Annotated in this window: 53 protein-coding genes and 3 pseudogenes (2 of these 56 cut by a window edge); 33 read left to right on the top strand and 23 right to left on the bottom strand. The window is 69.8% G+C overall.

Annotation, left to right across the window (positions count from 1 at the left end; all coding sequences use genetic code 11):
- Nucleotides 1–449 carry the end of an ArsR/SmtB family transcription factor gene (locus tag JJ691_RS10960; RefSeq protein ID WP_211768674.1) on the top strand. The gene continues 523 nt to the left of window position 1, outside the view, so the window shows 449 of its 972 coding nt (coding positions 524–972); its start codon lies off the left edge, out of view; its stop codon occupies nt 447–449.
- Nucleotides 450–645: 196 nt separating this feature from the next.
- A complete protein-coding gene (locus JJ691_RS10955; protein ID WP_211768673.1) occupies nt 646–933 on the top strand; it encodes a hypothetical protein in 288 nt (95 codons plus the stop codon).
- A 189-nt stretch (nt 934–1,122) separates the two neighbouring features.
- Here the strand turns inward: JJ691_RS10955 and JJ691_RS10950 are convergent, their stop codons facing one another.
- The gene (locus JJ691_RS10950; protein ID WP_249227825.1) at nt 1,123–2,508 is read right to left on the bottom strand and encodes an MFS transporter; all 1,386 of its coding nucleotides are present in this window, start codon (nt 2,506–2,508) and stop codon (nt 1,123–1,125) included.
- 148 nt (nt 2,509–2,656) lie between these two features.
- Here JJ691_RS10950 and JJ691_RS10945 point away from each other — a divergent pair, with 148 nt between their 5' ends.
- Nucleotides 2,657–3,505, top strand: a complete 849-nt coding sequence (locus tag JJ691_RS10945) for a helix-turn-helix transcriptional regulator (protein ID WP_211768671.1) — start codon at nt 2,657–2,659, stop codon at nt 3,503–3,505.
- Between the two features lie 10 nt (nt 3,506–3,515).
- On the opposite strand, the pseudogene JJ691_RS10940 reads toward JJ691_RS10945, so the two are convergent.
- Nucleotides 3,516–4,109: pseudogene (locus JJ691_RS10940) on the bottom strand (class I SAM-dependent methyltransferase); the annotation flags it as partial.
- Nucleotides 4,110–4,455: 346 nt separating this feature from the next.
- On the opposite strand from JJ691_RS10940, the pseudogene JJ691_RS10935 reads away from it, so the two are divergent.
- Nucleotides 4,456–4,674 (top strand): annotated as a pseudogene (locus JJ691_RS10935) (IS5/IS1182 family transposase); the annotation flags it as partial.
- Nucleotides 4,675–4,724: 50 nt separating this feature from the next.
- On the opposite strand, the gene JJ691_RS10930 reads toward JJ691_RS10935, so the two are convergent.
- Both JJ691_RS10930 and JJ691_RS10925 read right to left on the bottom strand, forming a co-directional pair.
- The gene (locus JJ691_RS10930; RefSeq protein WP_211768669.1) at nt 4,725–5,960 is read right to left on the bottom strand and encodes an MFS transporter; all 1,236 of its coding nucleotides are present in this window, start codon (nt 5,958–5,960) and stop codon (nt 4,725–4,727) included.
- Nucleotides 5,961–6,126: 166 nt separating this feature from the next.
- Complete coding sequence (locus tag JJ691_RS10925) at nt 6,127–6,540, bottom strand: cytochrome P450 (RefSeq protein WP_211768668.1); 414 nt, start codon at nt 6,538–6,540, stop codon at nt 6,127–6,129.
- A gap of 277 nt (nt 6,541–6,817) precedes the next feature.
- On the opposite strand from JJ691_RS10925, the gene JJ691_RS10920 reads away from it, so the two are divergent.
- From JJ691_RS10920 to JJ691_RS10905, 4 genes are all read left to right on the top strand, one after another.
- Nucleotides 6,818–7,528, top strand: a complete 711-nt coding sequence (locus JJ691_RS10920; protein WP_211768667.1) for a hypothetical protein — start codon at nt 6,818–6,820, stop codon at nt 7,526–7,528.
- Between the two features lie 348 nt (nt 7,529–7,876).
- Complete coding sequence (locus JJ691_RS10915) at nt 7,877–9,130, top strand: PucR family transcriptional regulator (RefSeq protein ID WP_211768666.1); 1,254 nt, start codon at nt 7,877–7,879, stop codon at nt 9,128–9,130.
- A gap of 90 nt (nt 9,131–9,220) precedes the next feature.
- Nucleotides 9,221–9,988 carry an acetoacetate decarboxylase gene (locus JJ691_RS10910; RefSeq protein WP_211768665.1) on the top strand — a complete coding sequence of 256 codons (768 nt, stop codon included), beginning with the start codon at nt 9,221–9,223 and terminating at the stop codon, nt 9,986–9,988.
- The gene (locus JJ691_RS10905) at nt 9,985–10,440 is read left to right on the top strand and encodes an SRPBCC family protein (protein ID WP_211768664.1); all 456 of its coding nucleotides are present in this window, start codon (nt 9,985–9,987) and stop codon (nt 10,438–10,440) included. Before JJ691_RS10910 ends, JJ691_RS10905 begins: the two co-directional genes overlap by 4 nt.
- A gap of 374 nt (nt 10,441–10,814) precedes the next feature.
- Here the strand turns inward: JJ691_RS10905 and JJ691_RS10900 are convergent, their stop codons facing one another.
- The 5 genes from JJ691_RS10900 to JJ691_RS10880 are packed head-to-tail and all read right to left on the bottom strand — an operon-like array spanning nt 10,815 to nt 16,466.
- Nucleotides 10,815–12,002: a 3-hydroxybenzoate 6-monooxygenase gene (locus JJ691_RS10900; protein WP_211768663.1), complete on the bottom strand. Its 1,188-nt coding sequence runs from the start codon at nt 12,000–12,002 to the stop codon at nt 10,815–10,817.
- 11 nt (nt 12,003–12,013) lie between these two features.
- Nucleotides 12,014–13,894 carry an anthranilate synthase family protein gene (locus JJ691_RS10895; protein ID WP_211768662.1) on the bottom strand — a complete coding sequence of 627 codons (1,881 nt, stop codon included), beginning with the start codon at nt 13,892–13,894 and terminating at the stop codon, nt 12,014–12,016.
- A complete protein-coding gene (locus JJ691_RS10890) occupies nt 13,891–14,526 on the bottom strand; it encodes an isochorismatase family protein (protein ID WP_211768661.1) in 636 nt (211 codons plus the stop codon). Before JJ691_RS10890 ends, JJ691_RS10895 begins: the two co-directional genes overlap by 4 nt.
- A gap of 15 nt (nt 14,527–14,541) precedes the next feature.
- The gene (locus tag JJ691_RS10885) at nt 14,542–15,321 is read right to left on the bottom strand and encodes a 2,3-dihydro-2,3-dihydroxybenzoate dehydrogenase (protein WP_211768660.1); all 780 of its coding nucleotides are present in this window, start codon (nt 15,319–15,321) and stop codon (nt 14,542–14,544) included.
- Nucleotides 15,318–16,466, bottom strand: a complete 1,149-nt coding sequence (locus JJ691_RS10880) for a 3-deoxy-7-phosphoheptulonate synthase (protein ID WP_249227824.1) — start codon at nt 16,464–16,466, stop codon at nt 15,318–15,320. Before JJ691_RS10880 ends, JJ691_RS10885 begins: the two co-directional genes overlap by 4 nt.
- A 474-nt stretch (nt 16,467–16,940) precedes the next feature.
- Here JJ691_RS10880 and JJ691_RS10875 point away from each other — a divergent pair, with 474 nt between their 5' ends.
- The 5 genes from JJ691_RS10875 to JJ691_RS10855 all read left to right on the top strand — a co-directional run bounded on the left by JJ691_RS10875 (nt 16,941) and on the right by JJ691_RS10855 (nt 20,355).
- Nucleotides 16,941–17,978: a glycosyltransferase gene (locus tag JJ691_RS10875; protein ID WP_211768658.1), complete on the top strand. Its 1,038-nt coding sequence runs from the start codon at nt 16,941–16,943 to the stop codon at nt 17,976–17,978.
- 32 nt (nt 17,979–18,010) lie between these two features.
- Nucleotides 18,011–19,201 (top strand): MFS transporter, encoded by a 1,191-nt coding sequence (locus JJ691_RS10870; RefSeq protein ID WP_211768657.1) that lies wholly within the window; start codon nt 18,011–18,013, stop codon nt 19,199–19,201.
- A gap of 198 nt (nt 19,202–19,399) precedes the next feature.
- Nucleotides 19,400–19,705, top strand: coding sequence for a transposase (locus JJ691_RS10865; protein ID WP_211768656.1), 306 nt, complete (start codon nt 19,400–19,402; stop codon nt 19,703–19,705).
- The gene (locus tag JJ691_RS10860) at nt 19,702–19,944 is read left to right on the top strand and encodes a transposase (RefSeq protein ID WP_211768655.1); all 243 of its coding nucleotides are present in this window, start codon (nt 19,702–19,704) and stop codon (nt 19,942–19,944) included. The genes JJ691_RS10865 and JJ691_RS10860 overlap by 4 nt, the downstream gene beginning before the upstream one ends.
- A 222-nt stretch (nt 19,945–20,166) precedes the next feature.
- Nucleotides 20,167–20,355 (top strand): FAD-binding protein, encoded by a 189-nt coding sequence (locus JJ691_RS10855; protein WP_211768654.1) that lies wholly within the window; start codon nt 20,167–20,169, stop codon nt 20,353–20,355.
- A gap of 414 nt (nt 20,356–20,769) precedes the next feature.
- Here the strand turns inward: JJ691_RS10855 and JJ691_RS10850 are convergent, their stop codons facing one another.
- Nucleotides 20,770–24,987, bottom strand: coding sequence for a carboxypeptidase regulatory-like domain-containing protein (locus JJ691_RS10850; RefSeq protein ID WP_211768653.1), 4,218 nt, complete (start codon nt 24,985–24,987; stop codon nt 20,770–20,772).
- 144 nt (nt 24,988–25,131) lie between these two features.
- Between JJ691_RS10850 and JJ691_RS10845 the strand changes: the two genes are divergently transcribed.
- On the top strand, nt 25,132–26,112 hold the full coding sequence (locus JJ691_RS10845; protein WP_211768652.1) for a helix-turn-helix domain-containing protein: 981 nt from the start codon (nt 25,132–25,134) through the stop codon (nt 26,110–26,112).
- Between the two features lie 233 nt (nt 26,113–26,345).
- Here JJ691_RS10845 and JJ691_RS10840 read toward each other — a convergent pair whose 3' ends face one another.
- From JJ691_RS10840 to JJ691_RS10830, 3 genes are all read right to left on the bottom strand, one after another.
- Nucleotides 26,346–27,977: a CocE/NonD family hydrolase gene (locus tag JJ691_RS10840; RefSeq protein ID WP_211768651.1), complete on the bottom strand. Its 1,632-nt coding sequence runs from the start codon at nt 27,975–27,977 to the stop codon at nt 26,346–26,348.
- 67 nt (nt 27,978–28,044) lie between these two features.
- Entirely contained in the window at nt 28,045–28,653 is a 609-nt protein-coding gene (locus tag JJ691_RS10835) for a TetR/AcrR family transcriptional regulator (protein WP_211768650.1), read from the bottom strand.
- A gap of 24 nt (nt 28,654–28,677) precedes the next feature.
- A complete protein-coding gene (locus JJ691_RS10830) occupies nt 28,678–29,544 on the bottom strand; it encodes a helix-turn-helix domain-containing protein (RefSeq protein WP_211768649.1) in 867 nt (288 codons plus the stop codon).
- Between the two features lie 653 nt (nt 29,545–30,197).
- On the opposite strand from JJ691_RS10830, the gene JJ691_RS10825 reads away from it, so the two are divergent.
- Genes JJ691_RS10825 through JJ691_RS10815 form a run of 3 tightly spaced genes read left to right on the top strand, consistent with a single transcriptional unit; the run spans nt 30,198 to nt 33,639 of the window.
- Nucleotides 30,198–31,550, top strand: a complete 1,353-nt coding sequence (locus JJ691_RS10825; protein WP_211768648.1) for a metal-dependent hydrolase family protein — start codon at nt 30,198–30,200, stop codon at nt 31,548–31,550.
- Between the two features lie 19 nt (nt 31,551–31,569).
- Nucleotides 31,570–32,754 carry an alpha-hydroxy-acid oxidizing protein gene (locus JJ691_RS10820; protein ID WP_211768647.1) on the top strand — a complete coding sequence of 395 codons (1,185 nt, stop codon included), beginning with the start codon at nt 31,570–31,572 and terminating at the stop codon, nt 32,752–32,754.
- 27 nt (nt 32,755–32,781) lie between these two features.
- Entirely contained in the window at nt 32,782–33,639 is an 858-nt protein-coding gene (locus JJ691_RS10815; RefSeq protein WP_306291361.1) for a trimeric intracellular cation channel family protein, read from the top strand.
- A 68-nt stretch (nt 33,640–33,707) separates the two neighbouring features.
- On the opposite strand, the gene JJ691_RS10810 is transcribed toward JJ691_RS10815, so the two are convergent.
- The gene (locus tag JJ691_RS10810; protein WP_211768646.1) at nt 33,708–34,286 is read right to left on the bottom strand and encodes a TetR/AcrR family transcriptional regulator; all 579 of its coding nucleotides are present in this window, start codon (nt 34,284–34,286) and stop codon (nt 33,708–33,710) included.
- Between the two features lie 90 nt (nt 34,287–34,376).
- Between JJ691_RS10810 and JJ691_RS10805 the strand changes: the two genes are divergently transcribed.
- On the top strand, nt 34,377–34,823 hold the full coding sequence (locus JJ691_RS10805; protein ID WP_211768645.1) for a DUF1772 domain-containing protein: 447 nt from the start codon (nt 34,377–34,379) through the stop codon (nt 34,821–34,823).
- Between the two features lie 169 nt (nt 34,824–34,992).
- Nucleotides 34,993–35,211 carry an alcohol dehydrogenase catalytic domain-containing protein gene (locus JJ691_RS53165; protein ID WP_442912720.1) on the top strand — a complete coding sequence of 73 codons (219 nt, stop codon included), beginning with the start codon at nt 34,993–34,995 and terminating at the stop codon, nt 35,209–35,211.
- Nucleotides 35,212–35,230: 19 nt separating this feature from the next.
- Here JJ691_RS53165 and JJ691_RS10800 read toward each other — a convergent pair whose 3' ends face one another.
- Both JJ691_RS10800 and JJ691_RS53310 read right to left on the bottom strand, forming a co-directional pair.
- On the bottom strand, nt 35,231–35,593 hold the full coding sequence (locus JJ691_RS10800; protein WP_211768644.1) for a VOC family protein: 363 nt from the start codon (nt 35,591–35,593) through the stop codon (nt 35,231–35,233).
- Nucleotides 35,594–35,687: 94 nt separating this feature from the next.
- On the bottom strand, nt 35,688–35,825 hold the full coding sequence (locus JJ691_RS53310) for a hypothetical protein (protein ID WP_211768643.1): 138 nt from the start codon (nt 35,823–35,825) through the stop codon (nt 35,688–35,690).
- 709 nt (nt 35,826–36,534) lie between these two features.
- On the opposite strand from JJ691_RS53310, the gene JJ691_RS10790 reads away from it, so the two are divergent.
- The gene (locus tag JJ691_RS10790) at nt 36,535–36,933 is read left to right on the top strand and encodes a DUF6153 family protein (protein ID WP_211768642.1); all 399 of its coding nucleotides are present in this window, start codon (nt 36,535–36,537) and stop codon (nt 36,931–36,933) included.
- A gap of 89 nt (nt 36,934–37,022) precedes the next feature.
- The gene (locus tag JJ691_RS10785; RefSeq protein ID WP_249227823.1) at nt 37,023–37,670 is read left to right on the top strand and encodes a DUF305 domain-containing protein; all 648 of its coding nucleotides are present in this window, start codon (nt 37,023–37,025) and stop codon (nt 37,668–37,670) included.
- 72 nt (nt 37,671–37,742) lie between these two features.
- On the opposite strand, the pseudogene JJ691_RS53305 reads toward JJ691_RS10785, so the two are convergent.
- The 3 genes and pseudogenes from JJ691_RS53305 to JJ691_RS10775 form a co-directional block, all read right to left on the bottom strand.
- Nucleotides 37,743–38,039, bottom strand: a pseudogene (locus JJ691_RS53305) (DUF6817 domain-containing protein); the annotation flags it as partial.
- Between the two features lie 33 nt (nt 38,040–38,072).
- Nucleotides 38,073–38,501, bottom strand: a complete 429-nt coding sequence (locus tag JJ691_RS10780; RefSeq protein ID WP_211768641.1) for an acyl-CoA thioesterase — start codon at nt 38,499–38,501, stop codon at nt 38,073–38,075.
- Nucleotides 38,502–38,519: 18 nt separating this feature from the next.
- Nucleotides 38,520–39,332: a helix-turn-helix domain-containing protein gene (locus JJ691_RS10775; protein ID WP_211768640.1), complete on the bottom strand. Its 813-nt coding sequence runs from the start codon at nt 39,330–39,332 to the stop codon at nt 38,520–38,522.
- 399 nt (nt 39,333–39,731) lie between these two features.
- Between JJ691_RS10775 and JJ691_RS10770 the strand changes: the two genes are divergently transcribed.
- Complete coding sequence (locus JJ691_RS10770) at nt 39,732–40,907, top strand: non-reducing end alpha-L-arabinofuranosidase family hydrolase (protein ID WP_211768639.1); 1,176 nt, start codon at nt 39,732–39,734, stop codon at nt 40,905–40,907.
- A gap of 77 nt (nt 40,908–40,984) precedes the next feature.
- On the opposite strand, the gene JJ691_RS10765 is transcribed toward JJ691_RS10770, so the two are convergent.
- Nucleotides 40,985–42,595: a phosphoenolpyruvate--protein phosphotransferase gene (locus tag JJ691_RS10765; protein WP_211768638.1), complete on the bottom strand. Its 1,611-nt coding sequence runs from the start codon at nt 42,593–42,595 to the stop codon at nt 40,985–40,987.
- Nucleotides 42,596–42,695: 100 nt separating this feature from the next.
- Here JJ691_RS10765 and JJ691_RS10760 point away from each other — a divergent pair, with 100 nt between their 5' ends.
- From JJ691_RS10760 to JJ691_RS10735, 6 genes are all read left to right on the top strand, one after another.
- Entirely contained in the window at nt 42,696–43,457 is a 762-nt protein-coding gene (locus JJ691_RS10760; protein ID WP_211768637.1) for a DeoR/GlpR family DNA-binding transcription regulator, read from the top strand.
- On the top strand, nt 43,454–44,398 hold the full coding sequence (pfkB, locus tag JJ691_RS10755) for a 1-phosphofructokinase (RefSeq protein WP_211768636.1): 945 nt from the start codon (nt 43,454–43,456) through the stop codon (nt 44,396–44,398). The genes JJ691_RS10760 and pfkB overlap by 4 nt, the downstream gene beginning before the upstream one ends.
- Nucleotides 44,395–44,847, top strand: a complete 453-nt coding sequence (locus tag JJ691_RS10750) for a PTS sugar transporter subunit IIA (protein ID WP_211768635.1) — start codon at nt 44,395–44,397, stop codon at nt 44,845–44,847. Before pfkB ends, JJ691_RS10750 begins: the two co-directional genes overlap by 4 nt.
- Before the next feature lies 1 nt (nt 44,848).
- Nucleotides 44,849–46,300, top strand: a complete 1,452-nt coding sequence (locus tag JJ691_RS10745) for a PTS fructose transporter subunit IIC (RefSeq protein WP_211768634.1) — start codon at nt 44,849–44,851, stop codon at nt 46,298–46,300.
- A 9-nt stretch (nt 46,301–46,309) separates the two neighbouring features.
- Nucleotides 46,310–46,585 carry an HPr family phosphocarrier protein gene (locus JJ691_RS10740; protein ID WP_211768633.1) on the top strand — a complete coding sequence of 92 codons (276 nt, stop codon included), beginning with the start codon at nt 46,310–46,312 and terminating at the stop codon, nt 46,583–46,585.
- Between the two features lie 78 nt (nt 46,586–46,663).
- The gene (locus JJ691_RS10735; protein WP_211768632.1) at nt 46,664–48,427 is read left to right on the top strand and encodes an RNA polymerase sigma factor; all 1,764 of its coding nucleotides are present in this window, start codon (nt 46,664–46,666) and stop codon (nt 48,425–48,427) included.
- 77 nt (nt 48,428–48,504) lie between these two features.
- Here JJ691_RS10735 and JJ691_RS10730 read toward each other — a convergent pair whose 3' ends face one another.
- Together JJ691_RS10730 and JJ691_RS10725 are read right to left on the bottom strand one after the other, a co-directional pair.
- Nucleotides 48,505–50,427 carry a beta-N-acetylhexosaminidase family protein gene (locus JJ691_RS10730; protein WP_211768631.1) on the bottom strand — a complete coding sequence of 641 codons (1,923 nt, stop codon included), beginning with the start codon at nt 50,425–50,427 and terminating at the stop codon, nt 48,505–48,507.
- A gap of 376 nt (nt 50,428–50,803) precedes the next feature.
- Entirely contained in the window at nt 50,804–50,956 is a 153-nt protein-coding gene (locus tag JJ691_RS10725; protein ID WP_211768630.1) for a hypothetical protein, read from the bottom strand.
- 276 nt (nt 50,957–51,232) lie between these two features.
- Between JJ691_RS10725 and JJ691_RS10720 the strand changes: the two genes are divergently transcribed.
- From JJ691_RS10720 to JJ691_RS10710, 3 genes are all read left to right on the top strand, one after another.
- Nucleotides 51,233–51,466 (top strand): DUF397 domain-containing protein, encoded by a 234-nt coding sequence (locus JJ691_RS10720; protein WP_211768629.1) that lies wholly within the window; start codon nt 51,233–51,235, stop codon nt 51,464–51,466.
- 145 nt (nt 51,467–51,611) lie between these two features.
- Nucleotides 51,612–52,469, top strand: a complete 858-nt coding sequence (locus JJ691_RS10715; protein WP_211768628.1) for a helix-turn-helix domain-containing protein — start codon at nt 51,612–51,614, stop codon at nt 52,467–52,469.
- Between the two features lie 43 nt (nt 52,470–52,512).
- Nucleotides 52,513–53,376: an SAM-dependent methyltransferase gene (locus JJ691_RS10710; RefSeq protein ID WP_211768627.1), complete on the top strand. Its 864-nt coding sequence runs from the start codon at nt 52,513–52,515 to the stop codon at nt 53,374–53,376.
- A 222-nt stretch (nt 53,377–53,598) separates the two neighbouring features.
- Here the strand turns inward: JJ691_RS10710 and JJ691_RS10705 are convergent, their stop codons facing one another.
- Complete coding sequence (locus JJ691_RS10705; RefSeq protein ID WP_211768626.1) at nt 53,599–53,856, bottom strand: hypothetical protein; 258 nt, start codon at nt 53,854–53,856, stop codon at nt 53,599–53,601.
- A 289-nt stretch (nt 53,857–54,145) separates the two neighbouring features.
- Between JJ691_RS10705 and JJ691_RS10700 the strand changes: the two genes are divergently transcribed.
- Nucleotides 54,146–57,340: an Ig-like domain-containing protein gene (locus JJ691_RS10700; protein WP_211768625.1), complete on the top strand. Its 3,195-nt coding sequence runs from the start codon at nt 54,146–54,148 to the stop codon at nt 57,338–57,340.
- Between the two features lie 55 nt (nt 57,341–57,395).
- Nucleotides 57,396–57,671, top strand: partial view of a DUF5313 family protein gene (locus JJ691_RS10695; RefSeq protein WP_211768624.1) — the 5' portion only. The gene runs 93 nt beyond the window's last position; the window shows 276 of its 369 coding nt (coding positions 1–276); the start codon lies at nt 57,396–57,398; its stop codon lies beyond the right edge, outside the window.

Raw genomic sequence — 57,671 nt, 5'->3', positions numbered from 1 at the left:
CGCTCAGTCCCGACCTCTGCCTGACCGGCTCGACGCTGACCGCGCGCTACCCGTGGGATCGCGACGTCCATCTGCACGGTCACGGTCTGGTCCTGATGCCTTCCGCGTTCTGGACGGGCCATCCACGCATCACCTGGGACCCGCTGGACCAGTCGCGGTTCGTGCTCGTCTACCCCGCCCGCCCCAACGACCGGACCACCGGATTGTTCCCGGGAAAGGGTGATGCGCTGGCCGCACTGGTCGGCGCGACCCGGGCCGCCGTGCTCCGCGCCCTCGCCCAGCCGAGCACCACCGGCGAAGTCGCCGGCCACGTCGGCATCAGCGTCTCCTCCGCCTCCGAGCACACCACCGCGCTGCGCAACGCCGGCCTGGTCACCAGCCACCGCCTCGGCCGGGCCGTCCACCATCACCTCACGCAGCTGGGGTTTTCTGTCCTGATGCGGCGCTGAGTCCGGTCCCGCAGCCGCTATACCAGCATGCGCACCCGTCGGCGTCCGCGCGAGTCCGGTCAACCTGATTCCAGCTCCACGTCTCGCCCACGAGCGTTGATCAAGCCGCCAAGCATCGATCGACGCTTGATCCGCAGAGTTTCGACGAGCTCCGCGGCCTGGCCACCGCGGCACCAAGTGGTGCCAACACGGGGCAATGCCTCTCCTGCGCCATCTCGACAATCGCGCGCAGCGTTACTTCAACCGCACCGGCGTATCGCCTTTCATGATCGGCGAACTCAACGATCTCCACACCCTCACGGCCGTCGCCCCGCAGCTCCGCCCGCGCTTCCACACCGTCCTCGCCCAGCCAGGTCTGTCCATCGCCGCCACGACCATCTCCGCCTGCTCGCCGGCGCAGAGTCGTACGTCCACGCCGTGGCACGTGGAACCGTCCGCATCCACCGCAGCCTGCAACCGCCAGTCCCGAAGGCACTTCGAATAGCATCCGACCCCCACCTCGCTGAAAATCATTTCCAATAATGGCACATGGTTTGCCTGACTTCCGCTCCGCTCGTCGGAACGCGCGCCTTCGCATGTCAGGACCGGCGTCGTAGACCGAGCCAGCTTTCGCCTGCTAATTGGGTAAACCCGGCACGACCAGCAGATGCGCCATCCGACTGAGGTCGGAATGTCACTCGCGCGGGTCGGGCAGGCCACGGGACAGGATCGCGATGGCGGCCGCGATGCCGGCGATGGTCACCAGCACAACAACAAGCGCGATTTCCGGGTCCACTGGGCGGAGCACGGTGAACAAGCTGCCCAGCGTGGCCACGCCGAGGGCAGTGGACAACTGTTGGGTGGTGGCCAGCGCCCCGCTGCCCACGCCTGCGGTTTGGGTGGGCACGCGGGAGAGAATCACCCGAAACAGCGTCGGCGACACCAGGCCGATGCCGACGCCGAACAATGCGGTGCCGGGGAGCAGGCCGGCCAGGGTGACGTGCGGCCAGGCGGGGACGGCGACGGCGACGAGCACCAGGGGGCCGAACAGCAGGAACAGGCCGCCAATCGTCACGACGCGGTTGCCGAGCCGGCCTACGAGCCTGCTCGCCGCCAGCGCCAGGACGAGCATGGCCAGGCCCAACGGGGTCAGCGCGAGCCCGGCACTCATCGGCCCCAGACGCAGGTCGTCCTGCAGCACGAGGGTGTAGACGAACAGAAATCCGCCGAAGGCGAGGAAGAACGGTGCGGCGATCAGCAACCCGAGGCGCATCGACGACAAGGTCATCACGGACGGCGGCAGGAGCGGGACCCTGCCACGGCGCTCCGCCCGGGCCTCGACCGCGACGAAAGCGGCGAACAGGACCGGGGCGAGCACCAGTAGCACCCAGCACCACAGCGGCCAGCCCACTGTGGTGCCCTGCATGAGCGGCACGAGCAGGGCCAGCAGCGAAACACCGAGCAGGCAGGTGCCGACCGCGTCGACGCCGAGCGGATGCGCGGCCTTCGTCTCCGGGAGAAAGCGCAGCGCCAGTACGATCGCGACCACACCTATCGGGACGTTCACCAGGAAGACCGGCCGCCAGCCGGTTCCCGCGATGTCGGCGGCCACCAGCAGGCCGCCCGCGATCTGGCCGACGACCATGGAGATTCCGCCGGTCGCGCCGTAGTACCCGAGGGCACGCGCCCGCCGGTCGCCGGTGGTGGTCGCCTGGATGACCGAGAGCACCTGGGGCGCGAGCATCGCGGCTGAGGCTCCCTGAGCGGCACGGGCGAGGACCAGCACCACCGCGGTCGGCGCGAGCCCGCAGATCAGCGATGTGGCGGTGAAGCCGGCCAGACCCAGTACGAACAGCCGACGCCGGCCGAACGTGTCACCCAACCGGCCACCGACGACCAGCAGCAGCGCGAAGCCGATGCCATAGGCCGCGACGACCCACTGCAACTCCGCGGGCGACGCCGCCAGCCCGGCCTGGACGTTGGGCAGGGCGACGTTGACCACGAACAGGTCGATCGGCGGTAGCGCCGCTCCGACCAGGCAGGCGAGCAGACCGGCGCCGGACAGCTCGAGAGTGCGCACCGGCGCACCCGACTGTGTGACGGCATGGGTGTTGGACGCGTTCACCGTGCCACCCTTTCGTTGTCCAGCAACACGAACCAGTGCTCAGCTGATACGGGTAGTGTTCGATACCTGGATGTTTCGGTATCACCGTGCCAGCATGGCGGGTATGGCTCGGTCGAGGGATTCGCGCTCGAACGTGGTGCGGCGCAAGGAGCTCGCCGCGTTCCTGCGAAGCAGGAGGGACCGGATCACGCCGGAACAGGTCGGCCTGGCACGGATGGGGGTGCGACGGACGCCCGGCCTGCGCAGAGAGGAGGTCGCGCAGCTCGCAGGAATCGGTATCACCTGGTACACCTGGCTGGAGCAGGGCCGCGACATCACGCCGTCCGAACAGGTGTTGGGGGCGCTGGCCACCACGCTGCGGCTCACGCAGTACGAGCGCGATCACATGTTCTCGCTGGCTCGTCCAAGCGACCGCCGGCCGCCCGGAGCCGAACCCGCCGTCCTCACCACGGTGTGGCGGATCCTGGACAAGCTGGAGCCGTTCCCGGTCGTGGTGCACAACGGACGCAACGACATCCTGGCGTACAACCGCGGCTACGACTGGCTGATGGACATAGCCGCCATTCCGCCGGACGAGCGAAACTCGCTCTACCAGGTCGTGACCAACCCTGTGTGGCAGCAACGGATGCGAGGCTGGGCCGAGCGTCTGCCGGTCGCCGTCGCGGAATTCCGCACCCAGATGAGCGCGCGCATGGCTGAACCCGGTTGGGCGGAGCTGGTCGAGATGCTGCGCCGCGAGTCGTCCACTTTCGACAGGTTGTGGGAACAGCACAACGTGCGGCCCATGCGCAACCAGCACAAGTGCTTCGCCCACCCGGTCGGCGGCACGCTGCACTTCGACTTCACCCACCTGTGGTTCGGCCAGCAGTCCGACGTCCGGGTCACGACCTACACGCCGTCGGACGCCGAAACCGCCGCCGCGCTGGAGATCTATGTTCCGTCCAGCCGCTGACCAGCTCCGGTCACCCCATCCGGACCGACCGGCCGACCAGTGTGCGGATCGGCAGATCGAACTCCGCGCCGGAGGTCTCGGGGGTGGCCCGCAGGAACGCCAGCACACGATCGAGCAGCTCGGCGCGGGCGGCGTCCTCCAGCATGAGCATCTGCGACTGGGTCGACACGGTCGCGGTCATCGACTCGGCAGTACGCCGCTGCGAGTGCGCGAACTCCCGGTCCTCGAACGGACTGAAGGCCGGATGGCGGGGGCGTTCGATGTGCTCGCCATGGCTGCCGTGACGCAGGCTCGGGTTCCCGCTCACGGCCCAGAGCCCACGCACCCAGTCCACCCGGTCGTCGTCGGCGTTCCACAGCCCGGCGAGCACACCGCCGGCGCGCAGCACGCGTTCGAGCTCGGGGAACGCCTTGTCCATGTCGAACCAGTGCATCGCCTGTCCCACCAACACTGCGTCAACGGAGCCGTCCGGCAGCGGGACGGCCTCGGCGGTGCCGGCCAACGCTGTCACCGCGGGGTGGACGCGCCGGAACTCGGCGCGCATCGCGTCATCGGGTTCGACCGCGACGACCTCGGCGAACTGAACGATACCGCCGGTGAGCTTGCCGGTGCCGGCCGGCCAGTACCAGCCGTGTAGTTAGCGTGCAAGGTCGCCCTCGGACACACTCATCAACTACACGCACGGAGATCGTGGCATCAACGGCCCGCTCCACGGGGTGATAGTTCAACTGAAAATGCAAAGCCCGGTAGAGCCGACTCAGGCAACCCCTCCATCTGCGCCCTTGCAGCCGCGCGCTGGTCTTGCGCCTCGTTGATAGTCTCGACCAGCGCCGTTGGGTCCACACCTGCCTCGATCGCCGCCTGGAACCTTCGCAGTCGCGTCTCCGCATCCGCCAATCGTTTCTCGGCCACAGACCGCGCATCGGCACCCTTCCGACCCTCCTTCAAACCGATCAAGCGCCGTAACAGTGCGGATCGCCCGCAAGGACGTCGAGTCCGGCGAGGGCTTGGGTCGGCACCAGTGGGTTGTCGAGCGCACGATCGCGTGGCTGTACGGCTACCGCCGAATCGCAGTGCGGTACGAGCGCAAGCCCACGCCGTATTGCGCGTTCCTGGTGTTGGCGATGGCCTTGACCTGCTTCAAGAGGCTGACCAAGGCCACCACGTAAGAGACCCTCTCGGTGTCGACCGCCAGGCCCGTGCCGGGCGCGATTTCGGATTAGAGGTTCCGGTACGGCCTGCTGAAGAATCCGACCGAGAAGGCCGCCGACACGCCCAGTCCGGCGACGATGATGACGACCTCCGGGTCGGCCGTGCCCAGGACGGACCCGGTGAGTAACGCGGAGGCAGGGTAGGCGAGACCGGCACAGGTGACCAGCAGGCTCATGACTCTACCCAGCGCTCGGGCAGGCACTGACTGCTGGAGCATCGTCATGTAGAAGACGTTCACGATGGCTTGCAAGGACGCAGCGGTGAACAGCGCCGCGGTTGCCACCACCAGCGAGGAGCCCACCGGGATACCCATCATTGCGAGTCCCTCGGCGATGCCCAGGAAGAGCGCGATCAGCCCGCGACGGCGCAGGCGAAGAAGTGTTGGGCCCAGCAGTGCTCCGATGACCGAGCCGGCGCCGAGGCCGGTCATCATGACCCCGAATCCGAGGGCTCCACGGCCCAGCGGACCCTGGGCGAAGCTCGGCAGCGCGACCTCGATCAAGCCGACAGCGGCGAGGTTGAACACGAGCGTGGTCAGCAGGTTCATCCTTACCAGGGGAGAGCTGACGGCATACCGCAGCACCGATCGCCAAGTCCGCAGTTGGTCGCTGTCCTGGACGCCGCCGTCGGCGTGCTGCGCCGCCGTTTCATCGGCTGTCTCGACCGCCGGCCTGGACGGGCGGATCGCCATCAGGGTCAGGCTGGACACCAGGAAGGTGAACGCGTCGATCAGCAGCCCCACACCGCTCTTGAGCGACCCGACGAGCGTTCCACCTAGCCCGGGCCCGACGATCCTCGACGTGCTCTGCATGATCTGGATCAGGGAGTTGCCCGGAGCGAGCGACTCGGGACGTACGATTTGCGGCAATACGGCGAACGAGGCCGGCATGAAAATCCCGCCGAGGATGCCGAACGGGACCGCGACCGCGATCATGGCCCAAAGGGGGATGCGACCATAGGCGGCGAGCACGACGAAACCGAGCACGACGAGTGCACGGAGCGCGTCCGCGGCAAGCATCACCGGCCGGGCGCCCAGGCGGTCGACAAGCGCTCCGCCGACCGGGAAGAAGGCCAGCCTGGCCGCTCCGTAGCAGGCCAGCACCACGCCGAGGTTCACGGGGCCGCCCCCCTGGTTGAGCATGACGAATGGCAGTGTGACGAGATAGATGCCGTCGCCAACCTGGGAGAGCATCTGGCCGATGAGGTACAGCGCGAAGCGTCGTTCCCGCAGCGGAGCCAGCAAGCGGACGGCAGGCTCTCCAGCGGTCACGGCCGTGCCCGCGACACGGCGTGGGCCCGTCGTCACGCGCGCCTCCCCTGGGCGGCGGCCGTCCAGGAGGTATCTGCGTATTCGCCTGCCTCGACGCGCGAGCGGCAGCGGCGACTGAGTCGGCGCGGCGACCACACGCTCATAGGCATTGCGAAATGTCCGGACGGTGGCCGCATTTTCTCACTCTCACCAGGTGACGGGCAATGTGTGGATACCGTAGAGGAGCGCGCCATCCTTGAAGGACAGTTCCTCGACGGGGGGCGGCGAGCCGGAGGCCGGGAACCCGGGCGAACATAGTGTTGAACACGATCTCGAGTTCGACCCGGGCCAGGTTCTGGGCAATGCACCGGTGGATGCCGTGGCCGAAGGCCAGGTGATGCCGCGCGTCGCGGTCGAAGTCGAGGTTCTCCGGCTGGGGGAAGACACTGTCATCCCAGTTGGCCGCCGCGGTGGACACGACAACAGCGTCGCCCTTCTTGACCACCATGTCGCCGACCTCGATGTCGGCCAGCGCCACCCGCAGCCCACTCAGGTCGGTGATGCTGCTGGCCATCACCGACGGGAACCACTGAAAACGGCGCCGGGGCAGGGGTTCACTGACCCTCTGCCCTGGGTGCTCCACTGCTCCATCCCCAGGTCAGAGGCGGTGCAGCGGACGGAGCACGTGCTCGGCGGCCTGCTCCGGCTCGAACTTCCCTTCCGGCGGTCGTCCGGGACGTCATCACGAACGTCAAGGAGAACCCCCGCACCACCACGCCGCTGCCGGCGACGCGGTAACAGACGTTGCCGCCGGCTCGACGATCTAATGGGGCGACGACGGAAGGCCGGGCATGATCACCGCCGAGGACGTTGAAGTGCTTGAACGGGCGGCCCGCACCGAGTTGACCATCAAGCCGCGTGAGAAACGGTGGACGCACCTGAGCTTGTGCGCGTTGGACGCGGTGTTCTCCATCAACGCGAAGTACAGCCGGGTGGTGCACGTGTGCTACCGCTACGCCTTGCACGCCAGCCTGCCCAACCCGCTGATGCCGGCCGCCAAGTCGAACATGGTCGTCGGCACAGTGAAGGAACAGCGCCTCGACGACTTCGCCCAGCACGTCCGGATGGTCGGCGCACAGCGCTTCGCCGCCGAAGTCATCGCCAACCGCGGCCTGACGAGCACCCGGGGCGGCATCCTCAAAGCTGAAGCGGCCCTGTGGTACGCGATGTTCCTGGTGAAGCACGGCGTGCAGACGATCGGCGACGTCGCCGAACTGCTCGGCGACGATGCTCATCTCGGCGGCGTCGAGGCGGACTTGGCGATGGTTCGAGGCCACGGCAGCGGCGCCCGGCTGAGCTACCTGTGGATGCTGGCCGGCGACGACCAGCACGTGAAACCGGACCGAATGGTGCTGCGTTGGATCGCCCTGCACCTGGGGCCGGTGAACGTGGACGAGGCGCGCGAGATAGTGATGTTGACCGCAGAGCGGTTGGGCTGCACGCCGTGGGAGCTGGACCACGCGATCTGGCGGGCGAAGCCCCGACGGCCAATGCACGGTTAGGGCGCGACCAGACGGCCGGTCCGGGCGTCCACCGGCACCGCGTGTCGGCACTCGAACCACTGAGCCCGACAACCATGCCGAAGCGGAGTAGCTGCGCTCCGTCAGCCTTTGCCGACCGCGTCCGTGACAGTCCCGAGACGATGCTCGCGCGCTCCGGACCGCGCCTCGACCTCAGCGAGGTCCTGGGGACAAGTGCTCGGTGCGCAGCGCTGGGAGATCCACACCTGTGGTGGTGGCCGGCGTCGACGCGGTCGCGAATGCACTGAAACCACGTCCACACGGGTAGAACTCGCCGTTCCCACCTGGCCCTGCACACCTGGCTGATCGGCTCCTGATTAGGTCGCTTCCATGCACGACGACGAGGGCCTGGTGCGGGCAGCCATCGCCGACATCGCCGCGGTCATGAACGACGACAGGGACACGCTGGCCCGCGGCATGTTCGACCGACTCGCCCCGGAACTCCGACAGTTGCGCGGCGACGAGAGCCTGCTCAACCTGCTGGTGGGCAGCATCGAGAGCAACATCGGCTGCGCGTTGCAGATCCTCCGCTACGACCTCGACATCACGGAGGTCGAGGTGCCACCGGCAGCCGTGGCCTACGCCCGACGACTGGCCCAGCACGGCGTCACGGTCCGCGCGCTGGTCCGGGCCTACCGGCTCGGTCAGGATTCGTTCCTGAAACACGCGTTCGCGCTGCTCAATGCCCGGGTCGCCGATCCGTGGGCGATAGCGCGCGCCGCCGAACTCCTCACCGCCGTCGCGTTCGACTACGTCGATCGCATGTCGGAGCAGGTTTTCGAGACTTACGAGGAGGAACGGGAACGCTGGCTCCGGCAGCGCGACGCGGTGCGGGAGGCATGCGTGCGAAGACTGCTCGACGAGCAACCGGTGGACGTCCATGCCAGCGAGCGGACGCTGGGATACCGCCTGGTCGGTGTGCGGCACCTCGCGGTGGTCGCATGGGTCGCCAGTTCGTCGTCGACAACGAACGGACCTGCCCAGGTCGTTCGGCTACTGGCCGACCGACTCAACTGCCCGGCCGAGCCGCTGTTCGTGCCGCGCGACGAGACGACGGCATGGGCGTGGCTGCCGCTTGGCTCGACATCACCCACGCCGGGCGAACTTCGTGCCGCAGTCGCCCGCACGGCAGGCGAGGCGATGGTCGCTTTCGGCGACCACGGCACGGATGTTGACGGGTTCCGCCGCAGCCATGAACAGGCGCTCCAGACCCGCGCGGTGATGTTGGCCGCCGGTGACGAGGCGGCCACGGTCGCCACGTTCAGCGAGGTCGGGCCGGTCGCGCTGCTGTGCGGCGACCTGCGGCTGGCCAAGGTGTGGGTGGCCGAGACGTTGCGTGCGTTGGCTGTCGACGACGACGTGCATGCCCGGCTGCGTGAGACGTTGCGCGTCTTCCTGGCGACCGGCGGCAGTTACGTCTCCGCCGCCGACCAGTTGGCGTTGCACCGGAACTCCGTGCACTACCGAGTTCGCAAGGCGGAGGAAGAATTGGGCCGCCCCATCGAATCCGACCGGCTCAACATGGAGATCGCACTGACGGTCTGTCGCTGGCTGGGACGCGCCGTGCTCACCCAGCCGACGTGACAGGCTTCGTGCGTGCCGCACAAGCTCGGGTGACGGCTTCGTACGCCGCACCCGTACACCGGAAGTTTCGGCGCGCCTAACCTTCGCTGCATGCAGCCAGCACAGCTTCTGCGCGGGCCGGTGACCCCCCTGCCCGCACCGCCGTACCCGACGCACGCGACCAGATTCGTCGACCGCGAGTACTTCAGCGTTGTGTACCGCACGGCCCCGGAAGCACTGCGCGCCGTCGTCCCCGAGCCGCTCGCGGTGACCGACCCGCTCGTCCGATTCGAGATCATGCGGATGGCAGACGTCGACGGTTTCGGGCCGTACACGGAGGCGGGCCAGGTGATCTCGGTCAGCTGTGACGGCGAAGACGGTGAGTACCTGCACATCATGCACGTCGACCACGTGGGCGCCATCCTTGCTGGTCGAGAGCTGTCGGCCTACCCCAAGACCACCGGCACCCCACGGCTGTTCACCGACGCCGGCGCCCTCGTGGGCACGCTGGACTACGGCAGCCAACGGGTGGCCACCGCGACAATGGCCTACAAGCACGCGACGCTGGACACGGACGTCGCACGGGCGCGCATCGGTGTGCCCACCTTCGCGGTCAAGTCCGTGCCTGATTACCAAGGCGGTCTTCGGATCTGCGACCTCGTGCGCACCGAGATCACGGACGTCACCGTGAAGCAGGCGTGGCAGAGCCCAGCCAGGCTGCAGCTGTTCGCCCACGTGATGGCGCCGCTGGCCGATCTCCCGGTGTTGGAGGTCGTCGACGCGTGGCACGTGGTCGCCGATCTCACGCTGGCCCCTGTGCACCCGGTGCACGACTATCTCACCCAGAACCGCCCGCGGCAGAACGGACCACGGTCATGATCGTGCTTCCGTCCGAGGCGGACATCCGCTGCCCGGCAGAAAAGATCTTCGACATTGTCGCCGACTTCGACGAGCAGGCCACCTGGCTGCCGCAGTCGTCGGCGTTCAAAGGCACCATCGACATCAGCGAGAACCCGGTGCGGCTCGGCACGACCTATCGGGAACCTGGACCACTCGGTGTCCGCAACGGCGTGGTGGCCGAGTACGAACGCCCGACGAGGATCACCTTCCACCAACCCATGACGATGCGGTTCCTTCTGGGCACCGTCGACGTCGTGATGCGGTACACGCTCACCCCCGGCCCGGAGTCCACGCGAGTCAGACGCGAGGTCACACTGCGAATCCCGTGGCGGCCCGTCAAGCTCCTTCAACCGATCGTCGTCCACGCGTTCCGCACCGAAAGCGCCCGCACACTGGACAAGCTCAGGCAGTACGCGGATGGACTCGGCTGACGCTTTCGGCCGGCCGACCTCCACCGACGGGGTCCTCAGGCGGCCAGGGAAGCGAGGTGATCGGGTTCGCTTGACAGGAGTCCGATGGCCTGTTGCCTCCCATTTGGACGATCGGCTGCTGCTCACCGGCGATGAACAACTGCCCGTGCCGCCTGGGCGTCCGGTGCGGTGCGCGACATCGTAAGCCGTGTGCCGGCCGCTCGCCGAGCATCGCCGGTCAGTGCCGCTCGGTGCGGCTGAGAAACCGTTCGACCAAGCCATGATCGTGTTGCGAGCGGCCAAGTTCGCAGTGCGCTGGAGCTCCGGCCCCGCTCCCGACCGGACGGACCTGGTGGACTGGATCGCGGCAATTCCGACGGACCGCCGATCCGGGGTCACAATGCGACCCCGTCGACTACGCGGTAACCGTGCAGCCAGGACACCCGGTCGTAGAGGTCGTCGACGGACATCGAGGCCACGGTCAGGTTACGCGCCTGCGCCTGGGCGCCTGCGGGATGATAGATGTGCTCGCCGATCTGCCGGGACACCCCTTGGATACGTGCCGTGCGCTCACCGCGCAGGGCGTTGAACCGCACGAACCGTTCCGGGAGCTGATCGGCCGCGCAGTCCAGCAGGGCACCCAGCAGCACCGCGTCCTCCAGGGCCATGCACGCACCCTGCGCCGCGTACTGCAACATCGGATGGGCCGCGTCGCCCATCAGCACGACCCGTCCCTTCGCCCACCGGCGGATCGGATCACGGTCACACAACACCCACTGCCGCCAGTCCAGCCCGTGTTCGAGCAAGCCGCGTGGCACGTCGGCCAGCTCAGGAAACCGGCTGAGCACCTGGTTCCGATCCACCGGCCGGCCCGCCACGGCCGTAGTGGCCCCGTCGTCCCGAGTGATCGCCAGGTTCAACGACCGGCCGTCGGCGATGGGGTACCGCACCATATGCCACCGCGGACCGGCCCACAGGGTCACCGAGTTCGACCGCAGCCACGGTGGAACCTGATCCATCGGCACTACGGACCGATAGATGGTGTGGCCGGACACGCGAGGCTCGCCGTCGCCCACGAGCTGCCGGCGCACGACCGAACGGATGCCATCGGCGCCCACGAGTCCGTCGCCACGCACCGTCTCACCGGAGGCGAGCACGCACGTCACAGCAGCGTCGTTCGCTTCGTAGCCGACCACGGCACTGGCCGACCGCAGCCGGATGTGATCGTGCTGCTGACAGGCGGCCAGCAACGGGGCGTAGAGATCCCCGCGGTGCACTACCGCATACAGATTGCCGAACCTCCGCTGGTAGTCCTCCCCCAGGGGCAGCCTGGCCAGCAGGCCACCGGTGACGCCGTCCATGAGTTCGAGGTGGTCGACGTTGACCGCCCGCCGCCGCACCGCCTCGCCGACACCGAGCTGATCCAGCGCGTGGAACGCGTTGGGAGCGAGCTGAATCCCGGCGCCCAGCTCGGCGAACTCCGCGGCGCGTTCGAGCACGACCACCTGGTGTCCCCGGGCCGCGACGGCCAGCGCGCAGGCCAGCCCACCGATCCCGCCGCCGGCAATGATGATCTCCGCCATTCTCGACCTTCTCAGTGGCACGGCACGGGTAGCAGTGAATCGACCGCATCGGCCAGCACGGACAGCCCGTGTTGGCTGAGCACGGACTCGGCATGGAACTGGAACGAGCGGAACCGAGGCCCGCGCAGCCCGTGCACTTCACCGGTGAGCGGATCCCTGCTGACCTCGACCTCGCCGACCCGGTCGGAGTCGCTGACCACTGCGAAGGTGTTGTAGAACCCCATCCGCACCCGGCGGCCGAAGAAGTCGATCTCCTGTTGGACACCCTGGTTGGGTCGTGGCCTGCGTACCACGTCGAAGCCCAGGCACCGGCCGAGCAGCTGGTGGCTCAGACACACCGCGAGAAACGGCGTGCCGGTGTGCAGCAGGTGCTGCAGGGTCCTGGACAGGTGAGCGATCTTCGGATGGCTCCGCTCACGCGGGTCGCCCGGCCCGGGGCCCATGACCACCAGGTCGTAGCCGTCGATCTGGTGCGGCTCGTCGAAACGGCGCACATCGGAACGCAGTCCGAGCGCCCTCAACTGGTGGCCGAGCATCGCGGTGAACGTGTCCTCCGCGTCGACCACCAGCGCCCGGTGGCCGGTGGCGCGCCCGACGGGGCGCTCGCGGTCGGCCAGCCAGAACGCGGCCAGCCCGGTGTTACGAGCTCGCAGTGCCCGCCGCACCTCTGGATGCCCGGCCAGTCCTGGTGATCCGCAACTTCCCGCCACAGATCGTCCGTTGTGGACCCCCAGGGCGGTCAGCATCCCGGACGCCTTGGTCCAGGTCTCGGCGACCTCGGAGAACGGTTGCGAGTCGCGTACCAGGGTTGTGCCGACCCCGAATTCCAGCCGACCGCCACGAATCTCGGCGGTGCGGATCAGGATCGCCGAGTCCAGCTCACGAGCTCCGGTCGCGTCTCGACCGATCAGTGCGGCCACACCGCTGTAGTAGCCGCGTCCTCCGGACTCATAGGAGTGGATCACGTGGCACGCGCTCTCCAGCGGGCTCCCGGTCACGGTCGGGGCGAACAGGGTCTCCCGCAGGATGTCGCGCACGTCCCGCGAGCTGCGCCCCTCGATCAGGTACTCGGTGTGCGCGAGCGTCGCCATCTCCTTGAGGAACGGGCCGACCAGGCGACCGCCGTCGTGGGTGAGCCTGGCCATCATCTTCAGCTCTTCGTCCACGACCATGGACAGCTCGCCGGCCTCCTTGGGATCGGCCAGAAAGCTCATCACGTCCGGTAGCTTCGGTCCGCCGGGCGGATATCGCAGGGTGCCGCTGATCGGGTTCATCACCACGGTCGCGTCGTTGAGGGTGATGTGCCGTTCCGGGGTGGCGCCTACGAGGGTGCGCTCCCCGGTGTGCACGACGAACGTCCAGTAGACGCCGTGTCCGGTCGCCAGCATTCGACGGAACAGGGTGAGCGCGGTGCGTGGCGACCAGTCGGCGACGTCCGCGACGAACGTGCGCTTGATGACGAAGTTGGCGCCCGCTCCCTGGCCGATCTCGTCGTCCAGCACCCGACGCACGGTCTTCGCGTAGTCCTCGTCGCTGACGTCGAAGTGCGGGTCGGACACGGTGATCGGGACGACGTGGATGTCGCGCAGCACCTGACTCACCGGACCGCTGGCCTGTTCCCGCACGGTCATGGCCAGCAGTGGCGTGCCGTCGTCGTGGCAGGGGAACCCGCGCTCGCTCAACTGGCGGTACGGCACCAGAGCGAGCACCTCGTGTCCCGGCGATCGGCCCGACTCGGGCAGGGGGAGGTCAGCGAGTCGGGGAACCGCGGAAACCTCGCCGAGCAGCAGCTCGACCTGGTCGCCGGCGGAGTGCGGACGGTGCAGCAGCGCGAACGGCGGCGGATCCGGTTCCTGCACCCGTGCCAACAGCCGCGTGAACGAGCCGGTCACCGGAGGTGCTCCAGTGCCGCTTCTGTGGACAACACGACCGCGCAGCGCTGCGCCGCGTAGTCCACCGCCATCCGGTGGTGCTCCGGGGAGAAGTCGGCCACCGCGTCGGCGACCAGAAATGGCTCGACATCATGGGTGAACGCGTCGACGGCCGTCATCAGGCAGCCCACGTGCGCGTAGACGCCGCACACGACAAGCTGGTCGCGTCCCAGTTCCCGCAGGTGGCCCAGGAGATCGGTGCGGGCGAAGGCGCTGTAGCGCCACTTGGTGAACACCCTGCTGCGCTCGTCGGGAGTCAGCTCGTCGATGATGCGCCGGTGCTCCGGGGTGGCTTTCATGCCCGGGCCCCAGAAGTCCTTGAGCAGCCCGCGCTGCTCGTCGGTCATGCTGCCCGGCTGTGCCGTGTAGACCACCGGCACGCCAATCGCCCGGCACTGCCGCAGCAGTCGCACGACGTTGCCGATGAGCTCGCGGCCCGGTGACTGGTGCGCCAGAAACGGCTCCACGAAGTACTTCTGCATGTCGTGGATCAGCAGCGCGGCGCGCCGTGGGTCGGGCTTCCAGTGCGGTGTGCTCTCCGGCAGGTCCTTCTCTCCGGGCATGGGATAGGGGGCGATGTCAGGGATGGCCATGGCGGTGTCCTCTCGCTAGCGGCCCAGCGCGGCGCCGCCGTCCACGTAAAGGTCGTGCATGGTGATGTGACCGGCACGGTCCGACAGCAGGAACAGCACGGCGTCGGCGATGTCGGCCGGCTGCGCCAACTTCCCCAGCGGGATTCCGACCCGGTACTCCTCGGGCGAGCCGTTGAGGGTATGGCTCGGGCCGCTGTCGTCGTGCCACAGCGAGCGCAGCATCGGGGTGTCGGTGGAGCCGGGAGCGACCACGTTGCAGCGGATGCCCAGGCACGCCAGCTCCAGGCCGAGGTTCTTGGTGAACGCGGTGACGGCGGCCTTGGCCGCGCCGTAGGCGGCCATCTGCGTCCTGGGCACGCCGGCCGCGTTCGACGCCACGCTCACGATCGCGCCGCGTTTGCGGCCGGCCATCCGGCGGGCGACCGCGGTGCTGACCCGGAACACGCCGCCGGCGTTGACCGCGAAGGTCTCCTCCCAGTCCTGTTCGGACAGATCGAGCACCGGGCGGGCACGCAGGATGCCGGCCCCGTTGACCAGGAACTCGATCGGCCCGATGTCCCGCTCCACCGCGTCGACGACCCGCCCGACCTCGGTCGCTGACGTGACGTCGGCCGGGTAGCTGAAGACCGGCAGACCGGGCGCGCCGGTCACCAGTCGCCGCAGGCCGTCCGGGTCCCGGTCGACGGCGGCCACCGAGACGTTCGTGCTGGCCAGCGCGAGCACCACCGCGGCGCCGATGCCACCGGCCGCGCCGGTGACCACGGCGACGCGACCGGACGATTCCGTCGTGGTCACCGGCCGCTCCTCAGCCGCCACACCGATGCGACCCGCACCGCCTGCCGCGGGTTCAGCCGCGGGTCGCACAACGTGGTGTAGGCCCCCTCCGCCCGTTCGTCGACGGACTCGTCGAGGCACTCCAGGACCGCGTTCGGCGTGGTCTCCAGGTGCAGCCCGCCCACGACGCCGCGCTCAGCGAGCACCGCGTGCTGGAACCCCTCCACCTCGCGGATCACTGTGGTCACCAGCCGGGTCTTGTGGCCGTCGGGACGGCGCACGGTGTTGGCGTGCATCGGGTCGCACAGCCAGATCACCGGATGCTCCGCCGCACGCACCGCCCGCACCAGCGACGGCAGCTTCTGGCGCACCACGTCGGCACCCATCCTGGCGATCAGGATTAGCCGGCCGGGCACGCGATCGGGGTCCAGCACCTGGCACAGTCGCAGCAGCTCGCTGGTGGCCATGGTGGGGCCGACCTTGCACGCGACCGGGTTGACCACCGTGGCGAGCAGCCGCACGTGCGCCCCGTCGACCTGACGAGTGCGATCGCCGATCCACGGCAGGTGTGTGGAGGCCAGCATCAGCCGGTCGTCGGCGGTGCGGCGCAGCATGGGCAGCTCGTAGTCCAGCAGCAGGGCCTCGTGGCTGGTCCACACGAACGGCACACGCGTGCGCAGGAAACCCATCACCGTGCCGGCCATGTCGTAGCCGTCCAGCAGGCGCAACGCGTCGGCAGCCCGCTCGACCGGGTGCGGCACCGGACTGTTGACCATGAAGCCGCGGTACACGGGCAGTTCCACGCCGCCGACCAGCTCGGTCGGCTGGGAGCGCGGCTTGGCGAACTGGCCCGCGACCCGGCCCACCCGCAGCACCGGCAGGCCGGTGTTGGCCTGCATCACGGAGGCAAGCTCGTCGAGCAACCCGACCTTCGCGGTGACGTGTTCCCGGGTGCATTCGGCGGGATCCTCGGCGCAGTCCCCCGCCTGCGCGATCTGCATGCGGCCGGCGGCGACCAGGGCGAGCAACCGCCGCAGCCGAGCCAGCTCCACGGGCCGGACCAGCCCCGGCACCCCGCGGAGCTCCTGTCTCACCTTCTCGAGCAGCGAAGCGCTCGTCCAGTCCGGCTGCTGCCGCGCGGGCAGTGACCTCAGCGTTTCATCCACCGTTGTCGATGCGTTCACAATCGCCATTACCCAACCAATTTCTCGCAGGAAAAAGCCAGCGATCCGTCACGTCGAGGATTCGCGGAACAAAATCGTCGCGCGCTCAATGGGTCGCAGATCGTTTGCATCCGTACGATGTCCCATGCTGACACACGCCCCAAGCTGCGTCAAGGCCGATAATCCGCCGCAACAAACCGCGAAGAGTGCCACACGAGGAGTTAACCGTCAACCTATAGGACACCAACCCACGGCCTAAACCTCCACGTAACCGCAGGTCACAACGAATCGGTGGACGGGATGACCTGATCGCGTGATCCGATTCTCTTGCGAGAGTCACCCACGTTGACGAGGTTTGCAATCACCCTTAACGTGGTCGATATGAAAATCCTGTTCGTCACCGGCGGAAGCCCGGCGACGGTATTTCCGCTAACTCCTCTCGCGACCGCCGCACGCAATGCCGGCCACGAGGTGTTGATGGCATCAACCGAAGAAACCATGCCGGCCGTCGCCGGGGCCGGCCTGCCGGGCGTGTCGATCACGTCGCGCACAATTCGACACTTCATGGTCACCGACCGGCTGGGCGACCCGGTCGAGGAACCGACCGATCCGGCCGAGCACCTGGGTCCGTTCGTCGGCCGCGGCTTCGGCCGCCTGGCCGCCGCCTGCCTGGACGCCCTGTTCGAGCTGGCCGGGCACTGGCGCCCGGACATCGTGATCGGCGGGTTCTTCTCGTTCGCGGCGCCACTGCTGGCCGCCCGGCTCGGCGTTCCCCACGTGCGGCACACCTGGGACACCGGCGAGCCGCTGATCGTGGACCACTACGCCGCCGCCGAGCTCGCACCGGAGCTGGAGCGGCTCGGGCTGGACGGCATTCCCGAAACAGACCTGTGGATCGAGATCTGCCCGGCCAGCGTGCGGGCGGCGGACACCCCGCAGGCCGCCCAGCCCATGCGCTACGTGCCGTGGAACCCACAGCCGGCGGGTCCGCTGGAGCCGTGGATGTACACCAGGTGCGACCGGCCGCGGGTGCTGGTGACCGCCGGCACCAAGGTCAGCCGCGAGCGCTACTTCGACTACCTGTGCGAGCTGGCCGAGAAGGTCAAGGCCCTCGGCGCCGAGGTGGTGGTCGGCGCGCCGCAGGCGGTAGCCGCGGAGGTGTCGGCCAAGGTCGGAGTGTGGGCCGGCTGGCTGCCCAACGACGTCGTGGTTCGCACCTGCGATCTGGTGGTGAACCACGGCGCCGGCACGGTGCTGGTCGGGATGGCCGCCGGCGTGCCGCAGCTGCTGATCCCGAACATGCCCAAGCTGGTCGCGCCCTCCCAGCGCCTGGCCGACTTCGGCGCGGCGAAGATGCTGCCGAGGGGCGAGGACACGCCGGCGGCCGTGCTGCGGGCGGGCCACGAGCTGCTCGCCGAACCCGGTTATCGGGAGCGCGCCCGGGAGATCGCGACGGAGATGGCGGCCATGCCGCTGCCGGCCGAGGTGCTCGGGGTCATCGAGAAACTCCTGTGAGCCACCCTCCACTGTGGACCAAACGCGACTTCGTGCTGCTGTGGCTGGCCCGGCTGATCTCGACGGCCGGCACCGCGGTGACCGCTGTGGCGCTGCCGGTGCTGATGTACTCGCTGACCGGGTCGGCCGTGGACACCGCCGCGCTCACCGCGTTGACCGCCGGCCCCTACGCGCTCTTCGGCCTGCTGGCCGGCGCCGTGGTCGACCGAATGCAACGGCGCGTCGTCATGGTCTGCGCCGATCTGGTCAGCGCGGCGCTGCTGGCGAGCATCCCGGTCGCCTCCTGGTGCCACTGGCTCACACCGGCGCAACTGCTGATCGTGGCCGGCGCGTGCGCCTCGGTGGCGGTGTGGTTCGACGCGGCCAACTTCGGAGCACTGCCGAGCCTGGTGTCCCGCAACGATCTCGTGCGCGCCAACAGCGCCGTGTGGTCGGCCGCCATGGCCGTGCAGATCGCCGCCCCGGCCGTGGCCGGCGTGCTGATCGCCACCGTTGGCGCGGCCGGCTCGGTCGCGACCGACTCGCTCAGCTTCGTGTCCTCAGCGCTGCTGGTCCGCGCGATCATTCGGCCGCTGAACGCGGCTCGTGACACCCGGCAGCCCCTGCTGGCAGACATCCGGGAGGGACTGCGCTTCCTCTGGCATCAGCGCACGGTCCGACTGTTCACCGCACTCGGGCTGGGCCAGGCGATCAGCGCCGGTGCGGTGTCCAGCCTGCTGGTGGTGTACGCCTACCAGGCCTTCTCGATCACCGGTGACGACGACCGACTCGGACTGCTGTTCAGCGCGGGCGGCGTCGGCGCACTCGCCGCGACCGTGCTGCTCCCGCCCCTCGCCCGGTCGATTCCACCGCGGGCAGTGACCCTGCTCGGGCTCGCCACCGGCCTCGGCGTGCTCTGTGCGTTGGCGCTCGCCCCCGTGCTGTGGCTCGCCCTGGTGGCGCTCGGATTGTGGGGCATGGCCTCGATACTAGTGATCACCAACGGCATCACCGTCCGCCAGCTGGCCACTCCGGAACGTCTGCAGGGGCGCGTCAACGTCACCGGCCGGATGCTCAGCTACGGGCTCGGCGAGCCGACCGGCGCGCTGGCCGCCGGCTTGCTCGCGGAGGCGACGACCGTGCGAATCGCGCTGCTGATCTGCTCAATCCCCATGGGCGGCGCGGTACTCCTCGCGTGGCGCGCACGGCCCTCAACCGACGAACACAACGTCCAGCTCGCGTAGCGGGGCGGCCGCGACGTCAGTGTGCTGCCGGCACCTCCCCGGCCTCACCCAACTCCGACGACTCCTCGGCGGGCTTGTCAACGAGTACCACTCGGCCGCTTGTGAGCCGCCCCGAGTTTGGTGGAGACCTTGGTGTGTCCCGGGTTGTCCGGAGGCGAGTTGTTGGATTCTTGTGCTACTCGATCTTGGGAGGGTGGCATGGGACGACGTGGGTACCCGCCGGAGTTCCGGACGAAGGTGCTGGACCTGATCGAGGCCGGCCGCACGGTCGCCGACGTGGCCAGAGACCTGGAGATCAGCGAGCAGACCATCAACACCTGGCGCAGACAGGACCGCATCGACCGCGGCCTGGAGGCAGGTCTGACCAGCGGTGCGAAGGCCGAGCTGACCGCCGCGAAACGCCGCATCACCGAGCTGGAAACCAAGTTGCGGGCGACACGCCGCGCGATCGAGTTGGTGCGAGAGGCGGTGCCCCCAAAAGGAGATTCGAAGCGGTCACGGTGATGGCCGCCGAGGGCATCCCGGTCGAGGTCGCCTGCCGCGTGGTGGACGTGTCGGTCTCCGGCTACTACGCCTGGCTGCCCCGGCCACCGCCGGCCCGGTCGATCCGGCACGCCTGGCTGACCGAGCTGATCACCGAGGTGCACCAGGCCTCACGTGGGATCTACGGGGCGCGCCGGGCGCATGCCGACTCCGCCTTGGACGGGGCATCATGGTCGGGCACGGCGCGATCAAGTTGCTGATGCGCCGCGCCGGGCTGGTCGGCGCGATGGGACGGCCGAAGTGGCGGCACGCCAAGCCTGACGTGATCGCGACGGACCTGGTCAACCGCGACTTCACCGCCACGGAGCCGAATCACCAGCGGCTCACCGACATCACCGAGCACCACACGCGAGAAGGCAAGGTCTACCGCGCGGGTCGCCGAGGACTGGAGCAGCCTGCGGGCCCACCTGAGCGGCACCCTGGTGTTGCCCGGCGACGCCGACTACGCGCAGGCCAAGCAACTGCACTGGAAGCAGTACGACACGGTCTCCCCGAGCGCGGTCGCCTACTGCGCCACGGCCGCCGACGTCGCCACCTGCGTGCTTTTCGCTCAGGACAACGGGATCGCGGTGGCGCCGCGCAGCGGTGGCCACAGCCCGAGCGGGTTCTGAGCGGTGAGCGACTACGCCATCGAGTACTTGCCTGCCGTCCCCAGCTCGAACCACGGCGGAGAAGCGTCGGCGAGTGGCCGTAACGCGACTGTTGCTGCCGACACGAGCAAGTCCGTCCGGCCAGCACACCGGGGTTGAATCAGCAGGCCAGGACGCTCGTACCGCGTCGGTTTCGACGCGTTCGGTCACCGTCCCCAAGGATTACGACGGGGACAGCCTCCAGCCGGGGTGTGACGCCCACTACGGCAGATGGAGCCGGGTGAACGTGCCCCGCGCTGCAGGTCAGGTGCGTGGACCGACTTCTGGAACCCACAGGCCTCACCCGCGTACCCGTACCACCCGAACGCCGCCGGAATGGCCGACGCCGCCGCCGTCACCGCGAGTTCGCGGTGACGGCGGCGGCCTACCGGGCTGCTACTTGCTTCTCTTGATGGTGTCGTTCAGGTACTGCTGCGTCTTCGCGGTGCTGAAGGCGCTGTTGGCGGTGAGCTTGACGTCGGTCGTGACGGTCTCGCCCTTCTGGACCTTGACGATCTTCATGACCGGCGTGAAGCCGTCCTTGGCGAAGATCACTTGGAGCGGGTTGTAGCCCTTGTTGAGCCACAGCTGGTAGTGGCCTTGGCCGTCGGTCTTCAAGGTGAAGGTGGTCGGGCCGCAGGCGCCGGTCTTGGTGTCGTACATGGTGCAGACGGCCACGGTGGCGCCGGCGACGGGTTGACCGGAGCTGTTCGTGACGGTGCCGGCGATCTTGCCCCAGGCGGCCGGCGGGGTGGCGGTCATGGTCACCTTGACCGGACCGACGCCGCCGTACGGCGAATCGGTGCTGACGAACACCAGACCCTCGTAGGTGCCGGGTTGCGACACCGCCGAGGAGTCGGCGGTGATCCGCACACTGACGGTCTTGCCCGGGGCGACGTCGAAGTCGGTCTTGTTCTCCGACAACCACGTCACATCGCCGCCGCAGTCGCCGTAACCGGGCAGGTTCTCGGTGAACGGCGCGGCGCCGAAGCCGCCGGTGGAGCCGCCGACCTTGTAGATGCCGCACGTCGCGCCGCCGCGGTAGGTGGCGTTGTTGGCGTTCGGCAGGGCGGTCCACGCGTTGCTGGCGGGATCGTACTCGTAGCCCTGGTTGGTGATCGCCGCGCCGTTGTTGACGGCGCCACCGATGACCTCCAGGTGCCCGTTGGCCGAGGCGGCCGCCGCACCCCACGCGTCGACGGGGAGGTCGGCCCGCTGGGTCCAACCGCCGGCCCCCGGCGTGTAGGAGTACGTCTTGGTCAGGCCGCCGTTGGCGATGCCGCCGGCGCAGACCACGGACGCCGCCACCCCACCGCAGGCGACGAACGCCGCCGCCGTCGGGTAATCCGGCTGCTTGGACCACGAGTTGCTGCCGGGATCGTAGCTGTACACGCTGGCGGACATCGGCGAGCACTGGCCCGTCGTGCAGCCGCCCACGATGTACAGCTGCCCGGCCACCACCGCGCTACCCGCCGCGGAGACGGCCGCCGGCAGATCGGCCACCCGGGTCCAGGTGTTGCCGCTCACGCTGTAGGCGTAGGCGTGCGTGCTTGTGGAACCCAGCTGTCCCCAGCCGCCGACGACGTACAGCGTGTCGCCGACAAACTCCGCCTTGGCCGCACTGACGGCCTCCGGCAGCGGGGCGATCGCGGTCCACGCGTTGCTGGTCGGGTCGTAGACGTAGGCGCTGTTGGACGGCTCGAAACCGTCCGTGCCACCGACCGCGTAGATCTTGCCGTTGTGGTTGGCGACGGCGCCGTCCATCACCGCCGACGGGAAGTCGGCGACGTCGGTCCACGGCGCGTTGGCGGGATTCGCTTGCCGCAGCACGGGATTCGTGGTGTTGGCAGCCTTGCCACCGGCCGAGGCCGCGATGCTCGTGCTGGCCTTGACGACGGCCTTCGGCGCCCCGGTGGCCTTCGCCGCCGGCGTCACGCCGCCGTCGGTCTCGCCGAGGTGCACGTGGACCGGCGACTTGCCGGTGTTGCCGAAGGTTACAGTCTGGTCCCTCGACGCGCCGAGTTCCTCGGTGACCCCGACGGCGGTCGTGTTGACCGTGAGCCGCCCGGCGTTCAACGAGATGTCGTTCTCCTGCACGGCATCCGCGCGCACCGAGACCTGCGCGTCGTTCGCCGTGTACCGGCCGTCGGTGGTGGTGAAGCCGACCTTGCCGGTGTGCGAGCTGAACAGCCAGTAGTAGCCGTCGCCGATGTTGGCGTCGTCCGGAGTCGTTGCCGTCACACCGAAGTCGGTCTTGGCCGCGTCGCTGGTGACGGTCGCGCCGTTGAGCGGCTGGCCGGTGTTGGCGTCGGTCACCGTGCCGGCGACGAGGCCGCCGGGCAGTGGCGCGCAGGCGCGGGAGCCGACGAGGACGTTGTCGATCTCCCAGCGGCGGCTCCAGCCCGCCGTGTAGTGGAACCGGATCCGCACGTTGGACTGGCCGGCGGCCTGCGGGACGGGGATGTCGACGTGGTCGATGAGACCGCTCATCTCCCGGACGGTGGACCAGGTCTGGCCGCCGTCGAGGCTGAGGTCGACGGTGCCGGTCTGGCCCGGGAAGCCGATGTAGGCGGTGTCGAAGCCGATCTCCGGGGCGGCGCGGCCGGCCAGGTTGATCACCGGCGACACCAGGGAGGTGTCCTGTTGGCCGCCCTCACCGTAGGCGTCGGAGTCGACGTCGGCGAAGTAGCCGTCGCCGCCGGGCGGCGGGGCCCAGCCGCCGACGTTGTCGAAGCCCCAGGTCTGGCCGTTGCCGACGGCGTCGGTGACGGTCCAGCCGTCCTTGGTGGTCTTGCCGCTCCAGTTGGTGAACGCCTCGGTCGCGCCGTCCTCGTGGTAGGCGTAGCCGGGTGCGGTGCAGGTGCTGGCGTCGACCTTCAGCGCCAGGTCCTGCGTGACGTTCTGGTCTCCCAACGCCACCGTGGCGTCCTGCGTGGAGTAGCCGGGCAGGTCGGCCGCGGCCACGTGCACCTTGTAGCTGGCGCCGTTGGGCAGGGCCACGGAGTAGCGGCCAGTGAACGGATCGGAGTAGACGGCGCCGTTGGGGTAGCCGTCGATGGTGATCTTCGCCCGCAGCGGGTAGCCGTGGCCGGAGCCGTCGGTGACACGGCCGGAGATGGTCCGGGTGGGCTTGGCCGTCAGGGCGAAGTTCTGCGTCACCTTGACGCCGGCGGCGACCTTGACGCCGGTGGTCTTGGCGTCGCCGTAGCCGAACTTGGTCGCCGTGACGTCGTACGTGCCCTCGGGCGCGTGCAGGTCGTAGGTGCCGTCGGCCTGGGTGGTGGCGGAGAACCGGTCACCGTTGGCCGCCGTCGCGCCGATCGCCACGCCGGCCAGTCCCGCGCCGGTGCCGTTGTCCGTTGCCGTGCCGGCGATCTCGCCCGTCTTGCCCAGGGTCAGCGCCCCGATGCCCTTGGGCGAGCCGAAACCGGTCGGGCCGTCCCAGCCGGGGCCGGCGTTGCACAGCACGGTGCCGCAGGAACCGTTGGCCCCCTGGGTGACGTCGTTCAGGTCGGCGGTGTCGCGGTACGGGTAGGTCACCGGGTAGGTGCCGGGTGTCGGCGTGCCGGCCAGCGCGTACATCGCCGCCACCAGCGGCGAAGCCAGCGAGGTGCCGCCCCACTGAGCCCAGCCGCTCTGGCCGAGCGTGTTGTAGACGGCCAGGCCGGACGCCGGGTCGGCGTCGGCGGAGATGTCCGCGGCCGCCTTGTTGTCCGGGCAGTTCGTGGCCAGGCCGGCCTGGTAGTCCGGGCGCGGCTCGTACAGCGAGCAGCCGGAACCGCCGGAGTCCCAAGCGGTTTCGGTCCAGCCACGGGCCGAGCCGTCGGGCGTCAGCCGGGTGCCGCCGACGGCGGTCACGGCCGGGCTCGTCGACGGCCAGCTCTGCACGTTGCCGGCGTCACCGGTGGACACCGTCACGGCCACGCCGGGATGGTCGTAGTACTGGTCGTAGTCCTGTTCGACGGGCGTTTCGCCGTCCACGCCATAGGAGTTGGAGATGGCGGCCGCGCCCATGGCGGCGGCGGTGTCGACCGCCTGGCCGAGGTCGCCGAGGTCCGGGGTGTCGCCCTCGACCAGCAGGATCTTGCACTTCGGGCAGGCCGAGGACACCGCGTCCAGGTCGAGCGCGGTCTCGATGGACCAACCGCCGTCCTCCGGCGGGAAGTTCGTGCCGCCGCGCTGGTCCACCTTGGTGAAGCAGCCGTTGTCGGCGGTGCATGCCGGAAGTCCGTAGTACGAACGGAAGACGCCGAGGTCGGCCTCGGCGCTGCCGTAGCCGTAGGCGTCGACGATCGCCACGGTCATGCCGGCGCCGGCGTCCGGCAGTTGGTAGGCGGACTGGATCTGTTGCGGGCCAAGGGCCGTCGACGGCGGGCCGGCGGCGGCCGTCCGCGTCGCCAGGTGCCCGGCGCTGTCGCCGACCGCGACGGCGAAGCATCTGGCCACCGGCACCGCGGCCGAGCGCTGCGCGGCGGTCAGCGCGTTGCACGCGGCGGGCACGTAGGTCGGCGCGGCCGCCTCGGCGGGGCCGGCGAACACCACGGCGACGCTCGCCGTGGTGATCGCGGCCGCGACCACCGCGACCGTTCGGCGTAACCAGGGCATGCGTTTCATGGATGTTTCCCCCTGTTTCCTCGGGGTGGCAACGGATTCAGGCAGGGTCCGTCGCACCGAACCTGTCATAGTTGCGCCAGCATCGACAAGTAGTGGAACGCAGCGGCTTTACGACACGTGTCACAAAAACGCCAGGGAGTCCAGATGTGGGAAGCGGTCGGCATTCCGGACGTGGAGGCCCGGGTCTACGAGGCGCTCATCAGGCAGGGACGGTCCACAGTGGAGAGTCTGTCCGGCCGGACCAACCTGACCACCTCGAAGATCACCCGGGCACTGGGCAACCTGATCGGCCGGGGCCTGGTCACCCGGATGCCGGGGCGGCCGGCGCGGTACTACGCGGTGCAGCCGTCGCTGGCCGGCTCGGTGCTCATCGCCAAGCGGGAGCACGAACTCGGGCAGCTCCAGCAGCACCTGAACAAGCTCGACGACGCCTTTCACGCGGAACTGGCGGCGAACCAGACCGTCGAATATGTCGAACGCGTCGAGGGCGCGGCTCGGATCTACCGTTCGTTCGTCCGCATCCAGCGCTCCGCGCAGCGGGAGGTGCGGGCGTTCGACAAGCCGCCGTACTTCGTCTCGCCCGGCGAACACGGCGACGAGGGCCCGAATCTGGAGGAGCGGCGTTCGCTGGCCGCCGGCACCGTCGGCTATCGGGTGGTCTACGACCAGGAATCCGTGGCGCTGCCCGGCCGACTGGACAACATCTGGGAGGGCATCCGCAGCGGCGAGCGGGCCCGGGTCGGCTCCACGCTGCCGGCCAAGATCGTGATCAGCGACGACCAGGTGGCGATCGTCAGCTCCGCCGCCGACTTCCACGACGACGTCGCCTATCTCGTGCACCCGTCGTCACTGCTGGACGTGATCTCCGGGCTGTTCGAGGCCACCTGGGACCGCGCCGTGCCGCTCAACCGCGGCGAGTCCCGCGCCGGGGACGCGCTGCTGTCCCACCGCGACCGTCAGCTGCTGGGCCTGTTGGCCAGCGGCGCCACCGACACCGTCATCGCCCGGACCTTCAACTGGAGCATCCGCACCGTGCAGCGCCACATCCACGAGCTCATGCAGCACGTCGGCGCCCGCACCCGCTTCCAGATCGGCATGGAAGCCGCCCGCCGTGGCTGGCTGTGACGTCAGCCGGTCGCCTCCTCGACGAGGCGCCGCCAGCAGACGTCGATCCGCCACACCGAGCACATGTGGCCGCATGTCAAGCATGGCTTGGGCAACCTCATCGTGCACGGCATCGACCGGTTGGTCGCGGTGGTGAAGAACCGGCTCAAGCGGATCAAGTGCCGACCCGAGCGGCGGACGGTCCTTGATCATTGTGACGGCATGGGGCGGCGTGACCAGCGAGAACTCCATTCCTACGCCGGATCGCTGACCGGCAGCAGCAGGCTGGTCGTCGCGTGGTCAATCACGTGCGTTGACGTCGCCATGGCCGTACCGGTCGCGGGCGGTTCCCCGGTGCCCAGGTTGCGGTCGTACTCGGGGTAGGACCCGCCTGAGAGCTGTAGCCGGATCCGTTGTCCGGAGGTGATCCGGCGCGCGCAGAAGTCCAGCGTCAGCTCGATCACCCGCGGCGTGGCCGGGTCCTCGGCCAACGGGAGCCGGAGCATCGCGTCGGAGAAGTTGATCGAGGTACCGTCCGTGTCCACCACGCACAGGCGCGCGTGCAGGTCGGCGTGCGGGCTATCCAAGGTGAAACCGACGCTCAGCGTGGGGTTGCCGTGGATCTCGACCGGTCGCTCGAACGGCGCGGTGGTGAACGTGAGCACGTCGCGCCGCTGCTCGCGCGGCGCGTTGTCCCTGGCCCCACCGTCCGGCGCGACACGTCGACCACCGACCGTGGGTGTGGGGTCAGCCGGGTCGTAGGTGAACGTCGAGGAACCGGCGCCGCCGTCGGCGGTGAGCGATCCGTCACCGCTGAGCCGCAACGTCAGGTGTCCGGTCGCCGCGGGCAGGCCGGGGAGTTCACGCCATTCTTCGGCCCCGGCGATATGCAGCCGGACAGCCGGGCGATTGAGGGCGACGACGCCATCTCGCAAGTGGTCGTCGAACCACGACTGTGCCTCGTCCACCATCGTCGCCGCAGCGGTGGCGACGACGTCGGTGTGCACCCATGGCCCGAGTGTCAGCGCGGTGGGGACACCCCGCGAGCTCAGCGCCTGAAATGCCGCCAGAGTCTGCGGTAGGAACACGTCGTAGGCGCCGCCGATCAGCAACGTCGGCCCGGCAAAGTGCTGCAGTGCCGCATGGTGGTCATACGGTCGCCAGAACGGGTCGGCGATGTCCGGGTGGGCGATCCAGTCCCGGTACCAGGGCGCGGTGGGGCCGAGCAGTTCCGCGCCGGCTAGCAGCGGCAGCCGCCGCGCGGCGTCGGCCGGTAGCTCGTCCGCGACCGCCGGGGACGGCCGGCGCACGAGGTTGCTCCAGCTCAGGCACTCCTGCACGGTGAACGCGCCGGTGCGGTGGAAGTGGCTGCCAAAGTCGTACGGTCCGACCACGATAACCGCGGCCTTCACCTCGGGAGGCGGGTCCTGCAGCAGCGCATAGGCGCAGTAGGCGAGGTAGGACATGCCGATCAGCCCGAGTCGGCCGTCGAACCACGGCTGCTCGCGCAGCCAGTCGACGGTGTCGTGGCCGTCCGCCGCCTCCTGGACCATCGGCCGCAGCTCGCCGTCCGAATCGGCCGTACCACGGCAGCTCTGCAGCAGGACGTGGTAGCCAGCACCCGCGAACACCTTTGCCAGCAGCACGTCGTAGGGAAAGCCGCGACCATACGGCGAGCGCACGAGCAAGGTCGGTGCCGGCTTGTCGGTTGGTGGCGCGTAGTGCTCTGCCGCCAGCTCGACGTCGTCGCGCATGGGTATGCGCACGGTGGTGGCCGCACAGTCGGTTTCGCGCGGGCTGATGCCCAGCGCGTTCAGTACCTGTTGCGGATCGGCGAGGTCGATCTGCTCGTCGAGCGCGAAGTCGAAGTGCGCTTCCTCGGACACTGGTGCTCCTGTCGTTCTCGCGCGCGGTGGCCGATCGCGCCGCGCGCCGGACGTGCGTTTCAGCTCGTCAGGACGGCTCGGCGAGGCCACCGCTGACCTGACGGAAGGCATCGGCGAGCAGCACCACCAGCGGCTGCGGCGGGTTGGTCTGGATCCAGAACGAAATGGTCTGCATCTCGGTTTCGAGGGCGATGCGCGCCACGAGGTTCGGGTAGAGATCGCGGCGCGGGTCGGTGCCGGTGCGCTCGGCGACCGCTGCGGCGAGGTCGGTTCGCGCTTCGCGCATCCGTCGGGTCAGCGCGCTCTGCAGGCGGTCGTCGGAGAACACGGCGATCAGCGCTCGCAACGCCTCGTCCGGCTGGCGACTGGTCGCCGCGTCCCACCGGGTGAACGGCACGACGAGCGCGTCCGTCAACGCCGCCCACAAGGGCTGCTCCGGCGGCGCGTCGCGCAGCCGGTCGACGGTCTCCGCGATCCTGCCGACGTGGCGGTCGACGATCGCGTCCTCCTTGCTCGCGAAGTAGTTGCTGAACGTTCGTCTCGACACCCCGACCCGCTCGGCGATGTCCTCGACCCGCACCCCCGCCAGCCCGCGCTCCTGGGCCAGTTCGAGGGCGACGTCACCCAACCGCTCACGCAGGGCCAGCTTCTTGCGCTCCCGTAGACCCGTCGTCACGCGGCGAGGCTACCCCGATCTTGCTCAGTGCGCAAAATTGCCCAGTGTGCAATTCCGTGGGTTTGCGCGTGGTCGGTGGTCGTCCGGACCGGACCGGACCGGACCGGTCCGCTGCCTGGTCTCGTATGGGCTCTCGCCGAACCGGGCGCGGTATTTCCCGGCCAGGTGCTTGGCGTCGCCTACTGCCCAGCGGGCGCAGATGGTGGCCAGCGACAGATCCGGCCGATCGATGATCTCGGCGCGGCAGCGGTCGAGACGACGACCGCGGATGTGCGCCGCCACACTGTCCCCGGAGCGCTCGAAGATTCGGTAGACCGTGCGTGGCGAGACGTGGTGCGCGGCGGCGACCTGGCGGATATCGAGACCGGGATCCCGGAGCCGGGCCTCGATGTAGGTGATAATCCGGTCACGTAGGGCGACGGCGTCCGCCACAACGGCGCTCGGCAGCCCGGACAGCAGCGCGGTCATCAGGCCGTTCGCCGCGTCCGCCGCGGCGGCGAGGGCGGCGGGCGTGAGCGATCCGGCGACGTGGACCGTGGTCTCCACGTGGCGCAGCAGAAGAAGGCCGATATCCGTGATCGGCAGGGGCTTGCCGAGCGTCGGGGCGATGTGGCCGCGCGGCGCGAGATCGGCCGCCTCGGCGACGCCGACCACCCGGTTCGCGTCACCGCACTCGGCAGTGATCGGCAAATCTGAGGAGCACACGGTGTAGAACCCCGGCCGCAACTCCACGTCCGCGCTACCGTGACGAAGCCGGATCGGACTGTGCACCGGGGCGAGCAGGTAGGTCACCGGGTTGGCCGCGTCGTGGCTGTCCGGTTCGGACTCCCACACCTGCCCGCCGCGCGTCCGGGAGTCGATGTCCCAGAAGGACGTATACGAGGCGACCAACCGTCTGCTCGTGCGAAAACGGGCGCCTGCCACGCCGATCCGGGCTGCCCAGTTCAGGCTCCGGCGACCGACCGGGACGGTGAACCGGTGGCGGATCCCGTCCGCTGGTACGACTCCGTCCGATGCGATGTGTCGGAACCGGGTCTCGACACGCATGATCCCTCAGCCCGCCGTTCTCGGACAGTCCTCGGTGGACGTCGCCGGGTCGACCGGCACCAAGTGGAAGGCGACCCTGGGGACGCGATCCGGATCGAACAACACGGTGGACCTCCGGTCGGGCGGACCACCGTCACGCTAGGGCCGTCCGTCGCGGATTCGCATCACGCGAACGCGTAGTCCGGAACTCGGCCCGCTCGTAGTCCGACGATCATGAACGGCCGGGGCGGCGGGCTCGTGCTGTGCGGCGAGCCGGGAATCGGCAAGTCCGTCCTGCAGTCCCGAACCCAGCTCGCCCACCTCCTCCACCAGTCAGGTCTCCCGATCCCGCTCGCTTCCCACCCGACGAGCTGATCTCCGCCCGGCGCCGCGAGGTCCTGGTCACCGGACAGTGCCGTTGCTGGTCACCGGTTCCTGCCAGGACCGTCGTCGACCGGAGAAACCCTCCAGCCGCGTGCCTACGCTGCGAACGGAAACCGTGCGGTGTAGGAGGATCGGTGCAGGAGAGTTCCCAAGCGCAGCTCACGTCGTCCGGTGCGGCGACCTGGCTGCGCAACGTCCGAGTGTTCGACGGCGTCTCGGACCAGCTCAGCGAGCCATGCCACGTCCTCGTCCGCGGGAACGCCATCGCCCTGGTCGGCGACGACGGTGAGCAGGACGGTGCCGCGGCACCCGGCGAGCGGAACGTGCTGGAGATCGACGGCGCCGGCAACGTGCTGATGCCAGGCCTGATCGACGCGCACTACCACACCGCGTTCGCCTCCGTGTCGCTCCAGGAGCTCATGACGGGCGACTTGGGCTATTTGGGCATCCGGTCCGCCGAAGCCGCCACCGAGACGCTGCTGCGCGGGTTCACCACGGTGCGGGACGCGGGCGGGCCGGTCTTCGGCGTCAAACGCGCGATCGACGAGGGCCGGGTCGTGGGTCCCCGGATCTTCCCGTCGGGCGCGATGATTTCCCAGACATCTGGGCACGGCGACTTTCGCCAGCCGTACGAGGTTCCCCGTGGGGTGTGCGGTCACTTCGCGCACATCGAGATCGCCGGCGGCTCGGCGATCGCCGACGGGGTCAGCGAAGTGCTGCGTGCCACGCGCGAGCAGTTGATGCACGGCGCGAGCCAGATCAAGGTGATGGCGGGCGGCGGCGTCGCCTCCAGCTACGACCCGCTCGACGTCACCGAGTACACCGAGGTCGAGATGCGGGCCGCGGTCGAGGCTGCCGAGAACTGGGGCACCTATGTCACCGTGCACGCCTACACCGATCGGGCGGTGCAGCAGGCCATCCGCGCCGGGGTGCGCTGCATCGAGCACGGCCAACTGGTGACCGAGGAAACCGTCTCGATCATGGCCGAACACGGCACCTGGTGGAGCCTGCAGGCGTTCGGTGCGAGCGAGCAGCAGATCGCGAAGTTCGACCCCGCGCAGCGGGCCCGGTTCAGGCAGGTCGCCGAGGGCACTGACCGCGCCTACGCGCTGGCCGCCAAGCACGGCGTCAAGGTCGCTTGGGGCACCGACTTGTTGTTCGACCCGGCGGCCGCGGCCGGCCAGGGCAGCATGTTGGTCGCGACTCGACGCTGGCAGACGCCCTTCGAGGTGCTGCGCACAGCGACCTCCGGGAACGCCGAGCTGCTCGCGATGAGCGGTCAGCGCAACCCCTACCCCGGCGCACTCGGCGTGATCCGCCCCGGTGCCCTCGCCGACCTGCTGCTGGTGCGCGGAAATCCGTTGACCGACCTGGACCTGCTGGCCAGTCCGGACACCAGCCTGTCGCTGATCATGCGCGACGGGCGGATCCACAAGAACACCTGCCCGACCACGGACGACAGCGGTCCGCAGCCGGGCCAGCACTGAACCCAGGAGATCGACAATCGTGACCGACACACACCCGCACGCGTTCGGCGACTACCAGGACGCGATCTACTTCGACGGACTACGCGGCGTGGCGCCGACCCTGCCGATGCGCTACGCAGAGTTGGAAACCCGTGCCGCGCAGGCACTGCCACCGAGCGTTCTGTCCTATGTGGCCGGTGGCGCGGGCGACGAGGCAACCCAGCGCGCCAACGTCGACGCCTTCGGCCGGTGGGGGCTCGTCCCTCGCATGTTCGTCGGCGCCCGGCAGCGAGACCTGTCGGTCGAGGTGTTCGGCAGTACGCTGCCCGCCCCGGTCTTCCTCGCTCCGATCGGTGTCATCGGCCTGTGTGCACAGGACGGTCACGGCGATCTGGCCACAGCCGAGGCCGCCGCGCGTGCCGGCGTGCCGATGGTCGCCTCCACGCTCAGCGTGGACCCGCTCGAAACCGTCGCGGGCCGGCTCGCAGGGACGCCCGGCTGGTTCCAGCTCTACACCCCCACCGATCGAGCACTCGCCGAGAGCCTCGTGCACCGCGCCGAAGCAGCCGGATTCGGCGCCATCGTGGTCACTCTGGACACCTGGATCACCGGCTGGCGCCCACGCGACCTGGCCACCGCCAACTTCCCGCAGTTGCGCGGGCACTGCCTGGCCAACTACACCTCCGACCCGGTGTTCCGAGACCTGCTCGGCAAGGACCCCGAGCAGGACCCGACAGCCACCGTGCAGCTGTGGGCCCGCCTGTTCGGCAACCCACTCACCTGGGACGACCTGCCCTGGCTGCGGTCGCTGACCACACTGCCGCTGATCGTGAAGGGTATCTGCCACCCCGACGACGCCCGGCGCGCCCGAGACGGCGGCGTCGACGGCATCTACTGCTCCAACCACGGCGGCCGCCAGGCCAACGGCGGGCTCCCCGCGCTGGACTGCCTGCCCGGTGTGGTCGAGGCCGCTGACGGACTGCCGGTGCTGTTCGACTCCGGCGTGCGGTCCGGCGCCGACGTGGTGAAAGCCCTCGCGCTCGGTGCCACCGCAGTCGGCATCGGCCGCCCATACGCCTACGGCCTAGCCGTCGGCGGCACCGACGGACTGGTGCACGTGCTGCGCACGATCCTCGCCGAAGCCGATCTGATCATGGCCGTGGACGGCTACCGGACCCGCGCGGACCTCACCCCGCAGGCCCTGCGACCGGTCGCGCGCACCTGAGCCACCCGCACCACCCCCGAGACTGAGATGTTCCTCGATGTACTGCAACTGGTCGCGGTTGGAGTGTTCGCGACCTCCGGTGCGCTCGCGGCGGTGCGCGCCCGCCTTGACGTGTTCGGCGTCGCCGTGGTCGGCACGACCACCGCGCTCGGCGGCGGCGTGATCCGGGATGTCATGCTCGGCGTGCACCCGCCCGCCGTGCTGCAGAACTGGCCGTTTCTCGTCGTGTCCGCCTCGGTGTCGCTGATCGTGTACTGGCTGCACCCACACATCGGCTGGGTGCGGCAGGCGATGCTGATCGCCGATGCCGTCGGGCTCGGCCTGTTCGTCACCTCCAGCACCGCTGACGCCTTGGCGCTGGGCGTGCCGAGGTACGACGCGTGGATCATCGGGATGACCGGCGGAATCGGCGGCGGGGTGCTCCGCGACCTGGTCCTGCGCGAGGTCCCGTTGGTGCTGCGCCGCGACATCTACGCCCTCGCCGCGCTGGCCCGGCGGTGTGTTGGTGGTCGCGGCGGACTGGCTGCGCGTGCCGTCCGGGCCTGCTGCGGTGGTCGCGTCGGCGGTCGTGGTGCTGATCCGGCTACTGGCCATTTGGCGCGGCTGGAACACACCGACCGCCGACGGCTCGCTTCCGTCACCGTAGGCAGGCGCTTCGACGCCTACTACCCCGGCGGCGGTTCCCTCGCGAGCGTGGGCGGAGCGTGCCGACGACACCCGCCAACACGAGATCGAGGCCCTCCCGAAACTCCCGCTCCGGATCCTTCCCGGCAACCAGCGTCGATCGCGCCAGCGTCGGATTCTACTCTCCGGCAATGGCAGCCATGTCCTCCACTGCTTGACGAGGCCCGGCGGTCTGCGGCTGCGCCGTGTCGGCGCGAGTGACCGGAAGCAATGCCGCAGGCAGGCAGCGGGTCCGGGAACCCCGGCTGCGTGCCCCCTGGGGCGGTGCGTCAGACCATGGCGAGCCGGTCCACCAGCAGCTCCATCCTTCGCTCGGTGTCTTCCGGCGGGAGCCGTCGCGCCCGGGTCAGGGTGGCCAGCCCGTGCAGGGCCGCCCAGAACACCTCGGTGAACAGTCCCGGGTGGACGCCGTCCCCGGCGACCTCGCCGAGGCTTTCCAGCAGGGCGGCGAAGGCGTCCTTCAGAGGTTGTGGGGTGTCCTCGTTCGCGAAGGCCAGGCCGCCGTCGAGCTGGAACAGGGCGTCGTAGACCGCCGGGTTGCGTGCGGCGAAGTCGAGGTAGCTGCGGGCGAGGGCGGTGACCCGGGTGCGGGGGCCGTCTGCGGCGGAGGTCGCGGCCCGCAGCGCCGCGGCCATCTCGGTGGCACCGTCGAGGGCGACGGCGCCGATGATCTCGCGTTTGCCTCGGAAGTGGCTGTAGAGGACGGGCTGGCTGTATTCGATGCGCTCGGCGAGCAGGCGGGTGGTGACCGCATCCCAGCCCTGCTGCTCGGCGAGTTCGCGGGCCGTCGCCACGATGAGGCGTTCGCGGTCCGCCTGTTCGCGCTGCCTGCGTTCCTGTACCGACATCGGCGGATCCTAGCACTGCTAGACAATCGAGCAACGCTAGTACTAGCGTTGCCTTATCAGCTAGCAACGCTAGATTCCTGGAGGGGCATCATGCTTAGCACGCTCGAGGTCGTCACCATCGTGGTCGTGGGCCTAATGGTGGGGGTGGAGTTCTCCGTCGCCTTCGTCATCAATCCGATCCTCAACGGACTCCCCGACGACAGCGCCCAGCGCGGCCGCGCCCACGGGGGCCGGATGCTCGGCGCGCTCATGCCGTTCTGGTATATAGGCTCGCTCGTCCTGAGCGCGGTCTGGGCCATCGCCGGATGGCACCACCCGGGCACCGGCCTCGTCGTCATCGCCGGCGCGCTGCTGATCGTGAGCGTGATCATGTCGATCCTGCTGCTCGTCCCGATCAACAACCGGGGCAAGACGTGGACCCCCGAGAACCGGCCCGAGGACTGGAAGGAGCAGATGAACCGTTGGGACCGCTACCACTACGTCCGCGTCGCCGTCATCATCGCCGCCTTCGCCCTGCTGGCCGCTGCCCTCGTCTGAGCTGTCGCGTAGTCGCCTGTGCGGCCCGTCCAATGAGCAACGTCGCCTCGTGTGATGAGGGTCTGCGGGTGATCGGGAGCGAGGATGGCCAGCCGGTCGGTGAGCAACTCGGTGAATTCGGCCGCGGCGCCGTTTGGGTCGCAGGCCTCGCCGGTTGTGAGACAGGCACTTGCCGGACCACCCGCACCCGCCCGCCGCGGAGAACAACGTCATCGTGCGGGTGTGCGCGGCCGGCTTCACCTCCGGCGAACTGGATTGGCCGGGAACCTGGACAGACCGAGCCGGCCGCGATCGGACTCCCTGCGTGCCCGGTCACGAGTTGTCAGGCGTCGTGGCGGAACTCGGACTGTGTGACGGTTCGGACGTTCCCGGCCGGGGCGGATTCTGACCCCAGCAGGTCGAGCCAGTCATGCTTGATCAAAGCAAAGGCAGAAGGGGTGTCCGGCGGGGTCGAACATCACCCGGACGTTCTCCTGCGGCTGGAACTCCGCCACGGTAGCTCCCAAGGCCACCGCCTCGGCGACGGCCGAGTCGAGGTCTCCGACCTGGAAGTCGAAGTGCATCATCGGGCGCTGTTCCCCGTCGATCGGAGGCCAGACCGGCGCCCGATAGCCATCAGCCTGCTGGAACACGAAGAACGGTCCTTGTGGGGAGGCAGCGACGATCGCCGTTCCCGGCTCCTCGTGTCCGATGTGCCACCCGAGGAGCTCGGCGTAGAACGTCGCCAGACCACTGGGGTCCGGCGCCTCGATCGTCGTCCCCCACCACATGCCACCCGTTCGAGATCTCATGCCAGTAGCCTGCCTCATGATCACGGTCCTGTCGCGTGGGTGACCCGGCAGCGGCCGACAGCCGTGCACGATTTCAGGCGGCGGTGGGTTGCGTCCGTTCGACCAGGATGCCGTTCTCGAACCTCGCGCCGGAACGAACCAAGGCGACCAGGTGGGCTCCAGTGATCGCCCGCCAGCGGGCCTGGGGTGACTCGACGAGCTTGAACACCATTGCCAGGGCCGCAGCGGGGCTGCCGGCGCCACGAGTGACCTTCGTCCGCAGCTCGACCGTGGAGAACGTCGACTCGATCGGAGTTGTAGATCTCCTGCTTCACCTTCGTCGCACCTGGCTGTGCGGACTTCGGAGGACAGTTTGTGGCATTACGGGCTTTGTGGACCCAGCAGCGCGGGTGCCGGGCAGCCGGGAAGGAGAACTGCTTTCGCTCGCCGGTGGCGCGTCGATACGCCGGTCGTTGACGCGCGGCGCGGTGACCACGGTGCGGGCCTGGTGGTGACCGTTGCGGACCACCAGGCGTCGTCCGCGCTGCCACATCAACTTCCTCGCCACGGCCGGAACGGCCCACGACTGGGCCGCGAGCGACCCCGACGTCACCGGTGTCGTCCCTCGGCCAGGACCAGGCGCCGGCCGCTGGCAGCGCCGAATTCGACGCTGCTGAAGGGGAATGCCTGCCACGACCACCACCGCGGTCCTCGCCATCGACGATTTCCGCGAGCGTGGGTTCACCCGGGCACCGACCCTGCTCCCCGCACGCGATGGCCAGTCACGTAGGACATGCCGACCACAACCACAGCCGCGACCGCCACGGGGCATGACCACATCGGTGAACCACGTGGCCGCCCACCCCGTACCCAATGTCGTGTCGGCGACACCCGATCACCCCGGCGCGGTGAGCAGACGGCGCGGGGCTTACGGTGGAGGCGTGGTTTCCTCGGCGCGTCCGGCAGCCCTGCGATGGGCATTGCTGGCCGCGCTCGTGTTCGGGCTGCTGTGCATGCACAGCCTGGTCGCCCACGACCCGGGGCACCCATCCCACGAGTCGGTGACGATGGCGGGCGCGTCGGCGCAGGGCATGCCGGTGGCGGACTCGCCGTGCTGCCCGGACCACGACTCGTCCGGGCACGGTCACGACATGATGCACCTGTGCCTCGCCGTGCTGGTCGCCGTTGCCGGTCTGGCCATCGGGTGGCTGTTGTGGCGGCGTGGTCGGACTGCTGCCGAACGTGGTGGCCGGCAGACGATGACTGCGCGGTTCGGGCGGGGGCCACCGCCTCTGTGTGTCGACGATGTTCTCGCGTCTCTGTGTGTCCTGCGGCTGTGACAGGACCAGTGCCACGTGTCGCCTTCCGAGCGGCGCGCCGCACATCGAGTCCCAGGCCGAAAGACGACTTGAGATCGTGAGGACCAATCGTGACCAGCAAGACCCTGGTCGGGGCGGCGCTTGCCGTCCTGGCCCTCGGCACCGTGCTCACCGCGTGTGGCGGCAACACCACCAGCGGCATGGCGGGGATGACCAGCACGACCACCTCCGCCGCCCAGCACAGTGATCACAGCAACGCCGACGTCTCCTTCGCGCAGCAGATGATCCCGCACCACCAGCAGGCGCTCGCCATGGCCAAGCTGGTGTCCAGCCGCACCACCAACGCCAAGGTCACCGACCTCGCCGGCCGGATCGAGAAGGCCCAGGACCCCGAGATCCAGCAGATGACCGCCTGGCTGAACCAGTGGGGCGCGGCATCGGCGACCACGAGCACGGGCGCCATGCCAGGTATGAGCAGCACGCCGACCACCTCGACCATGCCGGGCATGGGCGACGGTCAACCGATGCCCGGCATGATGAGCGACGCCGACATGGCCAAACTGCAGGCCCTCAAGGGCGGCGACTTCGACACGATGTGGCTCCAGATGATGGTGCAGCACCACCAGGGCGCCATCGACATGGCCAAGACCGAACTCACCCAGGGCACCAGCGCCGACGCCAAGACGCTGGCCCAGAAGATCATCGACGGCCAGCAAGCTGAGATCACCGAGATGAAGGGCCTGCTCGGACAGAGCTGACCTCCGGCTGACAACGGTGGGCGCTGGGAATCCCGGCGCCCACCTGCGTGCTCGCCGTTGCCGACCTAGTCGTCAGCGCGAAGGCCGCAGTCCAGCGACGGTCACCCTTTGGTGACGGTGATCTCCATGAACGCCCGCACCGCGACGTAGTCGGGGAAACGGTTCCGCCGGTGAACCGGTCATGAAACACGATGGGCTCCGTGGCGGGTAGGTGCGGCGGCGGTCGCAGCTGCCGTATAGGTAGACCAGCTGTTCCGCTTGCGGGCCAATGGCTTCGGTCGGTGTGTCGCGTTCGGACAGTTCAAACAGGACGTTGTCGAAGCCGTCCGTGCCGTAGGCGGCGTGACACAGCCCGGCGAGCTGAACGTCCTCGTCGTTGCCGGCGCCGCAACAACTCGCGGATCATGCCAACCCCAGCAGCTCGGGCTTGGCGGCGATCCGCCGCCAGTGCCGGGTCGGGTCGGCGACCAGGCGCCGCCGGGTCAGGTCGAGCAGGCCGGACACGCTCTCGATCTCCGCGGCTACCGTGCCGTCCGGTCGGAGAAGCCGCTGCACGACCCGGGAAGTCTTGCCCTCGCCCCAGTGGAACGCGCATGACACCTCGACGTCGTCGCCCGCGGTCAGCTCGCTCCGGAACCGGACCGTGGTCTCCAGGTTCACCGGGCCGATGCCCTGCGCCCGCAGCCGGTTCGGATCGATCCCGGCGGCCGACAGACAGACCCAGCGGGCGTGGTCGCCGTAAGCCAGATAGGCCGGGCCGCGCACGTGACCATTGACATCCAGGTCATCACTGCGCACGGCGATCGTGGTGCGGAACGGGTCGAAGCTCATGCCCTCGATCCTGCATCCTCACGGTCGCCGTGTCTGGAACCTTTCGGACACGCCGTCCTGCCGGGACCAGCTGCGGATCATCGCCGCCGGCGAGGACCCGCCCAGCCGCCGGCATTCCCGGCCCAAGTGGGATTGGTCGGCATAGCCCAGGTCGGCCGCCACCGCCGCCAGTGAGGTTCGGCCGGCCGCCAACGCCGGAATCCGGCGCACGAACCGGTTGAACCGCAGCACCCGATGCAGCTGCTTCGGGCCGCAGCCGACCTCGTCGCGCACCCGCCGGCGCAGACCGCGCTCGCTGATCCCCAGGTCATCGGCCACGTTTTCGACGCTCGCGGCGGTCACGCCCAGCCCGCGCACCGCCGCGTACGCCGACCGCTCCGGCTCGAACCCGGCCGCCAGCCGCTCGGCGATCAGCATCTCCAGCACCCGCCGCTGTGACGTGCTCGACGCCAGCATCTCCTCGGCCCGCCGAGCCGTGTCGCCCCACAGCGTGGTCAAGGGAATCCGCCCGGTCGGCAGCTCGGACATCGGCACGCCCAACACGCTGCCCGCTCCGCCGCAGCGTAGCCGCAACCCCGTGCTGCGCCCGGCCGCCGGCAACAACCAGCGCACCGGTTCACCGCCCGTGGTCACCAGGGTCAGTTCCGTGTCCTCCCAGACCAGGTCGGCACAGCCGTCCGGCAGGATCCTCAGGTTCCTCGACCACCCCGCCGAGCCGTGCCACGTGCAGGCTACGGCTGCCGCGACCGCGCGGGCCGGCACGAACTCCCGGTACACCGACCGGGCGCCGGCCGGCTCGGCTGCTGCCCAGGACCGCAACGGAATTCCCACCGGACCAGGATGGCACGTGGCGGACGCGGGTCCGCGTCGACACCGGCCGTGATCGCGATCCCAGCGCCGGGCTGATGGACTCCCAGACCGTCACGGGCGCCGACACCGGAGGAAGATCAGGCTGGTGCGGCGTACTCTGTCCGCGCGTGTCGGTAACTTTCATACCCCAGCTGTCCTTTGTGGACCTGGGATTGTGGCCTTGAGGTGGCAAGGCCACCCGGCCCGCCGTCCGGGGCCCGGGTTACCTGGGCGCACGGATTGACAACGCTTCTCGCAGAAGTCCAGGCTGGCGACGCATGTTAGCGATAACAGTCGTCTCGCTCACGGGTCTTCCGATGTGGACGTGCAACGGCGGGAGCAACCAGAAGTGGACCTGCAGCTGACTGGGAGAAGGTCGTCATGAACAGAGGAAGCACCCGCCGCAGGCGTCGATCCCTGATCGCTGTACTCGCCGCCGCGGCGATGGTCGCGGCGGGGGTGATGCTGGGGACCAACACGGCCCTGGCTGACGTCGCCGGCGCGCTGCACGGTGTCGGTTCGGGTCGGTGCCTGGATGTGCCGAACGCCAGCCAGACCGACGGTACCTACCTGCAGATCGATGACTGCTCGGGCGGTGCGAGCCAGCAGTGGACGGGTCTGTCGACCACGCCGCCGACCGGAGGAGGCGGCAACTGCTCTCTTCCCTCGACGTATCGCTGGACGTCGACGGGTGCGTTGGCGACGCCGCAGCATGGGTGGGTCTCGCTCAAGGACTTCACCAACGTCGTCTACAACGGCAAGCACCTCGTCTACGCGTCGAACGTCTCGGGATCGTCGTACGGCTCGATGGCCTTCAGTCCCTTCACGAACTGGTCCGACATGGCCTCGGCCGGCCAGACCGGGATGAGCCAGGCCACGGTGGCGCCCACGCTGTTCTACCTCGCGCCGAAGAACGTCTGGGTGCTGGCGTACCAGTGGGGTGCCTGGCCCTTCATCTACCGCACGTCGAGCGACCCCACCAACCCCAACGGCTGGTCCTCGCCGCAGCCGCTGTTCACGGGCAGCATCTCCGGCTCCGGCACCGGCCCGATCGACCAGACCCTGATCGGTGACGGCTCGAACATGTATCTGTTCTTCGCCGGTGACAACGGCAAGATATACCGGGCGAGCATGCCGATCGGGAACTTCCCGAGCAGCTTCGGCTCGTCGTACACGACGGTCATGAGCGATTCGACGAACAACCTGTTCGAGGCGGTCCAGGTCTACAAGGTCCAGGGCCAGAACCAGTACCTCATGATCGTCGAGGCGATGGGCGCGCACGGGCGCTACTTCCGCTCGTTCACCGCCAGCAGCCTGAGCGGTTCGTGGACCCCGCAGGCCAGCAGCGAGAGCAACCCCTTCGCGGGCAAGGCCAACAGCGGCGCCAGCTGGACCAACGACATCAGCCACGGTGACCTGGTCCGCAACAACCCGGACCAGACCATGACCATCGACCCCTGCAATCTGCAGTTCCTCTACCAGGGCAAGTCCCCCACCGCTGGCGGCCCCTACGACCAACTGCCGTGGCGGCCGGGTCTCCTGACGCTGCAGCACTAGCCAACCCCACCTGACCGACACCTCCTTCCGGCGCCCGGCGCCGAGCGATAGCAGCAGACGACGGTTGGTGGACCTTCTCACCTTCGGCGCGGGGCCGCCTCCGGATCGGCGGCGGCCACCGCGTCCGTCGCGCGGTCGCGGCACGCCTTGAGGTCGACACCAGCCAGGGCCGTGCCCACCGCCGGTAGCGCCACGGAATTCATCGACAGGCTGGTCAGCCCGAGCCCAGCCAGCACCGGGGCGAGCGCGGGATCCGCCGCGGCCTCCCCGCAGACGCCGGCGGGCTTGCCGGCTTTCGACGCGGCTTCGGCGACCATCGCGACCAGCCGGAGCAACGCCGGCTGCCACGGGTCGTTCAACGCGGCCACCGCGCCAAGTTGCCGGTCCGCGGCGAACACGTACTGGGCGAGGTCGTTGGTGCCGATCGAGACGAAGTCGACCTCCGCGAGGATTTCGGTGGCGGCGAGCGCGGCCGCCGGAACCTCGATCATCACCCCGACCCGGGCGATCCCTGCGGTCCGGGCCCGCTCGGCGAACCAACGGGCTTCGGCGGCGGTGGCGACCATCGGCGCCATCACCGACACCTCCGCGCCGGTGTCCGCCGCGGCGGCGATGGCGGACAGCTGGCGGTCGATCAGGTCGGGACGCTGGAACGCGACCCGCAGGCCGCGGACGCCGAGGGCCGGGTTGGGCTCGTCCGCCGCGGGCAGGAACGCCATCGGCTTGTCCGAGCCGGCATCCAGCGTCCGGACGACGACGGGCTTTCCGGCGAACGGCGCGAGCACCGCCGCGTAGGCTGCGCGCTGGTCGGCGACCGTCGGTTCGCCGGTGGCGGCGAGGTAGCAGAACTCCGTGCGGAACAACCCGATTCCTTCGGCTCCCGCCGCCACGGCCGCGCGAGCGTCGGCCGCAGATCCGACATTGGCCAGCAGCTTGATCGGGTGACCGTCGGCCAGCTTGCCGACGCCGTCCCACTGCTGCCGCGACCTGGGCCCGGCGGCTCGCACGCTTCCATCAGAAACCTCGACAGTGCCGGCGTTTCCGTCGACTTCCAGGCCCGGCGCGTCGAGGCCGAGCACGCCGGCGCACGCGACGACGGCCGGAATGCCCCGGGCCCGAGCCAAGATGGCGGTGTGGCTGGTCGGCCCGCCCTCCTCGGTCACAACGGCGAGCACCCGGGCCGGATCCAGCCCGGCGGTGTCGGCCGGGGCGAGGTCCCGCGCGACAAGCACGCTGGGCGCGGTCAACTCCGGCACGCCCGGCGGGGTCACGCCGAGCAACTCGGCGACGATCCGGTCGCGGACGTCCGCGACGTCGCGTGTCCGCTCGGCCAGGTACCCGCCGGCCGCCCGCAGCGCGGCGATGAACTGCCCGGCCGCCTCCCACACCGCGCGCGGCGCGGGCAGCCCGGGTTCGGCCACGAGCCGCTCGGCGGCCCGGACCAGGGCCGGGTCCTCGGCCATCGCAGCGGTGGTCACCAGGACAGACCGGGCGTCACCGGACACGGAACGGGCACGATCGGACAACCGGGCGGCCACCGTCGCCGCGGCGGGCCCGATCCGGCCCGCTTCGGCCACGAGATCGCCGGGAGCCGGCCCGGAGGCGGGTTCTGCCAGCTCAGCGGCCACAACCGCGACCGGTCCTCGGGCTCGACCGGGGCTGACTCCGACTCCACGCAGACACGTCACGGCGACCTCCGGAAGGAATGATCTAGTAACTGGGGATTGACAGTAAGGTAACAACGGGCACAATCAAACGACAACAGGCAGATACTGGAGGGGAACGGGCATGTACGCCGCCGAACGGCATCAGCTCCTGGCGCAGCGAGCACGGCGAGACGGCCGGGTCGACGTGGCCGATCTGGCCGCCGAACTGGGCGTCGCGCCCGAGACGATCCGCCGCGACCTGGGCACGCTCGAACGCCAGGGCCTGGTGCGCCGCGTCTACGGCGGCGCGGTCGCCATCGACCGACTGGACTTCGAGCCCGAGGTCGCCCAGCGCGACCAGACCAACGCCGCCGAGAAGGACGCAATCGCCCGGGCCGCGCTGGACCTGGTGCCCGACCGCGGCTCGGTGCTGCTCGACGCCGGCACCACCACCAGCCGACTGGCCACGCTGCTGCCCACCGACCGCGACCTGACCGTGATCACCAACTCGATCCCGATCGCCTCGATCCTCGCCACCCGTCCCGGCGTCACCCTGCACATGCTGGGCGGCCGCGTCCGCGGCACCACGCTCGCCGCCGTCGAATCCTGGACCCTGCACGCCCTCGGCGGCCTGCTCGTCGACGTCGCTTTCCTCGGCACGAACGGCTTTTCGGTCGAGCACGGCTGCACGACGCCGGACATCGCCGAGGCGGCGGTCAAGGCGGCCGCGGTCACCGCCGCCCGCCAGCGCGTCCTGCTCGCCGACCACAGCAAGTACGGCGCCGACCAGCTCAGCCGCTTCGCCACGCTCGCCGAGATCGACGTGCTGGTCACCGACCGCGGCCTGGACGCCGGCGTCGTCTCCGAACTGGAGGACGGCGGGCCGCAGGTGGTGCTCGCATGATCGTCACGCTGACGCCGAACCCCAGCCTCGACCGCACGGCGACGGTGCCCGAGCTGCGCCGCGGCGAGGTCCTGCGCGCCTCCCGCGTGCGGCTCGACCCCGGAGGCAAGGGCGTGAACGTGGCTCGCGCGCTCACCGCGGCCGGCACGCCGACCGTCGCGCTGCTGCCCGCAGGCGGCACGGTCGGCGATCGGCTGGCCGATCTCCTTGCCCCGGAAGGCGTTCCGGTCGTCGCGGTGCCGATCGCCGGCACGACCCGCAGCAACATCACCATCGTCGAGGCGGACGGCACCACCACGAAGATCAACGAACCGGGCCCGGAGATCTCCCCCGCCGAGCTCGCGGCTCTCGAACGCCGGGCCGTCGAACTGGCCGGCCGCGGCAGCTGGCTGGTCTGCTGCGGCAGCCTGCCCGCCGGGGTGCCCGCCGACTTCTACGCCCGCCTCACCCGACTCGCCCACGAGGTCGGTGCCCAGGTCGCCGTCGACTCCTCCGGCGCACCGCTGGCCGCCGCCTGCACCGGCGGGCCGGACCTGCTCAAGCCCAACCTCGACGAGCTGACCGAACTCGCCGGCCGGCCGCTGCCGCTGCTTGGCGACGTCGTCGACTTCTGCCGCGAACTCATCGACGGCGGCGTCGGCAGCGTGCTGGTCAGCCTCGGCGCGCGCGGCGCGGTGCTGGTCGACGCGGCCGAACCCCACCACGCCGCCGGCCCGCTGGTCGCTGTGCGCAGCACCGTCGGCGCCGGAGACGCCGCACTCGCCGGATTCCTGCACGCGGGCGGATCCGGCCCTCAGGCCCTGCGCACCGCGGTCGCCTACGGCACCGCCGCGGTCACCCAGGAGGGCAGCCGCATGCCCACCCCACAGGACGTGCACGCGGACGCGGTCCGCCTGTTCGCCGCCGACCCCACCGTCAACCTCAGCGGAGCCGCCGCATGACCATCACTGACCTGATCAGCGCCGACCTGGTCGACCTCACGCTCGACGCCCCGGATCGGCGCACCGCCGTCCGCTCGCTGGCCGAACGCCTCGTGCGCGCCGGCCGGGTGACCGACATCGAACTGTTCCTCACCAACATCGAGGCGCGCGAGGCGCAGATGGCCACCGGACTCGAAGGCGGCATCGGCATCCCGCACTGCCGCTCGGCCGCGGTCACCGCACCGACCCTCGCCTTCGGCCGCAGCCCGGCCGGCGTCGACTTCGGCGCGCCGGACGGCCCGGCCAAGCTGATCTTCCTCATCGCCGCGCCCGAAGGCGGCGGCGCCGAGCACATGACCGTCCTCGCCGCGCTCGCCCGCCGCCTGGTGCGCACCGAGTTCAAACAGACCCTGCTCGACGCGAGCGACGCGGCGGCGGTCGCCGACTACGTCCGCCAGGAGGTGTCCTGACTTGAAGTTCGTCGCCATCACCGCGTGCCCGACCGGCATCGCCCACACGTACATGGCCGCCGAGTCCCTGGAGCAGACCGCGAAGGCCAACGGGGACACCGTCGTCGTCGAGACCCAGGGCTCGGCCGGGTCGACCCCGCTGTCCGCCGAGGACATCGCGGCCGCCGACGCGGTCATCTTCGCCGCCGACCTCGCCGTGCAGGGCCGGGAGCGGTTCGCCGGCAAGCCGATCGTCGAGGCGCCGGTCAAACAGGCCATCAACGACGCGGCCGGGCTGTTCGAACGGGCCAGGGCCGCGGCTGCGGCGGGCGTGCCGTCGCCGGCCGCCGGTCCGGAGCTGACCACGAAGGTCGGCGCCAACGACCGGCTCGGCACGCGGATCCGGCAGTGGCTGATGACCGGCGTCAGCTACCTGATCCCGTTCGTCGCCGCGGGCGGGCTGCTGATCGCGCTGAGCTTCGCGCTCGGCGGCTACCAGATCACCAGCGCGCCGAAGGTCACCGAGCACTTCGACGCCGGGTCCGTGGCCGGCTGGGCCGCGCTGATGTTCCAGATCGGCAGCGCCGCCTTCGGCTTCCTGGTGCCGGTGCTGGCCGGGTTCATCGCCTTCGCCATGGCCGACCGGCCCGCGATCGCGCCCGGGTTCGTCGGCGGGGCGGTCGCGGTGACCGTCGGCGCCGGCTTCCTCGGCGGCCTCGTCGCCGGCCTGCTCGCCGGTGGCGTGGTGATGGCGCTCAAGCGCGTCCAGGTGCCCAAGGCCGTGCGCGGCATCATGCCGGTCGTGGTCTACCCGCTGCTCGGCTCGATCGTCGTGGGCGTGCTGATGTACGTGGTCGTCGGCAAGCCGATGGCCGCCGCGACCGACGGGCTCACGCACTGGCTGAACAGCCTCAGCGGGGTGAGCGCGGTCCTGCTCGGCGCGCTGCTCGGCCTGATGATGGCCTTCGACATGGGCGGTCCGGTGAACAAGGCGGCCTACACGTTCGCCGTCGGCGGCCTGACCACCGGCGCCACGGGGTCGCTACAGATCATGGCCGCGGTGATGGGCGCCGGCATGGTGCCGCCGCTGGCGCTGGCGCTCGCGTCGACCGTGCGCAGGAAGCTGTTCACCGAGGCCGAACGCGAGAACGGCCGGGCCGCGTGGCTCCTCGGCGCGTCGTTCATCACCGAGGGCGCGATCCCGTTCGCCGCCGCCGACCCGTTCCGGGTCATCCCGTCGATGATGCTCGGCTCGGCCGTCACCGGCTCGCTGTCGATGGCCTTCGGCGCCACACTGCGGGCCCCGCACGGTGGCATCTTCGTCCTGCCGCTCATCGGCCGCCCGCTGCTGTTCACGCTCGCGCTGCTGATCGGCACCGCCGTCTCCGCCGCCGCTGTGATCCTGCTCAAGCAGCTGCGGGTACGGACCGCCGACCCCGCCACCGCCGTCACCGCCACACCGGTCAACGCCTGAGGAGTCCTCGTGTACCGACGCCGAACCGCCGTCGCCGCCAGCATCGGGCTGCACGCCCGCCCGGCCGGGCTGCTCGCCCAGGCGGCCGCCAAGTCCCTGGCCCGCGTCCGGATCGCCAAGGTCGTCGACGGCGCCGCGGGCGAGCCGGTCGACGCGGCCAGCGTGCTCAGTCTCATGACGCTGGCCGCGGGTCACGGCGACGAAGTCGAACTCAGCGCCGACGGCGACCATGCCCGCGAGGCCGTCGACGCGCTCGTCGCGCTGCTCGAACAGGACCTCGCCTGACCCGCCACTTAGTGTTATCCGGCTTGCTCCGGTCCGTCTCCTGGGTACGGGCAGGATGACAACGAGGAGCGAGGGGCCGTGGGGAAACACCCTGGAACCGCGACGGTGGTGGCGGCGCGGGCCGGCGACCAGGCGGCGCTGGACGAGTTGGTGGCGGGCTATCTGCCGCTGGTCTACAACATCGTCGGGCGGGCGCTGGCCGGGCACGCCGACGTGGACGACGTCGTGCAGGAGACGATGCTGCGCGTGGTGAACGGGCTCGGCCAGCTGCGCGACCCCGCCAGCTTCCGCTCCTGGCTGGTGGCCATCGCCGTACGGCAGGTGCGTGACCACGGCCGCCGCACCGCCCAGGCGCCGGCGGGCGAGCTGGCGCCCGACGCCGCCGACCCCGGCTCCGACTTCGTGGATCTGACGCTGTTGCGGCTGGAGCTGTCGGGGCAGCGGCGCGAGGTCGCCGAGGCCACGCGCTGGATCGACGACGGCGACCGGGAGCTGCTGTCGCTGTGGTGGCTGGAGGCGTCCGGCGAGCTGACCAGGGCCGAGCTGGCCGGGGCGTTAGGCATCACCCCGCAGCACGCCGCCGTGCGCGTCCAGCGGTGCAAGGCCAGGCTCGAAACCGCGCGGACCGTCGTTCGGGTCCTCCGCGCGCAGCCACGCTGCGGCGAGTTGGCGCTGGTGCTGCACGACTGGCACCGGCGGCCCGACACCCTCTGGCGCAAGCGCATCGCCCAGCACACCAGGGACTGCCGGCGTTGTGAACCGGCGTGGCGGAACCAGGTGCCGGCGGAACGCCTGCTCGCGGGCCTCGCGCTGGTGCTGCCACCCGTTGCGTTGCTGCCACGGGTGCTGGCGACGAGCGCGTCGCCGGCGCGTCCGCCGCAGGGGTGGCGGGCGCTGCTGTCGAAGCCGGTCACCGCCGGTGCCGCGGCGGTGGTGGCCGTCACGGTGGGCACCGCCGTGTACGCCTCGACCGGCGGCGCCCCGACAGCGCTGCCGGCAGCACAGGTCGCCGACGCCCCACCGACTGCCACCTCAACGTTCCCGACCGGCACGTCGTCGACGTCATCGGCCGCCAAGCCGTCGGCGACCGTGCTGCGCGCCGGCACGACACAGGCGTCGTCGAGCGCGGCCGCGCCGTCCGGGCCACGGTACGGGAGCGTGGTGGACACCGTGGACAAGGCGCCGAATCCGTTGACGCCGCCGAAGGCGCTGCCGGTACGGCCGGCCAAGCAGGTCGCGGCGGTCGGCGGCCAGTACGCCAACCCGCAGAAGGGATGGATCGGCGGGACGTATGTGATGATGCGCCGCGGCGACCACGTCGTGCTGAGCGGCCGCGGGTACATCCGGGTGCGGTACGAGATCGCGTGGTTCAACCGCCCCGGCGGGATGGTGATGCCGACGTGGACCGGCCTGACGGGCAAGCTGTTCCATGTCGCCTCCGGCGGGCAGCGGCGCATGGACGACACGCACCCCGGCAGCCCGGCGAACTACACGTGGATGGGCCAGCCGACGGTGGGCAGCAGCGGCCCCGCCGCCGGCTATGTCGTCCTGCCGCCCGGCGCCCAGCAGATGTGGCAGAACGAGTACTTCTACCTCGACGGCGAAGTCACTCTGAACAACAACGAGCGTGGCGCGGACTACAACATCACCGCCACACCGGTCACCTGGAACGACGTGACCGCCGACATCACGACGCCACCGCCCACCGGCGCGAAGGGCGGCTGGGTCCGGTACGGGCTGGTGCGGGACACCGGCGACGACGGAACTCCGGTGCCGCAGTACCTCACCCGCGCCACCCCGGCCGATCCCGCGCAGGTGCCGCAGCAGTCCAGCGTCGGCTGAGGGCCGGGCGAATCCCACGACGTCGGCCGCCTTGCCGGCCAAGGACATCACCGTTCTCATCGGCCCGCACAGCGCCGCTACATCGTCGGCGCGGCCTTGAGGAAGACGTCCAGCACGCCGTCGGCCACCCTGATCGCCCCCTGGGGGCGGGTAGTGCCGGGGATGGTCTGGATGGCGGCGGCCTTGCCGGCCAGGCTCGCGGACGCCGCGAACTCCCGTTGCGCCTGGGAGTTCGCGCCGACCGCCTTGAACCTCAGGCCGCTCAGGGTGTGTTCGAACGCCCGACCCCACAGCTGGAGCGCATCCAGCCAGGGAGCGGTCTCGGTCAGGAAGGCCGCGTCGGTCACATGGGCGCGGATCTGGGCGCTGGCGGTCGCCAGCACGTCGGCGTAGCCGCTGAGCTGGGCGACCGCGGCCTGTTTGTCCGTCGGCCACGCCTTGTCGAACGCGTCGATCTTCGCGGCGAGCACGGGGGCCTGCGGCTGCCAGAAGGTGTCGCCGAAGGTGGGCGCGGCGTGCTCGGTGTCGAAGAAGGCCAGCAGCGCGGTGGTGGTCGCCGGGTCGCCGTGCGAGAAGTAGTCAGCCGCCTGGACCCAGGTGCGCTGCGCATCGTAGTTCTCGTCGTTCCAGGTGAACGAGGCCGCGCCGAACTCCGCCACCTTGCTGGCCGACGCCTGGTTCATCGGGTTGATCACCAGGCCGGACAGCTCGTCGTGCAGCCCGGCCTCCCGCTTGTCGTACGGCGCGAGCAGCAGCCGGCCGGTGGTCTGGCCGTAGTCGTCCACCGGGTAGTTGTCCCAGACGAACACCTTGCGGCCCCACACCGTGTCGGCCGCCCGCGCCTGGGCCACGGTGATGGACGGCGGCACCACGTCCGTGCCGGTCCACTGCACGACGATCCGCGGGTCCAGGTTCTCCCGCAGTTCCTTCTTGTACGGGGAATCCGTCAGGTCGGAGTACTCGGTGGGCACGAACTGCAACGGTTGGGCGCCGGCGTGCGCGTCCAGGAAGCCGTGCTGCACGGTGTTCAACAGGTCGACCTGGGCCGCGGCGGCAGCACCGGCCGAGGGCGCGCCGTACTTGGTCTGGTCGGCCGCGCAGTTCCAACTGGTGTAGCTGATGTCGTCGAGCGAGACGTAGAAGCTACGCACGCCGATCGCGTAGACCGAGGCCAGCTTGTTCTCCAGCGCGGTGATGTCGCTCGGATCGCTGTAACAGATGGACAACCCGGGAGCGAGCGCGAAGGTGAACCGCACGTGGTTGGCCTCGGCCGTCTGCACCAGTTGGCTCAACTGGGCCAGGTTCGCCGCGGGGTACGGGTCCCGCCACTGGTCCCGCAGGTAGGGGTCGTCCTTCGGGGTGTAGACGTAGGTGTTCATCTTGAGCCGGCCGTACATGGCCAGCTGGTCCAGCCGGTCGGACTGCGACCAGGGCGCGCCGTAGAAACCCTCGATGGTGCCGCGCAACGGCATCAGCGGGTAGTCCACAATGGACACCGAGGCGATGCGGTGCGGGCCGGTGAGCTGGCTGAAGGTCTGGGCCGCGTAGAAGACGCCGTCCGGGTCGTTGCCGGCGAGCACGGCCAACCGCCCCCGGTCGGCCAGCGAGTACCCCTCCGCGGGCAGCGTGGTCGGCACCTGGCCGCCGACCGAACGGAGCGCGGTGGCCACCGCGGCATCGCCCATCAGGCCGACGACGACGGCCAGCCCCGGGCCGGGCCTGGCGCCCAGGTCGGCGAAGGTCACCCTGGTGGCCCCGGCGGCGGTGAGCGCGGTCGCGACGACGTTTTTGGTCGCCGCGTCCGCCCCGTTGCCGACCAGCACCGTCGCGGGCCCGGCCACCGGTAGCGGCGCACCGTTCGCGGCCTCCTGGTGCGGTGTCGGCGTGATGATCGGCAGCTGTGTCCCAGCTGTCGAGGTCGGGCCGGCCACGGCCGGCGCAACGGCGCACAGCAGGATCGCTGCGGCAAACACCGCACCGGGCAAGGGTTTCCACCGCATGCGGCTGCCTCCTCGTCGGGCCTGGTGGCCTCGACCAGCTTGGTCTGAACCACCAGCGAAGGCAAGTGTCGGTGAAATGTCAACCGCACCACGCTGCCGTCGCCGCCCAGCCTGCCAGCGATCCCTCCGCGAACAGGCACACGCATCGCGGCGACGTCGTCGGCCGTCAGGTGATCCTGTTGCCCCGAAAGGTTTCGCCCCTTCCTCGCCGGCCCACCGGTGGCCGCGCCCCAAACCGTCCGTCACACGGGCGTGCTACTCGGAATCGGGTTCCAGCGCTGGCGTACCGGTTCGGGATTGGCCGGCCGCAGGGTCAGCAGCGGCCGAGGCGATCAGCGCCGCCGAGGCCGGCGACACCGCTGAGAACATTCCCGTGTCAGGCCAGGCTGCCCAGCACGCACTGCTCACACGGCATGCCGGTCAAGCTGAGTAACCACTGCATGTCGCCGGCCCGCACCGGCTCCCCGCAGCGAGCGATCGCCACGGTGTCGTGCAGAACCTCGGCGGTCAGCAGGAACACGTGCACCACGCGAAGCGACTCCCGCGTCCTCCCCGGCTTGAGCCGTCCGAGAACTACTACCGGGTCGGAATAATCACGCACCGGAGGGAGGGAGTCGAGCACGGCCCCTCTCGGCTTGGTCGCTCTGGACGCCACGGTCAGGTCAGCAACTCCGTAGGTCTCGGCACTGGTCACGACCTGTCCGACTACTGGCATCACACGCGCCACCTCCCAGCTTGCTTCGAGATTAATCCTGCCGCATGATTAATCGCGTCGTCAAGACACTGTTGATCTAGGGGGTGCGAGGTGGACAGCTACGACCCGACCGCGATCGGCGACGCGTTCCCCAGCGACGCGTGGGAGACAGCGGCGTTCTGCGGTCCCAACGGCGGAAACTGTGTCGAGGTGAACCTCGGCGCGCACGGACTGGTCGGACTCAGGGACAGCAAGTTGTCGGCCGGCCCGGTGCTCGTCTTCGACGACGAGGAGTGGGGCGCGTTCGTGGCCGCGGCCAAGTGCGGGCAGTTCGACCGGGCATAGCCCGCGTCGACGCCGTCGATTATTCCTCGCGGTCGGCCCGGCCACGCGGCGTGACCAGGACATGGCCACCAGCGCTGCCGCGGTGAGTGCATGTGGTCTAGAGTGATCCACTCGTTGGCCCCAGCAGGTGAAGAGCGGAGACCCGGTGTCCAGCACGGTGACGTCGCGGCGTAGGCAACTCGGCAACGAGATCCGCCGGGCCAGGCTGGCTGCCGGGATGACCCAGCAGGAGGTCGCCGAGCTGCTCGGGTGCGGACAAGGGAAGATCAACAAGATCGAGACCGGCGCCGTCTCGGTCAAGCAGTCCGACCTCAAGCTGATGCTGGACGCCTTCGGGGCCAGCAGGACCGAGGTCGACATGATGACCGACCTCGCCCGCGCCAGCGTCCAGCGCGGCCAGTGGTCGGGATACCGCTCCGCGGTGCCCCACTGGTTCCGCACCTTCACCGATCTTGAACCCGCCGCCTCGGAGATACTCAGCTGGCACGGCGAACGCATTCCGGGTCCGCTGCAGTCCGAGCACTACATGCTCAAGCAGTTCGGCGAGGCCAGGGCGACCGACGTCACCTCACTGGTGCGCAACCGGTTGGAGCGCAAGCAGGTCTTCGACCTCAAGCGTCCCCCGTACTACCGCTTCATTCTCGGTGAGGCCGCGTTTCGCCGGATGCCGGGCGGCCCGAACCCGTCGGTCGCGCTCGACCAGGTCCAGCACCTGATCGAACTCGAGAAGACCTATCCGAGGACCTTCATCCACGTCCTCCCGTTCGACACCAGGCTCGCCTACGTGCCCAACGACTTCACGATCATGAGATTCTCCGACACCACCAAGGACTTCGTCTTCGTCGAGCACGCGGCGGGCGGGATCTACATCGACGACGAGGGCGACTTCGAGCTGTTCGTCGACAACTGGGACCGGCTGCGGGGCGTGGCGCTGGAACGGGCCGAGACCGGGGAGTTCCTGGAGAAGCTCGCCCAGGACTTCCGGGCACAGATGCAGGTGTGAGCATGTGCATGCACGATCGAGCCGCGGCGGGAAGGACCAGAACGTGACCGACTCCGAGCAGGATCCGTTTCCGCCTCAGGGGGTCGACCTCGACCACCCCAGCGTCGCCCGGGTGTACGACTGGTACCTCGGGGGAAACGCGAACTGGGCGATCGACCGCGAGTTCGGCGAGCGGGTGCTGACCACCTTCCCGCTGCTGCGGCCGATCGCGATAGCCAACCGGCTGTTTCTGCACCGCGTGGTGCGGCACCTGGTCCGCCAGGGGGTCAGGCAGTTCGTGGACATCGGCTCCGGGGTGCCGACCATGGGCAACACCCACCAGGTGGCCGACGAGGTGGCGCCGGACTCGCGGGTGGTCTACATCGACCACGAGCCGGTCGCCGTCGCCCATTCCCAGGTGTTGCTGGAGCAGAACGGCGACCCGGCCCGGCACGCCTCGATCAACGCCGACCTGCGCAACCCGGACCGGCTGTGGCAGCGGGTCATCGAGACCGGCGTGATCGACCTCGACGAGCCGATCGCGCTGCTGGTGATCGCGGTGCTGCACGTCCAGCAACCCGACGGCGACGGCGTCGACGTGGGCCAACGCGCGATCGCGCGGTACCGCGAGTTGCTGCCGTCCGGGTCCTACCTGGCCATCTCCCACATCACCGACGACGGTGTGCCTGAGGATGTGGCCGGCAAGCTGGTCGAGCTCAAGCGCATGTACGACACGTCCAGCAGCCCGGTGATCTGGCGTTCGCGCGACCAGATCCGGGAGCTGTTCGGGGGTTTCGAGCTGGTGTCACCGGGCATGGGCTGGACGTCGTCCTGGCACCCCGAGGAGACCGGCCCGACCTCCCCGGTGATCGAGTTCGACCGGCCGAACGAGGCCGTGATCTGGGCCGGTGTGGGCCGCAAACCCTGACGCCCGGGCGGCCGCTCTCATCCCGTTCCGAGCTCCCGGCCGTGGCCTGCGCGAACATGGTTCGGTCCGCGCAGGCCCGATGGCGCTCAAGTGCTCATGGGCGGCCGACAGAGGTGCCGCGGTCATGCCTGCCCGACCCGCGAAACACCTGCTCGCATAGGCGGCGGCACGCCTGTGGGACATCTCCAGCAATGCGCTGGACCGACAGGATTCCGCTCCCGTTCAGCGCGCCACGGTGCCGCCCGCTCGGTCCACGGCGTCCAGCGCGCAGCCGTCGAGGTTGCCGATCGCGGCCATCATGAACGCGGTCGCCAGCTCACCGGCCGCGAGGGGATCGGGATTGCTGGACCGCCGTACCCGGCGTGCGGCGCCGCCGACCAGACCGACCATCATCTCGGCCAGCAGCTCGACCGACGGCCTCGGCGTGGACGTGACCACCTGGCTCGGGCAGCGCTTCGGCGGCCAGCCCAGGCTGGGCAACTGCCTGTCCTGACGGGTTTTCGAATGTCGCCGCGGCGGCACGGGAGCGCGTTCCCGTGCCGCCGCACCAGCTTCGCACACCGGCCACAATCTGCCGAGTCGTTGCGGGGAGGGATTCACGGGAGGTAGGGTCCAGACCCGAATAGCTCCGATGTCTATCGCCGCCGAGTGCGTGTGGGCCAAGCCCGACCACGCGCCGAACATCGAGAGGTTCGCAATGTCACGTCTCCGCAGCGCGGCCGTCCTCGCCGCCGCAGCGTTAGTCATCGGATGTGTCACTACCCCTGCAGTGGCGGCCGCACCTACCCGGGCGACGCTGTACGCGGCGCCGAACGGCGTCGGCGCGGCGTGCACACAGGCCGCGCCCTGCGGGTTGGACGCCGCACAGCGGACGGCGCGTCGAGCCGCGGCGGCGCACGCCGATGTGTCGGTGCTGCTGGCCGACGGCGTCTATCGCCGCACCAGCACCTGGCGGTTCGGCGCGGACGACTCCGGCTCGGCCGGCCATCCCGTGACCTGGACCGCGGCGCCGGGCGCGCACCCGGTGATCTCCGGCGGGTTCCGGGTCAGCGGCTGGACCCGAATGGCCGGCAGCGACGTGTGGTCCGCCCCGGTCCCGGCCGGCACGCGCACCCGGCAGGTGTATCTCAACGGCATGGACACGCCGGTCGCGCAGGCGACGCAGGCCGCACTCGGCATCTCACTGTCCACATGGGACGCAGCCGGATTCCACGCCAGCGGCGCCACCGCGACGTGGCTGCTGAACCTGGCCAAGGGGCTGAATCCAACCCAACTGCACGAGCTGGAGTTCGCCTGGACGCCGATGAGACCGACCGACTGGGCGGCGTCGGAGTGCCCGGTGGACAGCATCGCCGCGGGCGCGAGCGCCGGGACCGCCACGGTCACCATGGCCCAGCCGTGCTGGAACAACCTGACCAACAAGTCGGCCACCGTCTACGGCGGCAACAGCAGCAACGTCACGCCGTACAACCTGGCCGCCAACACCGGCCCCACCACCATCGACAACGCCCGCGCGCTACTGCATCCGGGCCAGTGGTTCCTGGACAACGCCACCAACACCCTGTACTACCAGCCGACACCCGGCCAGCAGATGTCCACAGTGGATGTCGAGGTGCCCAGGGTTGAGTCCCTGGTCGACGTGTCGGGCACGCTGAACCAGCCGGTGCACGACATCACGTTCAGCGGCATCCGGTTCACCACCGCGACCTGGAACGCCCCGTCCACCCCCACCGGCTTCGCCCAGGTGCAGGCCGGCCTGATGGTCACCCAGCCGAACAAGGTGACCAACGGCGTGATCGCGCCGGCCACCCAGGGCGAATGCGGCTACGCCACCCCGACGGCCGGCTCCTGCCCCTGGGGCGCGTTCAGCCAGCCGCTGGCGAACGTGCAGCTGACCGCGGCTCGCGGCGTCAGCTTCCTGTCCGACCGGTTCGACGACCTCGGCGGCAACGGCCTGGCGATGCGCTACGGCAGCGACCACAACCTGGTACGCGGCAGCGTGTTCACCGAGATCGGGGCCAGCGCGGTCTGGCTGGGCTGCGCCGGCGATCCCACCCCGGGCACCACCGACGACCCGGCCTCCGGGGTGATCGCGGACTGCTCGGCCGATCCGACCGCGTCCGCGCACGACCCGATCGGCGACGGCGAGATCATGACCGGCAACACGGTCGACAACAACGTGCTCTACCACGACGCCATCGACTATCTCGGCACGACCGGCATCACGCTGATGTTCACCCGGCACACCACCATCGCGCACAACGACGTGTTCGCCATGCCCTACGACGGCCTGACCTCGGGCGCCTGGCAGGGGCATGTGGACAATGTGGACAGCGCGCCGACGCACAGCGACCAGACCTCGCAGAACATCAACTCCGACAACACCATCAGCGACAACCACTTCCACGACAACATGCAGGTGTTCACCGGCGACGGCGGCGAGATCTACACCGAGGGCCACCAGGGCGCGACCGTGCTGAACGGCGACGGCTCGGTCGACGCGACCGCGTCCTTCGCACACGGGCTGGCGATCACCGGCAACGTGTTCGACACCAACACGCCCAACTCCGCCTACGCCACCGCCCCCGACGTGGGCTCGCAGTGGATCGACGAGACCGGCAACGTGGAGTGGCGCAACGCCTATTCGTTCTCCTGCCACTGGCCGGTGGACTCGGCCTCCCGGTTGGCGTACACCCACAACTGGGCCGCCGACGGCGACGACTCCGTCTGTGCCACCGACAACAGCAACACCACCATTCCCCACAACCCCGGGCCGGCCGACGTGCCGCACGATGTGCTCGCCAATGCCGGCCCGACGGCGGCATACCAGAGCGTCGAGGCGGCAGTGCCCGCGCGGCTCGACTACTCCGGCAGCTCGCCGGCCAACGGCAGCACTCCGGCGCAGGTTCTGGTGGTCGGGGCCGGCTTCACCCGATCCACGCCGTTGACCATCGGTGGCGTCCCGGCGCACGACATCACCTTCCTCAACGGTGGCTTCCTCATCGCCACCGTGCCGCCCGGCGCCGCGTCCACGGTGGTCACCCTCGGACCGCCGGCGCCCACGGTGACCAGCCCGACACCCGGCTCCGTGCTGCCGCAGTCGCCGACCACCATCGCCGGCACCGCCCAGACCGGCAACGCCGTCGCCGTGGCCGAGTCCGGGCAATCGGTGTGCACCGCACGGGTGGCCGCGAACAACACCTGGAGCTGCCGCCCCGGCGTTCCGCTCGGCGACGGCGCGCACACCCTGTCGGTGACCCAGACCGACGCCGCCGGCTACACCTCCGCACCAACCAGGGATTCGTTCTACGTCGGCGCCCAGACGGTCGCAACCGTGGCCAAGATCGGCTTCACCGGCTCCTTCGGCGCCGACAACGCCTACTCCCCCGGCCCCGGCGAGACCGTGACCGGCTCGATCGACCGTCGCGCCGGCGCCGAAACCGTCCAGTCCGGACAGGGCGTCGCGCTCACCGGCGGCAACCAGGCGATCGGGTTCCGGCCGGCCACCGACTGGGGCGGCACGGCGCTGAGCCAGAACTTCCTCGCCAAGGTCACGTTCACCCCGCAGGCCACGCAAGCCCAGCTCGGCACGATCTTCGGCGTGGGTGGAAACCTCAGCGTCCGCTACCGCGACGGCCAGCTGCAGTACGGATTCTCGGCCGACACCACCGGCGGCGGTGATCACTTCCTGACCGCGCCGGCACCCGCTGCCGGGCAGCAACACGAGCTCGACGTGGCCTGGGACGCCACCACCGACACCATGCACGTCGTCCTGGACGGCACCGCGCTGCCGGCCGTGTCCGGCGAGGCCGCGCCACCGATCCAGGTCCTCAACGACATGGTCGCCATCGGCAACGACGTGCACCCGTCGGCCCAGAACCGCGGCTTCGTCGGCACCGTCGCCGCCTTCCGGATCGGCGCCTACGACGGCCCGTACTCACCCGGACTACTCGGCCAACTCTGACCTTCTCGTCAGGTCCGACGGGCGTTTTCCGGCCCGAAGTGGGTATCCGAACCGTGTGGTGACGCACAGGCCGAACCCGCTGCGGTGGTTGCACTACGTCTACGGTGGCCGACTGCCGGAGCGCTACCGGGAATGGGTGCTGTACGACGCGACGTGTCGGACCTGGCTGCTGCGGTACGCCGTGAAGGTGGCTGTCGAGGCACTGCCGTTGCTGGTCGCCGCCTATCTGGTGCTGACGGTGCTGACCCCGGCACCGGCTTCGATGGTGCTGCCGGCGTTGGCGGTGGGGCTGCTCATGAGCCTGTACTTCGTGCTGACCAGCGCGGAGGAG

It is taken from the genome of Kutzneria sp. CA-103260, assembly GCF_018263855.1.
Lineage (GTDB): Bacteria > Actinomycetota > Actinomycetes > Mycobacteriales > Pseudonocardiaceae > Kutzneria.
The sequence above is the reverse complement of the archived record's forward strand: the minus strand, read 5'-3'. Positions and strand labels throughout refer to the sequence as shown.

Coding starts and splice junctions, on each gene's coding strand:
- JJ691_RS10780 (WP_211768641.1), bottom strand. CDS start 38,501: ATGAGCTTCGACCCGTTCCGCACCACGATCGCCGTGCGCAGTGATGAC.
- JJ691_RS10810 (WP_211768646.1), bottom strand. CDS start 34,286: ATGTCGGTACAGGAACGCAGGCAGCGCGAACAGGCGGACCGCGAACGC.
- JJ691_RS10920 (WP_211768667.1), top strand. CDS start 6,818: ATGATCACCGCCGAGGACGTTGAAGTGCTTGAACGGGCGGCCCGCACC.
- JJ691_RS10890 (WP_211768661.1), bottom strand. CDS start 14,526: ATGGCCATCCCTGACATCGCCCCCTATCCCATGCCCGGAGAGAAGGAC.
- JJ691_RS10925 (WP_211768668.1), bottom strand. CDS start 6,540: ATGGCCAGCAGCATCACCGACCTGAGTGGGCTGCGGGTGGCGCTGGCC.
- JJ691_RS10770 (WP_211768639.1), top strand. CDS start 39,732: ATGAACAGAGGAAGCACCCGCCGCAGGCGTCGATCCCTGATCGCTGTA.
- JJ691_RS10845 (WP_211768652.1), top strand. CDS start 25,132: ATGTGGGAAGCGGTCGGCATTCCGGACGTGGAGGCCCGGGTCTACGAG.
- JJ691_RS10805 (WP_211768645.1), top strand. CDS start 34,377: ATGCTTAGCACGCTCGAGGTCGTCACCATCGTGGTCGTGGGCCTAATG.
- JJ691_RS10865 (WP_211768656.1), top strand. CDS start 19,400: ATGGGACGACGTGGGTACCCGCCGGAGTTCCGGACGAAGGTGCTGGAC.
- JJ691_RS10730 (WP_211768631.1), bottom strand. CDS start 50,427: ATGCGGTGGAAACCCTTGCCCGGTGCGGTGTTTGCCGCAGCGATCCTG.
- JJ691_RS10910 (WP_211768665.1), top strand. CDS start 9,221: ATGCAGCCAGCACAGCTTCTGCGCGGGCCGGTGACCCCCCTGCCCGCA.
- JJ691_RS10945 (WP_211768671.1), top strand. CDS start 2,657: ATGGCTCGGTCGAGGGATTCGCGCTCGAACGTGGTGCGGCGCAAGGAG.
- JJ691_RS53310 (WP_211768643.1), bottom strand. CDS start 35,825: ATGGTGTTCAAGCTCGTCGAGTCACCCCAGGCCCGCTGGCGGGCGATC.
- JJ691_RS10760 (WP_211768637.1), top strand. CDS start 42,696: ATGTACGCCGCCGAACGGCATCAGCTCCTGGCGCAGCGAGCACGGCGA.
- JJ691_RS10905 (WP_211768664.1), top strand. CDS start 9,985: ATGATCGTGCTTCCGTCCGAGGCGGACATCCGCTGCCCGGCAGAAAAG.
- pfkB (WP_211768636.1), top strand. CDS start 43,454: ATGATCGTCACGCTGACGCCGAACCCCAGCCTCGACCGCACGGCGACG.
- JJ691_RS10800 (WP_211768644.1), bottom strand. CDS start 35,593: ATGTGGTGGGGGACGACGATCGAGGCGCCGGACCCCAGTGGTCTGGCG.
- JJ691_RS10815 (WP_306291361.1), top strand. CDS start 32,782: ATGTTCCTCGATGTACTGCAACTGGTCGCGGTTGGAGTGTTCGCGACC.
- JJ691_RS10750 (WP_211768635.1), top strand. CDS start 44,395: ATGACCATCACTGACCTGATCAGCGCCGACCTGGTCGACCTCACGCTC.
- JJ691_RS10850 (WP_211768653.1), bottom strand. CDS start 24,987: ATGAAACGCATGCCCTGGTTACGCCGAACGGTCGCGGTGGTCGCGGCC.
- JJ691_RS10900 (WP_211768663.1), bottom strand. CDS start 12,002: ATGGCGGAGATCATCATTGCCGGCGGCGGGATCGGTGGGCTGGCCTGC.
- JJ691_RS10955 (WP_211768673.1), top strand. CDS start 646: ATGCCTCTCCTGCGCCATCTCGACAATCGCGCGCAGCGTTACTTCAAC.
- JJ691_RS10915 (WP_211768666.1), top strand. CDS start 7,877: ATGCACGACGACGAGGGCCTGGTGCGGGCAGCCATCGCCGACATCGCC.
- JJ691_RS10875 (WP_211768658.1), top strand. CDS start 16,941: ATGGCATCAACCGAAGAAACCATGCCGGCCGTCGCCGGGGCCGGCCTG.